The sequence below is a fragment of the Streptomyces sp. NPDC050418 genome (assembly GCF_044458745.1).
In the GTDB taxonomy this organism is placed as follows: domain Bacteria; phylum Actinomycetota; class Actinomycetes; order Streptomycetales; family Streptomycetaceae; genus Streptomyces.
This window is the reverse complement of the sequence record NZ_JBITIG010000012.1, coordinates 1-55,785: the sequence shown is the minus strand read 5'-3', so window position 1 is coordinate 55,785 and position 55,785 is coordinate 1. Positions and strand designations below refer to the sequence as shown.

The 55,785-nt window shown below is 70.6% G+C and carries 56 protein-coding genes and 1 tRNA gene (1 of these 57 only partly in view); 31 read left to right on the top strand and 26 right to left on the bottom strand.

From position 1 onward, the window contains the following. A protein-coding gene (clpX, locus tag ACIBI4_RS27285) for an ATP-dependent Clp protease ATP-binding subunit ClpX (protein WP_399206711.1) crosses the window boundary here: on the top strand, positions 1-407 show its 3' portion. The gene continues 844 nt to the left of window position 1, outside the view; 407 of the gene's 1,251 nt are visible here — the last part of the coding sequence; its start codon lies beyond the left edge, outside the window; it ends in the stop codon at positions 405-407. 4 nt (positions 408-411) lie between these two features. Here the strand turns inward: clpX and ACIBI4_RS27280 are convergent, their stop codons facing one another. Next, on the bottom strand, positions 412-885 hold the full coding sequence (locus tag ACIBI4_RS27280; protein WP_399206710.1) for a hypothetical protein: 474 nt from the start codon (positions 883-885) through the stop codon (positions 412-414). A gap of 75 nt (positions 886-960) precedes the next feature. Here ACIBI4_RS27280 and ACIBI4_RS27275 point away from each other — a divergent pair, with 75 nt between their 5' ends. Further along, positions 961-1,104 (top strand): hypothetical protein, encoded by a 144-nt coding sequence (locus ACIBI4_RS27275; RefSeq protein WP_399206709.1) that lies wholly within the window; start codon positions 961-963, stop codon positions 1,102-1,104. Here ACIBI4_RS27275 and ACIBI4_RS27270 read toward each other — a convergent pair. Then, positions 1,086-1,544 (bottom strand): GNAT family N-acetyltransferase, encoded by a 459-nt coding sequence (locus ACIBI4_RS27270; protein WP_399206708.1) that lies wholly within the window; start codon positions 1,542-1,544, stop codon positions 1,086-1,088. The genes ACIBI4_RS27275 and ACIBI4_RS27270 overlap by 19 nt on opposite strands. A 164-nt stretch (positions 1,545-1,708) precedes the next feature. Continuing rightward, positions 1,709-1,783 (bottom strand) — tRNA-Val (locus ACIBI4_RS27265). 288 nt (positions 1,784-2,071) lie between these two features. Here ACIBI4_RS27265 and ACIBI4_RS27260 point away from each other — a divergent pair. The 4 genes from ACIBI4_RS27260 (at position 2,072) to ACIBI4_RS27245 (ending at position 5,225) form a co-directional block, all read left to right on the top strand. Continuing rightward, entirely contained in the window at positions 2,072-2,725 is a 654-nt protein-coding gene (locus ACIBI4_RS27260; RefSeq protein ID WP_399206707.1) for a DUF4097 family beta strand repeat-containing protein, read from the top strand. Between the two features lie 115 nt (positions 2,726-2,840). Next, complete coding sequence (locus tag ACIBI4_RS27255) at positions 2,841-4,223, top strand: hypothetical protein (RefSeq protein WP_399206706.1); 1,383 nt, start codon at positions 2,841-2,843, stop codon at positions 4,221-4,223. Positions 4,224-4,354: 131 nt separating this feature from the next. Then, positions 4,355-4,888, top strand: a complete 534-nt coding sequence (locus ACIBI4_RS27250) for a DUF4383 domain-containing protein (RefSeq protein ID WP_399206705.1) — start codon at positions 4,355-4,357, stop codon at positions 4,886-4,888. Positions 4,889-5,000: 112 nt separating this feature from the next. Continuing rightward, positions 5,001-5,225, top strand: coding sequence for a zinc ribbon domain-containing protein (locus ACIBI4_RS27245; RefSeq protein WP_399206704.1), 225 nt, complete (start codon positions 5,001-5,003; stop codon positions 5,223-5,225). 124 nt (positions 5,226-5,349) lie between these two features. Here the strand turns inward: ACIBI4_RS27245 and ACIBI4_RS27240 are convergent, their stop codons facing one another. The 3 genes from ACIBI4_RS27240 to ACIBI4_RS27230 form a co-directional block, all read right to left on the bottom strand. Further along, positions 5,350-6,009 carry an O-methyltransferase gene (locus tag ACIBI4_RS27240; RefSeq protein WP_399206703.1) on the bottom strand — a complete coding sequence of 220 codons (660 nt, stop codon included), beginning with the start codon at positions 6,007-6,009 and terminating at the stop codon, positions 5,350-5,352. A 129-nt stretch (positions 6,010-6,138) separates the two neighbouring features. Then, entirely contained in the window at positions 6,139-6,783 is a 645-nt protein-coding gene (locus tag ACIBI4_RS27235) for a response regulator (protein ID WP_399206702.1), read from the bottom strand. Then, positions 6,774-7,913, bottom strand: coding sequence for a sensor histidine kinase (locus ACIBI4_RS27230; protein WP_399206701.1), 1,140 nt, complete (start codon positions 7,911-7,913; stop codon positions 6,774-6,776). The genes ACIBI4_RS27235 and ACIBI4_RS27230 overlap by 10 nt, the downstream gene beginning before the upstream one ends. A gap of 133 nt (positions 7,914-8,046) precedes the next feature. On the opposite strand from ACIBI4_RS27230, the gene ACIBI4_RS27225 reads away from it, so the two are divergent. Further along, positions 8,047-8,724, top strand: a complete 678-nt coding sequence (locus ACIBI4_RS27225) for a DedA family protein (RefSeq protein ID WP_399206700.1) — start codon at positions 8,047-8,049, stop codon at positions 8,722-8,724. On the opposite strand, the gene ACIBI4_RS27220 is transcribed toward ACIBI4_RS27225, so the two are convergent. Genes ACIBI4_RS27220 through ACIBI4_RS27210 form a run of 3 tightly spaced genes read right to left on the bottom strand, consistent with a single transcriptional unit; the run spans position 8,642 to position 13,283 of the window. Next, positions 8,642-9,487: an HAD family hydrolase gene (locus ACIBI4_RS27220; protein ID WP_399206699.1), complete on the bottom strand. Its 846-nt coding sequence runs from the start codon at positions 9,485-9,487 to the stop codon at positions 8,642-8,644. The genes ACIBI4_RS27225 and ACIBI4_RS27220 overlap by 83 nt on opposite strands. Then, positions 9,484-12,087, bottom strand: a complete 2,604-nt coding sequence (locus ACIBI4_RS27215; RefSeq protein ID WP_399206698.1) for a phosphoribosyltransferase — start codon at positions 12,085-12,087, stop codon at positions 9,484-9,486. The genes ACIBI4_RS27220 and ACIBI4_RS27215 overlap by 4 nt, the downstream gene beginning before the upstream one ends. A gap of 11 nt (positions 12,088-12,098) precedes the next feature. After that, a complete protein-coding gene (locus ACIBI4_RS27210; RefSeq protein WP_399206697.1) occupies positions 12,099-13,283 on the bottom strand; it encodes an HpcH/HpaI aldolase/citrate lyase family protein in 1,185 nt (394 codons plus the stop codon). A 208-nt stretch (positions 13,284-13,491) separates the two neighbouring features. Between ACIBI4_RS27210 and ACIBI4_RS27205 the strand changes: the two genes are divergently transcribed. Continuing rightward, positions 13,492-14,373: a TerD family protein gene (locus ACIBI4_RS27205; protein WP_399206696.1), complete on the top strand. Its 882-nt coding sequence runs from the start codon at positions 13,492-13,494 to the stop codon at positions 14,371-14,373. A gap of 7 nt (positions 14,374-14,380) precedes the next feature. Here ACIBI4_RS27205 and ACIBI4_RS27200 read toward each other — a convergent pair whose 3' ends face one another. The 6 genes from ACIBI4_RS27200 to ACIBI4_RS27175 all read right to left on the bottom strand — a co-directional run bounded on the left by ACIBI4_RS27200 (position 14,381) and on the right by ACIBI4_RS27175 (position 19,049). Further along, positions 14,381-15,127 (bottom strand): Tellurium resistance, encoded by a 747-nt coding sequence (locus tag ACIBI4_RS27200; RefSeq protein WP_399206694.1) that lies wholly within the window; start codon positions 15,125-15,127, stop codon positions 14,381-14,383. Between the two features lie 123 nt (positions 15,128-15,250). Further along, positions 15,251-16,399 (bottom strand): DUF475 domain-containing protein, encoded by a 1,149-nt coding sequence (locus ACIBI4_RS27195; protein ID WP_399206693.1) that lies wholly within the window; start codon positions 16,397-16,399, stop codon positions 15,251-15,253. 48 nt (positions 16,400-16,447) lie between these two features. Further along, positions 16,448-17,023 (bottom strand): TerD family protein, encoded by a 576-nt coding sequence (locus ACIBI4_RS27190; RefSeq protein ID WP_399206692.1) that lies wholly within the window; start codon positions 17,021-17,023, stop codon positions 16,448-16,450. Positions 17,024-17,229: 206 nt separating this feature from the next. Further along, positions 17,230-17,805 carry a TerD family protein gene (locus tag ACIBI4_RS27185; protein WP_399206691.1) on the bottom strand — a complete coding sequence of 192 codons (576 nt, stop codon included), beginning with the start codon at positions 17,803-17,805 and terminating at the stop codon, positions 17,230-17,232. Between the two features lie 162 nt (positions 17,806-17,967). Next, positions 17,968-18,435, bottom strand: a complete 468-nt coding sequence (locus tag ACIBI4_RS27180) for a peroxiredoxin (protein WP_399206690.1) — start codon at positions 18,433-18,435, stop codon at positions 17,968-17,970. A gap of 185 nt (positions 18,436-18,620) precedes the next feature. Further along, positions 18,621-19,049 (bottom strand): DUF3052 domain-containing protein, encoded by a 429-nt coding sequence (locus ACIBI4_RS27175; protein ID WP_399206689.1) that lies wholly within the window; start codon positions 19,047-19,049, stop codon positions 18,621-18,623. A gap of 445 nt (positions 19,050-19,494) precedes the next feature. Between ACIBI4_RS27175 and aceE the strand changes: the two genes are divergently transcribed. Together aceE and ACIBI4_RS27165 are read left to right on the top strand one after the other, a co-directional pair. Beyond that, a complete protein-coding gene (gene aceE, locus ACIBI4_RS27170) occupies positions 19,495-22,227 on the top strand; it encodes a pyruvate dehydrogenase (acetyl-transferring), homodimeric type (RefSeq protein ID WP_399206688.1) in 2,733 nt (910 codons plus the stop codon). 104 nt (positions 22,228-22,331) lie between these two features. Then, positions 22,332-23,147, top strand: a complete 816-nt coding sequence (locus ACIBI4_RS27165; protein WP_399206687.1) for a potassium channel family protein — start codon at positions 22,332-22,334, stop codon at positions 23,145-23,147. Here the strand turns inward: ACIBI4_RS27165 and ACIBI4_RS27160 are convergent. Beyond that, positions 23,128-23,526 (bottom strand): peptidase inhibitor family I36 protein, encoded by a 399-nt coding sequence (locus ACIBI4_RS27160; protein WP_399206686.1) that lies wholly within the window; start codon positions 23,524-23,526, stop codon positions 23,128-23,130. The genes ACIBI4_RS27165 and ACIBI4_RS27160 overlap by 20 nt on opposite strands. A gap of 222 nt (positions 23,527-23,748) precedes the next feature. Further along, a complete protein-coding gene (locus ACIBI4_RS27155; protein WP_399206685.1) occupies positions 23,749-25,368 on the bottom strand; it encodes an MFS transporter in 1,620 nt (539 codons plus the stop codon). Between the two features lie 142 nt (positions 25,369-25,510). On the opposite strand from ACIBI4_RS27155, the gene ACIBI4_RS27150 reads away from it, so the two are divergent. The 7 genes from ACIBI4_RS27150 to ACIBI4_RS27120 all read left to right on the top strand — a co-directional run bounded on the left by ACIBI4_RS27150 (position 25,511) and on the right by ACIBI4_RS27120 (position 33,554). Beyond that, positions 25,511-26,140, top strand: a complete 630-nt coding sequence (locus ACIBI4_RS27150; RefSeq protein WP_399206921.1) for a TetR family transcriptional regulator — start codon at positions 25,511-25,513, stop codon at positions 26,138-26,140. 184 nt (positions 26,141-26,324) lie between these two features. Continuing rightward, positions 26,325-27,515 (top strand): alpha/beta hydrolase, encoded by a 1,191-nt coding sequence (locus ACIBI4_RS27145; protein WP_399206684.1) that lies wholly within the window; start codon positions 26,325-26,327, stop codon positions 27,513-27,515. 184 nt (positions 27,516-27,699) lie between these two features. Continuing rightward, on the top strand, positions 27,700-28,557 hold the full coding sequence (locus ACIBI4_RS27140; protein WP_399206683.1) for a DUF4429 domain-containing protein: 858 nt from the start codon (positions 27,700-27,702) through the stop codon (positions 28,555-28,557). Between the two features lie 191 nt (positions 28,558-28,748). Further along, positions 28,749-30,086, top strand: coding sequence for a sensor histidine kinase (locus ACIBI4_RS27135; protein WP_399206920.1), 1,338 nt, complete (start codon positions 28,749-28,751; stop codon positions 30,084-30,086). Positions 30,087-30,123: 37 nt separating this feature from the next. Further along, complete coding sequence (locus ACIBI4_RS27130) at positions 30,124-30,801, top strand: response regulator (RefSeq protein WP_399206682.1); 678 nt, start codon at positions 30,124-30,126, stop codon at positions 30,799-30,801. 254 nt (positions 30,802-31,055) lie between these two features. After that, positions 31,056-32,186, top strand: coding sequence for an alpha/beta hydrolase (locus ACIBI4_RS27125; protein ID WP_399206681.1), 1,131 nt, complete (start codon positions 31,056-31,058; stop codon positions 32,184-32,186). A gap of 51 nt (positions 32,187-32,237) precedes the next feature. Continuing rightward, positions 32,238-33,554, top strand: coding sequence for an acyltransferase (locus tag ACIBI4_RS27120; protein WP_399206680.1), 1,317 nt, complete (start codon positions 32,238-32,240; stop codon positions 33,552-33,554). Positions 33,555-33,664: 110 nt separating this feature from the next. Here ACIBI4_RS27120 and ACIBI4_RS27115 read toward each other — a convergent pair whose 3' ends face one another. Both ACIBI4_RS27115 and ACIBI4_RS27110 read right to left on the bottom strand, forming a co-directional pair. Continuing rightward, on the bottom strand, positions 33,665-34,675 hold the full coding sequence (locus tag ACIBI4_RS27115) for an aldo/keto reductase (protein WP_399206679.1): 1,011 nt from the start codon (positions 34,673-34,675) through the stop codon (positions 33,665-33,667). 4 nt (positions 34,676-34,679) lie between these two features. After that, positions 34,680-35,195: a MerR family transcriptional regulator gene (locus ACIBI4_RS27110; protein ID WP_399206678.1), complete on the bottom strand. Its 516-nt coding sequence runs from the start codon at positions 35,193-35,195 to the stop codon at positions 34,680-34,682. A gap of 124 nt (positions 35,196-35,319) precedes the next feature. Between ACIBI4_RS27110 and ACIBI4_RS27105 the strand changes: the two genes are divergently transcribed. Further along, on the top strand, positions 35,320-36,138 hold the full coding sequence (locus ACIBI4_RS27105; RefSeq protein WP_399206677.1) for a serine hydrolase domain-containing protein: 819 nt from the start codon (positions 35,320-35,322) through the stop codon (positions 36,136-36,138). Between the two features lie 56 nt (positions 36,139-36,194). Next, entirely contained in the window at positions 36,195-36,797 is a 603-nt protein-coding gene (locus ACIBI4_RS27100) for a GNAT family N-acetyltransferase (protein WP_399206676.1), read from the top strand. Here the strand turns inward: ACIBI4_RS27100 and ACIBI4_RS27095 are convergent. Further along, positions 36,783-37,442 (bottom strand): DUF4232 domain-containing protein, encoded by a 660-nt coding sequence (locus ACIBI4_RS27095; protein ID WP_399206675.1) that lies wholly within the window; start codon positions 37,440-37,442, stop codon positions 36,783-36,785. The genes ACIBI4_RS27100 and ACIBI4_RS27095 overlap by 15 nt on opposite strands. Before the next feature lie 187 nt (positions 37,443-37,629). Further along, positions 37,630-38,295: a pirin family protein gene (locus ACIBI4_RS27090; RefSeq protein ID WP_399206919.1), complete on the bottom strand. Its 666-nt coding sequence runs from the start codon at positions 38,293-38,295 to the stop codon at positions 37,630-37,632. 205 nt (positions 38,296-38,500) lie between these two features. Here ACIBI4_RS27090 and ACIBI4_RS27085 point away from each other — a divergent pair, with 205 nt between their 5' ends. From ACIBI4_RS27085 to ACIBI4_RS27065, 5 genes are all read left to right on the top strand, one after another. Next, positions 38,501-39,730 carry a PucR family transcriptional regulator gene (locus ACIBI4_RS27085; protein ID WP_399206674.1) on the top strand — a complete coding sequence of 410 codons (1,230 nt, stop codon included), beginning with the start codon at positions 38,501-38,503 and terminating at the stop codon, positions 39,728-39,730. An 89-nt stretch (positions 39,731-39,819) separates the two neighbouring features. Beyond that, the gene (locus tag ACIBI4_RS27080; RefSeq protein WP_399206673.1) at positions 39,820-40,737 is read left to right on the top strand and encodes an ACP S-malonyltransferase; all 918 of its coding nucleotides are present in this window, start codon (positions 39,820-39,822) and stop codon (positions 40,735-40,737) included. An 18-nt stretch (positions 40,738-40,755) separates the two neighbouring features. Beyond that, complete coding sequence (locus ACIBI4_RS27075; protein ID WP_399206672.1) at positions 40,756-41,757, top strand: ketoacyl-ACP synthase III; 1,002 nt, start codon at positions 40,756-40,758, stop codon at positions 41,755-41,757. Between the two features lie 68 nt (positions 41,758-41,825). Continuing rightward, complete coding sequence (locus tag ACIBI4_RS27070) at positions 41,826-42,074, top strand: acyl carrier protein (RefSeq protein WP_399206671.1); 249 nt, start codon at positions 41,826-41,828, stop codon at positions 42,072-42,074. 98 nt (positions 42,075-42,172) lie between these two features. Continuing rightward, a complete protein-coding gene (locus ACIBI4_RS27065) occupies positions 42,173-43,444 on the top strand; it encodes a beta-ketoacyl-[acyl-carrier-protein] synthase family protein (RefSeq protein WP_399206670.1) in 1,272 nt (423 codons plus the stop codon). A gap of 79 nt (positions 43,445-43,523) precedes the next feature. On the opposite strand, the gene ACIBI4_RS27060 is transcribed toward ACIBI4_RS27065, so the two are convergent. Continuing rightward, positions 43,524-44,018, bottom strand: coding sequence for a DUF3145 domain-containing protein (locus ACIBI4_RS27060; RefSeq protein ID WP_399206669.1), 495 nt, complete (start codon positions 44,016-44,018; stop codon positions 43,524-43,526). A 336-nt stretch (positions 44,019-44,354) separates the two neighbouring features. On the opposite strand from ACIBI4_RS27060, the gene ACIBI4_RS27055 reads away from it, so the two are divergent. Then, a complete protein-coding gene (locus ACIBI4_RS27055; protein WP_399206668.1) occupies positions 44,355-45,272 on the top strand; it encodes an SGNH/GDSL hydrolase family protein in 918 nt (305 codons plus the stop codon). A 134-nt stretch (positions 45,273-45,406) separates the two neighbouring features. Here the strand turns inward: ACIBI4_RS27055 and ACIBI4_RS27050 are convergent, their stop codons facing one another. After that, positions 45,407-47,917, bottom strand: coding sequence for a glycoside hydrolase family 3 protein (locus tag ACIBI4_RS27050; RefSeq protein WP_399206667.1), 2,511 nt, complete (start codon positions 47,915-47,917; stop codon positions 45,407-45,409). A 71-nt stretch (positions 47,918-47,988) separates the two neighbouring features. On the opposite strand from ACIBI4_RS27050, the gene ACIBI4_RS27045 reads away from it, so the two are divergent. Continuing rightward, positions 47,989-48,546, top strand: a complete 558-nt coding sequence (locus ACIBI4_RS27045) for a TetR/AcrR family transcriptional regulator (protein ID WP_399206666.1) — start codon at positions 47,989-47,991, stop codon at positions 48,544-48,546. Between the two features lie 13 nt (positions 48,547-48,559). On the opposite strand, the gene ACIBI4_RS27040 is transcribed toward ACIBI4_RS27045, so the two are convergent. After that, positions 48,560-48,949, bottom strand: a complete 390-nt coding sequence (locus ACIBI4_RS27040; RefSeq protein ID WP_399206665.1) for a RidA family protein — start codon at positions 48,947-48,949, stop codon at positions 48,560-48,562. A gap of 2 nt (positions 48,950-48,951) precedes the next feature. After that, positions 48,952-49,776, bottom strand: a complete 825-nt coding sequence (locus tag ACIBI4_RS27035) for an NAD(P)-dependent oxidoreductase (RefSeq protein ID WP_399206664.1) — start codon at positions 49,774-49,776, stop codon at positions 48,952-48,954. Between the two features lie 229 nt (positions 49,777-50,005). Here ACIBI4_RS27035 and ACIBI4_RS27030 point away from each other — a divergent pair, with 229 nt between their 5' ends. Continuing rightward, a complete protein-coding gene (locus ACIBI4_RS27030; protein ID WP_399206663.1) occupies positions 50,006-50,935 on the top strand; it encodes a LysR family transcriptional regulator in 930 nt (309 codons plus the stop codon). Positions 50,936-51,026: 91 nt separating this feature from the next. On the opposite strand, the gene ACIBI4_RS27025 is transcribed toward ACIBI4_RS27030, so the two are convergent. Continuing rightward, on the bottom strand, positions 51,027-51,845 hold the full coding sequence (locus tag ACIBI4_RS27025) for an EI24 domain-containing protein (protein WP_399206662.1): 819 nt from the start codon (positions 51,843-51,845) through the stop codon (positions 51,027-51,029). 135 nt (positions 51,846-51,980) lie between these two features. Here ACIBI4_RS27025 and ACIBI4_RS27020 point away from each other — a divergent pair, with 135 nt between their 5' ends. The 4 genes from ACIBI4_RS27020 (at position 51,981) to ACIBI4_RS27005 (ending at position 55,762) form a co-directional block, all read left to right on the top strand. After that, positions 51,981-54,545: a M14 family zinc carboxypeptidase gene (locus ACIBI4_RS27020; protein ID WP_399206661.1), complete on the top strand. Its 2,565-nt coding sequence runs from the start codon at positions 51,981-51,983 to the stop codon at positions 54,543-54,545. Positions 54,546-54,693: 148 nt separating this feature from the next. Further along, on the top strand, positions 54,694-55,026 hold the full coding sequence (locus tag ACIBI4_RS27015) for a hypothetical protein (protein WP_399206660.1): 333 nt from the start codon (positions 54,694-54,696) through the stop codon (positions 55,024-55,026). A 23-nt stretch (positions 55,027-55,049) separates the two neighbouring features. Continuing rightward, a complete protein-coding gene (locus ACIBI4_RS27010; protein ID WP_399206659.1) occupies positions 55,050-55,361 on the top strand; it encodes a pore-forming ESAT-6 family protein in 312 nt (103 codons plus the stop codon). Positions 55,362-55,378: 17 nt separating this feature from the next. Continuing rightward, on the top strand, positions 55,379-55,762 hold the full coding sequence (locus tag ACIBI4_RS27005; protein ID WP_399206658.1) for a DUF6507 family protein: 384 nt from the start codon (positions 55,379-55,381) through the stop codon (positions 55,760-55,762). The last annotated feature ends 23 nt before the right edge of the window (positions 55,763-55,785 follow it).

Here is a 55,785-nt window from a genome sequence, read left to right as displayed (position 1 = left end):
TCACGGCCGCGGACCTGCGCGAATACGGTCTGATCCCCGAGTTCGTCGGCCGCCTCCCGCTCACGACCACGGTACGGGCCCTGGACCGTACGGCCCTGATCCGTATCCTCACCGAGCCGCGCAACGCACTGGTCAAGCAGTACCAGAAGCTCTTCGAACTCGACGGCGTGGAGCTGGAGTTCACCGACGAGGCCGTCGCCGCGATCGCCGACCAGGCACTGCTGCGCCGCACGGGAGCCCGCGCGGCCCGCAGCGTCCTCGAAGAGGTCCTCCTGAACGTGATGTACGAGGTACCGAGCCGCGACGACGTGGCCCGCGTCGTCATCACCCGCGAGACGGTCCTCGACCACGTCAACCCGACGTTGATCCCGCGGCCGGCACAGGGCTGGGACGAACAGTCGGCGTAGCCGCCTACCGGTAGTCGTCGGGGTGGTCCTGCATCCAGACGTTGATCCGGTCCCGCACGTCGGTCAGCTCATCCATATGAGCCTCAAGATTGCCGGTCGACGTGTCGCCGCCGAGAGTCGCGCGGAGCGACTTGATCCAGGCCAGCGGTTCCGAGAAGTGACCGGCACCCTTGGGGTCGTGCCGCATCGCCCGCTCGACGCGCAAGAGTTCGTCATGGACCCGCCCCAGGTAGTACGCGCAGTTGCCCGCCCCGGGCGTACACGTGTCGTCGAGCGTGGCCTGCAGCCCGGCGAACGCGTCCCGCACCTTCTCGGGACCGGGCGAGGGCGCTTCGGATTCGGGCTCCTCGGGCTGCACGACCCCGGGCTCCTCCCCGGCCGCGGCAGGCGCCACGGAGGCGACCGGCTCACCGGCGGTGTCATCCCCACCCACGGCACACCCGACGAGCGCGGCCCCCAGCACCGCCACCGCAGCCACGGCTCTCCGCACATCCCGCCGTACGTTCCTCATGGTCCCGAGACCCCCCTCACGCCTGATCACCGCGGAGTGCGGGTGATCGCCGCCGCCATCATGACTGCTGAGCGGGACGAACAGAAGGAACGGCCACGGCCACCCTCCGTCCGCCCTGTCCGCTCCGCCCGCTACGACCGCTACGACCGCTACGACCGCTACGACCGCTACGACCGCTCGGCGTAATCCACCGTCCCGAACGGCCAGACCTCCGCCAACCACCCCTTTACGGCTTCGTACAACACCCCATCCCATTCAGCCCGATCCGCCCGCACCCACGACGAGACGTCCGCATCACGGCCTCGATCGGACGGATACACATACACACACCCGACGACATCCCCGCTCCCGACCTCGAGCACGGTGTACGTGAACCCACGCCGCCGCCGAAAGTCCTCGGCATGCCGCTCCAGATCGGCCAGATTCGCCTCGGCACTCATCCCGCCAACAGGCGGCCAACTCCCGTCCGGATAGCCGGGCGTAGCCCGAACGTGCTCAATACTGCTGCTCCAGGCTGCGTGATCCGCCTCGTTGTGCTGGGGACCCAACGGCTCCAGACGGAACCGTGGGGTCTCCAGGACACGCGGGACGTCGAAGTCATTCGGTACGAACGCGAGTTCAGTCATGGACGCGAGGCTAGAAGGGTGAGCCGGCCGAAGCATCCGATTAGCGGCGGGAAGCAACCTTCCCGCGCCGTCCTGGATCGAGGCAGCCACGACGGACCATCCCCGCCTCGACACCCCGGTCAGATGACAAAGGCCCTCGCCATGATCGGCGAGGGCCTTGGTACTGGTGGGCGCGGACGGTTTCGAACCGCCGACATCCGCCTTGTAAGGGCGGCGCTCTACCGCTGAGCTACGCGCCCGGGAGCGATCGACAGCCTACCTTGCCCGGGGCGGTGCCCCGCAAACCCGTATCCGGGGGTTATCCCCACCCCGGATCCGGGAGTCGGCCGGATCCTCTTCGGGGGCGGGCGCTTCTAGCGTCTGAGGTGAGCGCGGCGCAGTGGCCGTACCGCCCAAAGGGGGAGATGGCGATGAGTGTACGGAGCCTGGGGCGCCGGAGGATGGCGGGTTTTGCGGCTGCCGGTACGGCGGTGTTGGCGGTGGCAGTGACCGGTTGTTCCGACGTGGGGGAGGACAAGGATCCCGAGGTGCGCGGGTTCGCCTTGCAGGGGCGGGAGTTGACCGTGGATTCGGAGGACTCCGCGCTGGATGTCGTCGTCGGTGACGGCGACGAGGTGCGGGTCACTCGGTGGTTCGACGGGAGCACCGTCGTCGGCAGTGAGCCGAAGGTCAGCTGGGAGATGGTGGACGGGAAGCGGCTCGTGCTGCGGACCGACTGTGACGGCGTGATCGCCTCGTGCGAGACGAAGCACCGGATCGAGGTGCCGAGGAACGTCGCCGTAAGCATCAGGAGCCAGGACGGCCGGGTGGACGCCTCTGGCTTCAAGACTGCGATGAAGGTCCGGTCGGAGGACGGGAAGGTCGTGGTCAGGGGAGCGTCCGGCGCGCTCGACCTGGAGAGCCGGGACGGGGCGCTCGAGGTGGTCGGCGGCACGTCGAGGGACATCCGGGCCCAGGCGCAGGACGGGCGGGTGCGCCTCACCCTCGGCGCGGTGCCCGACCGGGTGGACGTGACGAGCAAGGACGGCGCGGTGGACATCGCCCTTCCTGAGGCCGCGTACAAGGTGAAGGCCGAGGCGGAGGACGGTTCCGTCGACGTGGACGTCGATCAGGACGCGTCGAGTCCGCATGTCGTGTCCGCGGTCAGTCAGGACGGCCGAGTGCGCGTGTACCCCGCGTGAGAGGGATCTTTGCCCGGCCATGGCCATAAGCGCGAACTAAACGAGCCGTGTGTTCGTCCTTAACCGGTGGGAGAATGGCCATCGGGCAAGGCGGATGACAGCACGGGAGTGGGATGTGACGGCGACACCATCGCGGCCTTACACGGAAGTTGCCCGTCCGCGAAGGTCCGCGGGTGGTGTCCGCGATGTGCTCGCTCTCGCCTTGCTGCCGCTGCCGTTGTTCGCGGCGATGCTGCCTGCGGCGTTCGCCGGGGGCGGTACGCGGCGGTGGTTCGGCGGACGCGGCGAGAGCCAGCGGGCCGACGCCCAGGCCGCGAAGGACGCGGCGGCCGCCGCGTTCTATGAGCTGGACAGCGCGCAGCGGGATCTGCGGATCTCGATAGAGACGATCACGGCGGTCGACACCTCGCCGGCGGCCCGCCGCGCGGTGGAGGAGTTCGCTGCGCTCGGGCAGCGGATCGACGAGGTCAGCCACCGCTACATCGAGGCGGTCGACGCGCATGACCTCGACCGGGACGATCTGGAGGCGTCGACCGCGGCGCGCGCCCGCACCGAGCTCACCAAGGCCAAGGACGAGCTGACCCGGGCGAAGCAGGATCTCGACCGTTTCACGCAGGGCCTCGGCCCGCTGCTCGACAAGGCCGAGACCCAGCTCGCACGGCTCGCCCCGGCGGTCGAGCGGGCCCGTCAGACACTGCTCGCGGCCAGTACGGCACTGGATTCCGTACGGGCCTCCGGTCTGAAGGCCGACGATCTCGCGGCGCGGCTCGCGGCGCTCGGCCCGGAGCTGACCAAGCTGAACCAGGGCGCCGGACGCCACGGCGTCGCGGACACCCTGCACCGCGCCGAGCGCGTGGCGCGCGACGGCGAGGCCGTGCGCGCGGAGGCCGAGCGGCTGCCGGAGCGTGCGGCCGAGATCGACCGCCGGCTCGTCTCGCTGCGCACCCGGGCGCAGGCGCTGACCACCCGGTCCACGCAGGTCGAACCGATCCTCAGCGAGCTGCGCCGCCGCTTCACCACGAACTGCTGGCAGGACCTGCAGGCCGTGCCCGCCCAGGCCGCCGAGAACGTACGGCAGGCCGAGACCAAGCTGGCCGACGCCCGCAAGGCACGCGACGAGCAGCGCTGGCCGGACGCGACGGCGCTGCTGGGCACGGTGCGTGCGTTGCTCAACGCGACCGATGAGGCCGTTTCCGCTGCCGGTGACCGTCTGACCAGGCTGAACGCCGTGTCCAAGGATCCCGAGCAGGAGATCCAGCGGACCCGGTTCGCGATCCGGGACGCACAGCGGCTCGCGATGGCCGGACGCAACACCGCCGACCCCCGGCACGCCCGCCCGCTGGACGAGTCGGTGGCCCGCCTCGACCGCGCCATCGCCGACCTGGAGGGCCGCCACCCCGACTACTGGCGTTTCCTCACGGAGACGGAGTCGGTACGGAACACCGTCGCCCGCGTGGTCGCGCAGATCCGCGAGGAACGCGGGGCCGGGGCAGGCTGAGCCACGGTCCCCCTCACGTGCCGGGAGGCCGCCCGCGTGACATTGCGTCTCCTCGGGCGGATGCTGGAAGTACGTACGCGCCAAAACACCACGTACGCCTGCACGACCTCCACGACCACAGGGAGGCGGACATGGCCACGCATGTACTTCGCCCCGGATCCCGGCGGCGCATCACCCTCGACGAGCACCTGCCCGTCGACCACCGGCTGAGCAAGGTCTACCGGATCGGCGCGGGGCTGACCGGTCTGCTGCTGCTCGCCTTCGGCATCCTCGGCCTGATCGACAAGATCGGCTTCTTCGACACGGGCGGCGACCGTGTGCTCGGGCTCAACACGAACGGCGCGCTGAGCGTGCTCTCGATCTGCGTGGGGCTGCTCCTCCTCGCGGGCATGGTGATCGGTGGCAATTTCGCCTCAACCCTCAATATGGTGCTGGGTGTTGCCTTCATCGCCAGTGGGTTCATCAATCTCGCTCTGCTCGAAACGGGTCTCAACTTCCTCGCGTTCAAGATCCAGAATGTGCTGTTCAGCTTCGTCGTCGGCGTGATGCTGATGTTCTTCGGCATGTACGGACGGGTCAGCGCGACGCTGCCGCACGACAACCCGTACTGGAAGTCGCGCCACCCGGAGCAGGCCGCACGCGAGGAGCGGGCTGCGGCCCACTGATCGGTCGGTTGATCGGTCGGTTGATCGGTCGGTTCACAGTGGTGATCGTCGCGGGCCGCCGGGACGAGTGACGCCCCTGCTGCTCGCGGCGCCGGCCCACTAATCTGTTCGCATGCCCCGCTACGATTTCCGCTGCCGGACCTGCGGCGACACCTTCGAGGTCAGCCGCCCCATGTCCGAGTCCTCCGCACCCGCCGACTGCCCCGCCGGTCACACGGACACCGTCAAACTGCTGTCCACGGTCGCCGTCGGCGGCACGTCCTCGGCGCCCGCTCCGGCCGGAGGCTCCGGTGGCGGTGGCGGTGGCGGCTGCTGTGGCGGGGGTTGCTGCGGTTGACAAGGGGCGGAGGCGCCGTCGGCCCGGGAGGGCCATCGGAGCTGGCGAGGGCGTAGGCACCGGCCGTCCGGCACCGGCGAGGTGCCGGTAGCACCGGCCGTCCACCCCCGGTGATAGCGCTACCTCACAGCCGCCGCGCCAGCGTCACACCATCCGCCACGGTCAGCATCACGCTCTCCACACGGTCATCCGCCCGCACCACCTCGTTGAACTCCTTGATCGCCGCCGCGGCGCCTTCCGGCCGCGGGTCGGTCACCCTGCCGCGCATGAACACGTTGTCGACCACGAGCAGCCCGCCCGGTCTCATCCTCGGCACCAACTCCTCCCAGTAGGCGATGTAGTTCTCCTTGTCGGCGTCGAGGAACGCCAGGTCGATGTGCGGCTCCTTCGGCAGGCCGGCGAGGGTCTCGGTGGCCGGAGCGATCCTCAGATCGATCAGGTCGGCGACACCTGCCTCCTCCCACGCCCGCCGTGCGTACGCCGTCCACTCCTCGGAGACGTCACAGGTGATCAGCGCTCCGTCGGAGGGCAGCGCCTGCGCCATCGACAGCGAGGACAGGCCGGTGAACGTGCCGACCTCCACGACCTGGCGCGCTCCCGTGAGCCGCACGAGGAACGCCAGCAATGGCCCTTGTTCCCAGGCCACTTGCTTGCCCGCGACGTCCGGGAACCTCGCGCGGGTCACCTCGATCAGTTCGCGCTGGACCGGATCCGGCGCGGGGTTGTGCTCCAGCATGTACGCATGAAGCTCATCCGTGAGTGGTGTGCGCCTGCCGCTCGCCATTGAGTCTCCCTCCTGTTGAGCCGATCGCAGCATTCGTCGAGTCGAGTCGAGCCGAGCCGCGTCGTACCGGGCACCGTTCGGTGCCGTTCCGTCGGTCCGGACCGCTGCCTGTCCGCGTGAGAACCCGCCCTACTCCCCCAAGTACCGCAGCACAGCCAGCACTCGGCGCGATACCCCCGGCGTCCCGGAGAGCTCCAGTTTGTCGAAGATCGCGTTGATGTGTTTCTCCACCGCGCTCTGGGAGATGTGCAGCCGAGTCGCGATCACCGGGTTGGTGTGCCCCTGGGCCATCTCCGCCAGCACACCGCGCTCGCGTGCCGTCAGGCGCTCCAGGAGGTCCGCATGGGTGGAGCGCCCGAGAAGCTGCGCCACCACCTCGGGATCGAAAGCGGCTCTCCCTTCGTTGACCCGCTCCAACGCGTCCAGAAATTCGTCGACTTGGACCACACGGTCCTTGAGCAGATATCCCACCCCTTCGGTCTCCCCGGTCAGCAACTCCGTGGCATAGCGCTTCTCCACGTACTGCGAGAGCACCAGCACCCCCACGCCCGGCCAGCGTCTGCGGATCTCCATGGCCGCGCGCAGCCCTTCGTCACTGTGCGTCGGAGGCATCCGTACGTCCGCGACCACCACATCGGGCTGCTGCTGTTCGACAGCGGCCACGAGTTGCTCGCCGTCGCCGACGGCGGCCAGCACCTCGTGCCCCTCCTCCAGGAGCAGGCGCACCAACCCTTCACGCAGCAAGGTCGAGTCCTCGGCCAGCGTTACGCGCACGGCAACTCCACGGTGATCAGGGTCGGTCCGCCGGGCGGACTGTCGACCACAAGTGTGCCGTCGAGCGCCGCGGCCCGACGCTGCAGACCCACCAGGCCACCGCCCGAGGGGTCAGCTCCCCCGGTCCCGTTGTCCTCGATGCTCACCACGAGCACGCCGGACTCCTCCCTGAGCCGCACACGTATCCCTGTCGCCTCCGAGTGCTTGACCGCATTGGTGACGGCCTCGGACACCACGAAGTACGCGACAGTCGCAACGGGTCTGCTGGGCTCGGCCGATATCTCGTACTCGAGCCGCACAGGGATCGAGGTGCGCTCGACCACGGTCTCGAGCGCGACCGCCAGCCCTTCCTCGTCGAGGGCTATCGGGTAGACACGCCAGGCGACTTCCCGCAGATCCTCGAGGGCCAGGCGGCTCGCCTCGTGTGCTTGGCGCAGCAACTCCTCCCTGCGCTGGGGGTCCTGGCCGCGCAGGGCCCGGCCGATCAGCATGCCGAGTGCCACCAGTCGCTGCTGGACACCGTCGTGCAGATCGCGCTCGATGCGCCGCCGCTCGTCATGGACCGCTTCGACGACGCCGGCGCGGCTGACCGCGAGCTCCTCGATCCGGCGCTGCAACTCCTCCTGCTCGCTCGGTCCGAGGAAGTGGCGCGCCAGCTTCTGTTCGAGGCGGACGACGGCCAGCATCCCCTGCAGCGAGAGGAAGAGCAGGAACAGGCCCGCGAATCCGCTGAACAGCACGGCACTCGGGCTGTTCACCTCCCCCACGAACCAGCCGATGAACAGGTAGACGCCGTACGCCGCGCCGATGAGGGCGCAGAAGAAGCAGACGGCGCCGACCAGGCCCAGGGGCCAACGGGCCGCGAGATAGCGCAGCGCTCGCTCGGACGTATAAGAGGACGAGGACTCGGCGTGCAGATAGAACGCGAGGCGCCGCCGCTCCCACTCGACCAGCGTGCGCACGAGCGTGTGCACCGGCCGGAGCACCGCGCTCCGCGCCCGCGGCCACGCCTGCACAAGAAGCAAGGACAGACCCGAGAGCAGCGCGAAGAGCAGCTCGGCGACTGCCGAGCAGGCGCCGAGCGCGAGTCCTGTTGCGAGCCGGAGCCCGCGGCGTGCCACAGATTTCATGATCAGCCAGGCTAGAGCCGGCCGCCGGCCGAGCGCACTGCGGTAAACCGCAATTCCTTCCTGCGGTGCACCGCAGGAATTCCCTGCGGCCGGCTTCAGTGTGCCTTCAGCCGCGGATTTCTACCGTGGACTCATGATCGATGACAGCGCAACTCAATGGATCAACTCGCTCATGGACACGCTCGGCGCGCCTGGCGCCGGGCTCGCCATCGCGCTCGAGAATCTGTTTCCGCCGCTGCCCAGCGAGGTGATCCTGCCGCTCGCGGGCTTCGCCGCGAGCACAGGCGGGATGAGTCTCGTCGCCGCCCTGGTGTGGACGACGATCGGCTCCGTCGTCGGCGCGCTCGCTCTTTACGGAGTCGGGGCGGTGCTCGGCCGCGACCGCATGGTGGCGCTCGCGGCGAAGGTGCCGCTCGTCAAAGTGTCGGATATAGAGAGGACAGAGGCGTGGTTCCAGCGGCACGGGACCAAGGCGATCTTCTTCGGCCGCATGGTGCCGATCTTCCGCAGTCTGATCTCTGTCCCGGCCGGTATCGAGCGGATGCGCCTTCCCGTGTTCCTCGGCCTGACCACGCTGGGCAGCGCGATCTGGAACACGGTCTTCGTCCTCTCCGGCTATCTCCTGGGCGAGAACTGGGAGGAGGTCACGGGCTATGTGTCCGTGTACTCCAAGGTCGTGCTGATAGCCGCGGTCCTCGCCGTGCTGCTCTTCATGGCCCTGCGGATCTTCAGGCCCGGTCGCGGCCGGCGGCGAGGAAACGACGCAGAATCTCCTCGCCCGCAGCGGCTCCCCGCTCGTCAAGGACGGTGAGCTGCGGCGCCTGCCAGCCGGAATCGGCGAGCTCGCCATGCCCGGGACGCCAGGATTGGTCGGCTGCAAGAAGCAGGTCGGCGTCGAGAAGGGAGTCTCCGGCGGCGAGCGTGAGCCCGGCTCCCGTACGGCGGGCGACTTCCCGCATGGCGGCGCTCTTGGTCAGCGGCTTCGGCACCGCGTAGATCTTGCGGCCTTGCAGGGAGACGGTCCAGCCGCGGCCCTCGGCCCACTCGCCGAGCTCCTTGACCCAGCCCTCGGGCAGCAGCGCGCGCTCGACCACGAGATACGCGAACAGGTCCTCGGCCACACGCTCCTTCAGGAGCCACGACTCGTCGGCGGTACGCAGCAGGTGGTCGCGTACCTCGGCAAGGGAGGCGCACTCCTCGGCCAGGCGTGCGGCGACCTGGCGTTGCCAGTCGGGGTCGGAAACACCGTCGACCAGGACGTGACCACCGTTGGCACAGATGGCGAACTTCGGCGCGGGACCAGGGAGGTGGATACGGCCGTACTGCTCGCGGGTGCGCGTGGTGGTCGGCACGAAGACGGTGCTGCGGCCCAGCTCGACCAGGAGTTCGGCGGCGGTTTCCGTGACATAGGAGAGCGGCTTGCCCTCATATACCTCGACGCAAAGGAGGCGTGGTGCGTCCGCATCGGACATGGAGAGCTGCAGCGCTGGAGCGGAGTAGATCAGCGTACGGTCGAGATCGCTGGCGACCAGTGTCGGGCCGTCCGCTGCCTGCGGGTTCACGGAGTTGCTCACTTGGTCGACACCGCCTTGCCGTCCGCGCCGGTCGCGCCGCGGGTGAAGCGGGGGTGGATCAGGCCGACGCAGGTGTACGGGAGGCCGTCCACTTCCTCGACGGGGACGCCGCGTTGTTCGGCGAGGAGTCGGACGTGGTCGAGGTCCGCGCCGGCGCCGCGCTGGGCGAGCACCTTCCAAGGGACGCGGCGCAGCAGGACGCGGGTGGTCTCGCCGACGCCGGGCTTGACGAGGTTGACGTCGTCGATGCCGTACTCCGCGCTGATCCGCTCGACAGCGGCCCAGCCCTCCCAGGTGGGGGTGCGGTCGGCGGTGAGCAGTTCCTTGACCTGGACGTCCACCGCGTCGGCCACCTCGTCGAAGCGGGCGGCGACCGTGTCGAGGAAGTGCTCCGACACATCGGCACCGGCCAGTTCGCGGTAGAACTTCGCGCCGTGGAAGTCGTTCGCGCCGACCAGGTCGGAGCGGAGCACGGTGCGGGATATCAGGCCGGACACCGTGGAGTTGAGGCAGGCGGAGGGGATGAGGAAGTCCTCTCGGGTGCCATAGGTGCGGACGCAGGAGCCCGGGTCGGCCAGCACGGCTATCTCCGGCGAGAAGCCTGTGGCACCGCCCTTCGCCTCGAACTCCTCGATGGCCTGGGCGAGTTCGCGGGTGATCGCGCCCTTGCCGGTCCAGCCGTCGACGAACACGACGTCGGCGGGGTCGTGGTGGGCGGCGAGCCAGCGCAGCGCGTTGGCGTCGATACCGCGGCCGCGCACGATCGAGACCGCGTAGTGCGGCAGGTCGAGGCCGTGGCGGCGCTGGGCCCAGCGGCGCATCAGTACGCCGACGGGGGTGCCGGCGCGGGCCAGGGAGACGAGGACGGGGCGGGCGTCGTCACGGCCGGCGGTCCGTGCGGCGTGCTCGGCGAGCACCGTCTCGGTCACCACGCCGACGGCCTGCGCGATCCGGTCCGACGACGTGCCGAGGGCCGCCTTGAAAAGGTCCTGGTACTGCTCGCTCGGCTGGTACTCGACGGGCAACGACTCCGCGTAGTGGGCGCCGCCGCTCTGGATCGCCTCCTCGCGCTCCTCCGTCGGTGCCTCCAGCTCTACGTCCGAGAGGTCCTGGAGCAGCCAGCCCACCTCGTCCGGCGCGTAGGAGGAGAAGGCGGGGCCGCGCAGGGGCTCGGGCAGGGTCACGTGGTCCTCGGCAGTGCTGGTGGGCGCCTGCGCGCGGGGCGCGGCGGGAACGTACGAGGGGACGACGGCAAGCAGGACCTGGTCGGCGTGCAGGCTGAGCTGGGCCAACAGGCCGTCGGGGGCGTGCAGTTCGGGGGTGTCGGCCACGGAGTCGACGACGGCGACGACGGTGTCGAAGCCGCCGCCGGCCACGTTGTACGCGAAGCGGGGGCCGGGCCCGTCGGCCGGGGTGTCGTGGGCGGGGAAGGTGAGCCGGGTGCGGATCGCGTAGCCGGGGTCGTCCACGGCCAGGACGGGCGAGCGGGTCGTGGTCGAGAAGCGGACCTCGGCGTCGGTGAGCTCCTCCAGGGCGGTACCGAGCGCGAGCGGTGCGTACATCAGCTCCTCGAAGCCGAGGACGAGCACGTTCCGCGCGCCGTCGAGTTCCTCGGCGATCCGCCCGGCCATCGCGGGCAGCGCGGCGTCGAGGGCGCTGCGGTGCGCGGGCGTGAAGCCGTGCCGACCGCCGTCGGGGACACCAGCGGGCCAGCCCAGCTCGATCCGCCGCACGGGCGCGCGACCGGCCTGAGACGGTGTGGCCCGCCCGGAAACCGCAGGCTCGGGCGCCCCCTCGGACGCCCCCTCGGACGCCTCCCCGGGAGCCGCCTCGGATGCCTCCCCGGACGCCGCCTCGGACGCCGCCTCGGACGCCTCCTCATGCTCTTGCACGAGCGCCTGCCCCTTGGCCAGGACGCCCTCCGGCAGCCGTACGGTGCCCGAGGCCGTGGCGATGAGGTCCACACGGGCACCGATCTCCTCGGCGAACTCCGCGAGGCGGCCCCGGTCCCCGGAGGAGCGCATGTCGACGAGGGCGACGATCACGTACCGCTCGCGGGGGTAGCGCTCGTGCAGGGCGCGGATGGTGTTGAGGACCGTGTTGCCGGTGGAGAACTCGTCGTCGACCAGCACGAGCGGTCCGTCCCCGGCGAGCAGGGCCGGGTCCTCGGGCAGCAGGAGGTGGGAGGTCGCGTGGGAGTGCGACTCCTCGAAGCCGCCTGCCGTGGCGACCGTCGCGACGGGGCGGCGCGTGGAGTGCAGATACGGGGCGAGCGCCAGGCCGTCCGCCACCGCGTGGCCGAGGCCGGTCGCGGTCTCCGCGTAGCCGACCACCACGGAGCGCGTGGCGTCGGCGTCGCCGAGCAACTCCCGTACCCGCAGTCCGAGTTCATGTCCCGCACGCCAGACCACCCGCGGGCTCTGCGGCACGTGCTTGCCGAGCACCTGCGAGACCAGCAGGTGGGCGCGCTTGGGGTTGCGGCGCAGGGCGAGGCCCAGCATGTCGTTCAGTCGCGCATCGCCGATCAGCTCCACGCCAAGTCGCTCGGCGACCCAGGTACCCGACCACACCACGTTCTTCGTCTTCCTCACGTCCGTCATGTTCGTCCAGGTCAGCCGGGCAGTCCGGCGGTGAGCAGCTCCACGAAGCCGACGTCCGCGTGCGCGACGCCGAAGACCTGTGCGCGCTGCAGGGTCCGCTCGGCCCAGGCGCGGTGCGGCTTCACCTCGTTCATCTTGTTCGTGTACGCGGAGCGCATCACGCCTCCGCCGTCCCGCTCGGGCCGCAGGATGTCCTGGGCGTCGCTGAACTCCTCGTGGCTGACCACCGACATCGCGTGCACGGGCAGCACGTGCGAGGGGTGGATACAGGTCTTGCCGAGCAGTCCGTTGGCGCGGTCGAGCGCGATCTCGCGGAGCAGCCCGTCCATGTCGTGCTCGATGAGCGCGGTGCGCAGTTCCTCGGCCCGGCCGAGGAAGGGGCTGGCGCGCAGTTGCGGCTTGAACATCCGCTCCTGGTGGCGGAAGTACTCCCACACCGGTCCGGTCACGGTGAAGCCCGTGCCGTCGGCGCGGCCCAGGACGTTGACCACGTCGGCGATGACGGAGGCGACGATGTGGACGTCGTACGCCGTCATGTCCGGCGGCCTGCGCAGGCCGTACGCGGAACAGAAGTCGGTGACGCCGAGGCGCAGCGCGAGCACCCGCTCGCGGTACTTGTCGACGGTGCGGGAGATCCCGGCGAGGGTGTCGCCGCGGGTTTCGAGGTGCAGCAGCTCGGGTGACTCGAGGACGGGCATCGCGAAGAGGCGCCGCCCGCAGGCGGCCTCGGCCGCGGTCAGCGCCTCCATGAAGGGCACTCCGCGTTCCTCGGTGAACTTCGGCAGGACGAAGCCGGACAGCAGGGACACGGAGGCGCCGAGGCGGGTGACGAGGTCGGTGATCTGTGCGGGCCTGCGCACCCGTATGAACAGGAGGGGGAGATCGGCGGCGGCCGGCGGCTCCTGGGCCTCGGCCATCGCGGCTAGCGCGGCGAACTGGGTGACGAGGTTCTCCTCGGCTCCCTCGACCTCCGCGTCGTCGATGGAGTCCTCCAGGCAGAGCACCATCGAGACCACGCCGCGGCGTGCCTGCTTGAGGATGTCCTGGGCGAGCTTCGGGCGGGTGGCCGGGCTGTACAGGGTCGCGCCGAGGGCCGCCGAGAGCAGGGGGGCGGGAGAGTCGCCAGTGAACTCTCCGGGCTCCTGATGGAACAGGACCTTCCGGTTCTCAGGCGCTATATGCCCGAAATGACGCATGAGACTCCCCCGTAATGGCAAAGGCGACCGCTGATGTGGCCGGTAATAGTACGTAGGAGCGTGTGTCCACAGTTCCCTTCACGCATGAAATTCAGGTAACCCGGCCATGACCGACACTCTTGCACGAGTCGGATTCCGGTCAAGGTCCCGGGGTTCGCGCGGGCCCCCGCGTTGTCCCGGCATGGACGCAGCAGGCAGGATGACCGTCATGACGCACACGATGCTGAAGGGGTCGAACGTTCCGCTCGAAGCGGCGGCGGTCCGTGCGGTGCTGCGCTGGGCCCCGAGCTCCGATGTGCCGGACGTCGACGCCTCCGCGCTGCTGCTCGGCGCGGACGGCCGGGTCCGCTCCGACGAGGACTTCGTCTTCTTCAACCAGCCGCGCCACCCCTCGGGCAAGGTCTGGCGGCTCGGCAAGAAGCGTCTCGCCGAGGGTCTCACGGACACGATCCAGGCGGATCTGGCGGGGGTCGACCCGGCCGTGTCCAAGATCCTCATCGTCGCGTCGGCCGAGGACGTGCCGTTCGGGCACGTACGGTCGCTGCGCATTTCGCTGTACGACGTCGCGCACAGCGGCGACAAGCCGTACGCCGTCTTCGATGTGAAGCCGGAGACCGGCAATGAGACGGCACTGATCTGCGGTGAGCTGTACCGCCGCAAGGAGGGCTGGAAGTTCCGCGCGGTCGGCGAGGGCTATCTGAACGGTCTGGTGGGGCTCGCCACCGACTTCGGCATCTCGGTCGACGAGTCCGACCACAAGGCGGAGGCACCCGCGCCCGCGCAACCCGCCCCGACGCAGCCCGCTCCCGCACAGCCCGCCCCGGTCCCGTCCCAGCCCGCCGCCCCGGCGCCCGACCCGCAGCCCGCCGCACAGCAGCCCCAGCCGCAGCCTCAGCCCGCGTACGGATACCCGCAGCAGCCGACGGCACCCGCGCCGCAGCCCGCGTACGGGTACCCGCAGCCCGCGTCGTCGCCGGAGCCGGCGTACGGCTATCCGCAGCCGGCACCCGTCGCGCCCGCGGTCCCTCAGCCCGCGCCCGACCCGAACTTCAAGCTGCCGCCGCAGGGCCCGCAGTTCATCCCTCGCTGAACACCGCCTACCGCTCCCCCACCTTCGACTTGAATCCGCGGCCCCACTGCAGGCCCCAGCCGTAGAGCCGGTCGAGCTCGGCCTGGAAGCCGTAGACGAACTTGACCTCGCGGCGGACGACCAGCTCCCCCTTGACGTTCTCCAGAGAGACCACGGCGCAGGAGCGTGCCTGCGGGGCGCGCTCGTCGTCGAGTTCGATCTCGATCCGCGGTCCGTTGCTGGGGTACATCGTGACCTTGGCGTGCGTCCGGTCGAAGGCCGGCGTCTGGTCGTAGATGTAGACGAAGACGAGCAGACGCTTGATGTCCTCGCGATGGTCGAGATTGATGTAGATCGTCTCGCCGGAGGGCGCCCCGAACCGGTCGTCGCCGCTGAGTTTCACATACGGCGGCGCGTTGAGGTTCCCGAAGAAGCTGCCGAGCGGCTGGACCACGCCCTTGGAGCCGTCCGTCAGCTCGTAGAGGCACCCGATGTCGAGGTCGACATTGACGACGCCCTGGGTGTGCGCCTGCACCACGTCGGGCTTGAACATCTTGAACGGATGCCGCAGCAGTCCGCTCTGCCGCGAGCGCCCCTCGATGTCGGACGTACGCATCCGCCATGACAGGTTGACCCGCAGATTGCCGGTGGCCGCCCCCTGCTTGCTGAGGGAGACCATGGGGTGCCGTTTGGTGAGCTCGATCGCGTTGGTCGCGGCGCTCCCCGACTCGAACTGACCTCCGCGCCCACGCCGCAGACCGTCCCAGAAGGACATTCCGCCCCCTACTTCCCTACGAGAACCACCCCGCTCCATGCCGCCGTGAACGGCGGCGGGGCGGCCCGAGGTTCGCACCTCGTGGCCGCCCCGCTTCAGAGCGTTCCCTGATTCACCCGGGGGTCACACCCCGGAGGAGACTTCCGACTTCTCGTCCGAGGCCGAGCCCTCTCCCCCACCGGCCGCGAGCTCCCGGCGGTTGCGCATCACCGACGACCAGAACGAGGCCGCGATCAGGAACACACCGATCAGACCGGTGATGATCTCGCTGATCTCGTGCTCGATCGTGATGAGCAGGATGACCGCGAGCGCACCGATCGCGTAGTGCGCTCCGTGCTCCAGGTACACGTAGTCGTCCAGGGTGCCCTGGCGGACCAGGTAGACCGTGAGCGAACGGACGTACATCGCACCGATACCGAGGCCGAGCGCCATCCAGAAGATGTGGTTCGTGATGGCGAAGGCGCCGATGACACCGTCGAAGGAGAACGAGGCGTCGAGGACTTCCAGGTACAGGAAGAGGAAGAACGCCGCCTTGCCGGCGAGGCCGACCGCGGAGATCTCCTTGCCCTCGGCCTTGGCCTTCTCCTCCTCCTCGTGCTCGCGCTCCTCTTCTTCCTCGAGCTTGTCCTCGAAGTAGCCCGAGAGACCGCCGACGACGAGGTACGTGATCAGACCGGCGACACCGGACAGGAGCACGGTGGCGGACTTGTCCGCGTAGCCGGTGCTGGTGTGGGCGTGGGTCGCGAAGGCCATCGTGGTGCCGAGCAGGGCGATCAGCGCGATGCAGACCGACAGCATGTCGACCTTGCCGAGCTTGGCCAGCGGGCGCTCGAGCCAGGCGAGCCACTTGATGTCCCGCTCCTCGAAGATGAAGTCGAGGAAGATCATCAGCAGGAACATGCCACCGAAGGCCGCGATGGCCGGGTGGGCGTCCGTGACCAGGGACTCGTACTGCTCGGGGTTGTCCATGGCGAGCTGGACGGCCTCGATGGGCCCGACCTTCGCACTGATCGCCACGATGACGACCGGGAAGACGAGCCGCATACCGAAGACGGCGATCAGGATGCCGATGGTGAGGAAGATCTTCTGCCAGAAGGCATTCATCTTCTTCAGGATTCCGGCGTTGACCACCGCGTTGTCGAAGGAGAGCGAGATCTCCATGATCGACAGGATCAGGACGAGGCCGAACGCCTCCCACCCCCACTGCCACGCTGCAAAAGCGAGGCCTACCGCCGTGACGGCGAAGGACCACCCGAAGGTTTTCAGGACCACTGGCTACCCAATCGTTGTGTACGGGTCTCCCCCGCGCCGCGCACGGCTTTACGAAACGTTGACCCCGAAGTCTAGAGCGATACCGCGCAGACCCGACGCGTACCCCTGGCCTACGGCCCGGAACTTCCACTCTCCGCCATAGCGGTAGACCTCGCCGAAGATCATCGCGGTCTCGGTCGACGCGTCCTCGGACAGGTCGTAGCGTGCCAGCTCCTGTCCGTCGGCCTGGTTCACGACGCGGATGAACGCGTTGCTCACCTGGCCGAAGGTCTGGCCGCGGTTGTCCGCGTCATGGATCGAGACCGGGAAGACGATCTTCTCGACGTTGGCCGGCACCTTGGAGAGATCGATGAGCAGCGACTCGTCGTCGCCGTCGCCCTCACCCGTGAGGTTGTCACCGGTGTGCTCCACCGAGCCGTCGGGGCTCTTGAGCTGGTTGTAGAAGATGAACCACTCGTCGCCGAGCACCCGGCCGCCCGCGCACATCAGGGCGCTGGCGTCGAGGTCGAAGTCGGCTCCCGTGGTGGAGCGTGCGTCCCAGCCGAGCCCGATCATCACCTGCGTGAGGTTGGGTGCGGCCTTGGAGAGGGAGACATTGCCTCCCTTGGCGAGCGTGACGCCCATTTCGTGTCCTCCCCGGATTGCGTGACGCGATGCTGCTGGTCGCGGTGGTGCTGGTCAAGGACGTCCGGCGCCGCACTGCTAGTGCGGCGCCGGACGAGGGCCGCCCCGGTCGGGGGCAAGGCCGGTGGTGCGTGCTGTCACGCACCGGTGTGCGTACGCGACGGACGGCAAGGAACGCGGCGTACGACGGGAAACCGGGTCGAACGTCAGACGTTCACGCCGAAGTCCTGCGCGATGCCGCGCAGACCCGACGCATAGCCCTGGCCGATGGCACGGAACTTCCACTCGGCGCCGTGCCGGTAGAGCTCGCCGAAGACCATGGCGGTCTCGGTGGACGCGTCCTCGGAGAGGTCATAGCGGGCGATCTCGGCGCCGCCGGCCTGGTTCACGACGCGGATGAACGCGTTGCGCACCTGGCCGAAGGACTGCTGGCGGTTCTCGGCGTCATAGATCGACACCGGGAAGACGATCTTGGTGATCTCGGCGGGCACGCCCGCGAGGTTCACGTTGATCTGCTCGTCGTCGCCCTCGCCCTCACCGGTGGTGTTGTCACCGGTGTGCTCGACGGAACCGTCGGGGCTCTTCAGGTTGTTGAAGAACACGAAGTTCGCATCGCTGCTGACCTTCCCGTCCTCCTGGGTCAGGATGGCGCTTGCGTCCAGGTCGAAGTCCTGGCCGGTGGTGGTACGGATGTCCCAGCCCAGACCCACCGTGATGGCGGTCAGGCCGGGGGCCTCCTTGGACAACGAGACGTTGCCGCCCTTGCTGAGGCTGACTCCCACGAGTCCTCCAAATAGTTACCAGGGGCAGCGCCCCCGTGGTGCGTTGGCATCGGATCAACGACTGGATCCTAGTGACGGGTTCCCGCGGCAAACAGGCTCTTCGCCGCAAGGATCATCACGGATCAGCCGTTCACCGGGAAGTCCCGGGAAAATCAGGGGATATCAGAGCTTGCCGAGCTCGGCGACGTACGCGTTCAGGTCGCGCGCGTCCGGCAGCTCGTTGACGACGCTCCAGCGCACGACGCCTTCCTTGTCGATGATGAAGGTGCCGCGCACCGCGCAGCCCTTCTCCTCGTCGAAGACCCCGTACGCCCGGGACGCCTCGCCATGCGGCCAGAAGTCGGACAGGAGCGGGAACGTGAAGCCCTCCTGCTCGGCGAAGACCCGCTGGCTGAACGGGGCGTCGCAGGAGACGGCGAGCAGCTGCACGTCGTCGTTGACGAACTGCGGCAGCTCGTCGCGCAGCGCGGTGAGCTCGCCCGTGCAGACCCCGGTGAAGGCGTACGGGTAGAAGACCAGCACGACGTTCTTCTCGCCGCGCAGGTCCGCGAGGCGGACCGGCTCCCCGTGCTGGCTCCTGAGAGCCAGGTCGGGAGCCTTCTCGCCGACTGCGATGGAGGAGGAAGCCATGCCTGGCCGTCCCTTCGTGAGCATCGTGACGCCGCGTGGGCCTGATCGGGTGAATCCCACCCTATGCGCCGCCGCCGACATCCACCCGTGCTGCCCGCGCGAACTCACCCGCACGCCCCGTTCGCGGCACGCGAAAACCCCCGCCGACCGAGGTCGGCGGGGGTGGTGCTCGGCAGTGCCCGTGGTCAGCGCTTCTTGGCGGCCTTCGGGGTGCTCAGACGGCTGGCCGTCCAGTCCTTGCCGGCGCTGATGCTCTTCGCGGCGGAGAGTCCGGCGGTGGTCGAGGCCTCGCCGATCTCGCTGGGCTCGACGTAGCCGTCGCGGCCGGTCTTCGGCGTCAGAAGGAGGATGGACCCGCCTTCCTCCATGTACGCGATGGCATCCACCAGCGCATCGGTCAGGTCCCCGTCGTCCTCACGGAACCAGAGCACCACGCCATCGGCCACATCGTCGTAGTCCTCGTCGACGAGCTCGGTGCCGATGACCTTCTCGATGTCCTCGCGGAGCTCCTGGTCGACGTCGTCGTCGTAGCCGATCTCCTGGACCACCTGCTCGGGCTGGAAACCCAGCCTGGCGGCCAGGTTCGTCTCCGCGTGGTCCGCGGTCGCGCTCACGGATTGCCTCCTGATCATGTTTTTCGGATGTCGTTGTCGCTTCGCGCGGGCGCGAAGCGTTGGCCGTAGTCCACACGGGCGGGGCGGATCGCGCAAGTACCCGGCCGCCGAGACCGCCGAAACGGTGACGATCCCGACCGTGTCACCGCAACTCAATGCCCGAATTCTCCACGATTGGTGATTCGTCCCACAGCGGTACGGCCCATCCGGGTCACGGGCCCGGATCGAGACCTGATCGGGACCTTCGGCCGCCGTCACGGGCCGAACGTCCCGGGGGACCAGGCCTTTTACGTGGGCGTATCGTTGCGATTCGGGCGACCCCGCGCCGCGGGCGCCTTCCTGCCCTCGTTACCGCTCGGTACAGATGACGTACACAGCACCTGGGTACACGATGGACAACGTGCCAGTTGGTCCACCGACAGCCCACCGACAGCGAAGGAACAGCGTGGCTTCCGGATCCGATCGCAACCCGATCATCATTGGCGGCCTGCCCAGCCAGGTCCCGGACTTCGATCCCGAAGAGACTCAGGAGTGGCTCGACTCGCTGGACGCGGCGGTCGACGAGCGCGGCCGTGAGCGGGCCCGCTACCTGATGCTCCGGCTGATCGAGCGCGCCCGCGAGAAGCGTGTGGCCGTGCCCGAGATGCGCAGCACGGACTACGTGAACACCATCGCGACCAAGGACGAGCCGTTCTTCCCCGGCAACGAGGAGATCGAGCGCAAGATCCTCAACGCCACGCGGTGGAACGCGGCGGTCATGGTCTCCCGCGCCCAGCGCCCCGGCATCGGCGTCGGCGGTCACATCGCGACCTTCGCCTCCTCGGCGTCGCTGTACGACGTGGGCTTCAACCACTTCTTCCGCGGCAAGGACGAGGGCGACGGCGGCGACCAGATCTTCTTCCAGGGCCACGCCTCGCCCGGTGTCTACGCCCGCGCGTACCTCCTCGACCGGCTCTCCGAGCAGCAGCTCGACGCGTTCCGGCAGGAGAAGTCGAAGGCCCCGTACGGGCTTTCCTCGTACCCGCACCCGCGTCTGATGCCGGACTTCTGGGAGTTCCCGACCGTGTCGATGGGCCTCGGCCCCCTCGGTGCGATCTATCAGGCGCGGATGAACCGCTACATGGAGCATCGCGGGATCGCGGACACCTCCAAGTCGCATGTGTGGGCCTACCTCGGCGACGGCGAGATGGACGAGCCCGAGTCGCTCGGCCAGCTCTCGCTCGCGGCGCGCGAGGGCCTCGACAACCTGACGTTCGTCGTGAACTGCAACCTGCAGCGGCTCGACGGTCCGGTGCGCGGCAACGGGAAGATCATCCAGGAGCTGGAGTCGCAGTTCCGCGGCGCCGGATGGAACGTCATCAAGCTGATCTGGGACCGCAGTTGGGACCCGCTGCTCGCCCAGGACCGCGACGGTGTGCTCGTCAACAAGATGAACACCACGCCCGACGGCCAGTTCCAGACGTACGCGACCGAGTCGGGCTCGTACATCCGTGAGCACTTCTTCGGTGACGACCACCGGCTGCGCGCGATGGTCGAGGGCATGACCGACGACCAGCTGCTTCACCTGGGCCGCGGTGGTCACGACCACAAGAAGGTGTACGCGGCGTACAAGGCGGCCCTGGAGCACAAGGGCCAGCCGACGGTGATCCTGGCGCAGACCGTCAAGGGCTGGACGCTCGGTCCCAACTTCGAGGGCCGCAACGCCACGCACCAGATGAAGAAGCTGACGGTCGACGATCTGAAGCACTTCCGCGACCGGCTGCACATCCCGATCGCGGACAAGGATCTCGAGGGCGGCGCCCCGCCGTACTACCACCCGGGGCGTGACTCCGAGGAGATCCAGTACATGCACGACCGCCGCAAGAGCCACGGTGGTTTCGTGCCGAGCCGGATCGTGCGGGCGAAGCCGCTGCAGCTGCCGGACGACAAGGTCTACGCGACGGCCAAGAAGGGCTCGGGGCAGCAGTCGATCGCCACGACGATGGCGTTCGTGCGCATCCTCAAGGACCTGATGCGGGACAAGGAGATCGGCAAGCGCTTCGTGCCGATCGCGCCGGACGAGTACCGCACGTTCGGCATGGACGCGTTCTTCCCGAGCGCCAAGATCTACAACCCGCTGGGGCAGCAGTACGAGTCCGTGGACCGTCAACTCCTGCTCGCCTACAAGGAGTCGCCGACCGGGCAGATGCTGCACGACGGCATCACGGAGGCCGGCTGCACCGCGTCGCTGATCGCCGCGGGTTCGGCGTACGCCACGCATGGCGAGCCGCTGATCCCCGTGTACGTCTTCTACTCGATGTTCGGTTTCCAGCGCACCGGCGACCAGTTCTGGCAGATGGCCGACCAGTTGGCGCGCGGATTCGTCCTGGGTGCGACCGCCGGACGGACGACGCTGACCGGTGAGGGTCTGCAGCACGCGGACGGCCACTCGCATCTCCTCGCGTCGACGAACCCGGCCTGTGTCGCGTACGACCCGGCGTTCGGCTTCGAGATCGCGCACATCGTCAAGGACGGTCTGCGGCGGATGTACGGCGAGAACAGTGAGGACGTCTTCTACTACCTCACCGTCTACAACGAGCCGATCCAGCACCCCGCCGAGCCCGAGAACGTGGACGTCGAGGGCATCCTCAAGGGCCTCCACCTCTACAAGAAGGGCGAGGCGGGCACGATCCCGGCGCAGATCCTCGCGTCCGGTGTCGCGGTGCCGTGGGCGATCGAGGCGCAGCAGATCCTCGCCCAGGAGTGGAACGTCAAGGCGGACGTCTGGTCCGCGACCTCCTGGAACGAGCTGCGGCGCGACGCCGTGGACGCGGAGGAGCACAACCTCCTGAACCCGGAGGAGGAGCAGCGCGTCCCGTACGTGACGCGGAAGCTCTCCGGCGCCGAGGGTCCGTTCGTGGCCGTCTCCGACTGGATGCGGTCCGTTCCCGACCAGATCGCGCGCTGGGTGCCTGGGCGGTACAACTCGCTCGGTGCGGACGGCTTCGGCTTCGCGGACACCCGTGGTGCGGCCCGTCGCTTCTTCCACATCGACGCGCAGTCGACCGTCCTCGGTGTGCTCACCGAGCTCGCCAAGGACGGGAAGATCGACCGCTCGGTCCTCAAGCAGGCCATCGACCGCTACCAGCTGCTCGATGTGGCGGCGGCCGATCCGGGGGCGGCGGGCGGCGACGCGTAAGCGCCGTACGCGCCCTCCGCGCCCTCCGCGCGTGAAGATCGCCTGGTGAGGGCGGTGGGACCTGGTGGTCCCGCCGCCCTTATGCGTTGTTTACGATGCGCGCTATGGCAGGCCTGAAGGAACAACCGCTGCAGATCCGCTGGGAGAACCGGACCCAGCGCCCGCTCCTCGCGCTCGCGGTCGCGTTCGCCGTGGCGTACGCGGTGCCGATCGCGGCACCGGGGGTGCCTGGCGGGGTGAAGAGTGCGTGTTCCGCGGTGGAGCAGGCGGTCTGGGCCACGTTCGCCGCCGACTATCTCGTCCGGCTGGTGCTCAGCCGACAGCGTCTTCACTTCGTACGGCACCACTGGCTGGATCTGCTGGCGGTGCTGCTGCCGTTGCTCAGGCCCTTGAAGCTGCTGCGGCTCGTTTCCGCGCTGGTGCTGGTGGGGCGGCGGGCCCGGATGGCCACGCAGATCAAGCTGACCACCTATGTCGGCGGTTCCGTCGTCGGTCTGCTGGTCTTCGGGTCGCTCGCCGTGCTCGAAGTGGAGCGCAATGCGCCGGACGGGAACATCAAGACGCTCGATGACGCGCTGTGGTGGTCGTTCACGACGATGACCACCGTCGGGTACGGGGATCATTCGCCCACGACCGGGCTCGGCCGCCTCCTCGCCGTGGGCCTGATGATCTCGGGTATCGCCGTACTCGGTGTCGTCACGGCCAACATCGCCGCCTGGTTCATCTCCCGCTTCGAACAGGACGACGCCGAGGAGCGCCGCCAGACCGAGGCGATCCTCGCGCTGACCGACGAGGTCAAGGCGCTGCGGGCACAGGTGGCGTCCTTGTCGGACGCGTCCGACGGCCGCGGGGCGGCCCCGGTGCCAGGGCCTTCGGCGCCGCCCGCGGCGGAGGAACCGGTCAGCTCTCCCAGATCTTGAACGCCCTCACCTTGTAAGGGGACTCGGGCGCCCAGGTGCCTCCCCCGCGCCCCGGATACGTCTCGAAGTCGCCCGTCTCCTCGCACTCGGCCGACTGGTATGTGGTGACCGGGCGGGCCGTCCGGTTGACGAGGGCCGCCGCGCTGCCCCCCTCCGGCAGCGCGGTGCAGGCCTCCGTCGTGAGCTCGGTCAGTTCGTACGTGGTGCGGGCGCCGCCGTAGTCCGGCGCCGTCCACAGGCAGAGCTCCCCGGGGCCGCAGCCCGCCCGGTCCTGGCCCGGTGGTGCGGCGCCCGCCGGCGCGGCCGCGGTGGCGAGTGCGGCCACTCCCAGGACGGCCGCGGTGATGGTCGTACGGAGTTGAGTCGTCGTCGTACGCATGGTCCTGAACCCCCGTGTCGTGTCGGCCCGCCGCTCTCGGCCGGTCCGTCTGCGCCACTGTGACCTGCGGTGTCCAAGGCCCGGAAGGGGGTTCGGCGGCCGTCACCCTGATAGGGGAAATCCCGGGCCGCGAGTTCCGGACGGACGAGATCCCGGGCAAGGGAAATCCCCGCCGGGCGACCCGACGGGGATTTCACGGGCTACTGCGCAAAGCGCGCGACCTCAGATGTGGCCGACGCCCGCACCGGCTTCCGCGTTCGCACCGCGCTTCGTGAGGAGCGCGACGAGGACGGCGACCGCGGCGACGCCCGCCGCGACCAGCGAGGCCAGCTGCATGCCCGACATGAAGGTGTCGTGCGCGACCTTCGTGATCGGCTCGATCATCTCCGGCGGGGTCTGCTTCGTGAGCGGCGGGACACCGACCTGGACGGCCTCGGAGGCCTGCGCCAGCTGGGCGTCGGTCAGCGGCGGCAGGCCGGCGCCGGTCCAGTTGCCCGCCAGGTCGCTGTCGACCTTCGAGGCCATGACCGCGCCGAGCACCGCGGTGCCCAGCGAGCCGCCGATCTGCATGGCGGCCTGCTGCAGTCCGCCGGCCACGCCGGACAGCTCCAGCGGGGCGTTGCCGACGATGACCTCGGTCGCGCCGACCATGACCGGGGCGAGGCCCAGGCCGAGGCAGGCGAACCAGATCGACATGGTGAGGCTGGAGGTACCGGTCTCCAGGGTGGACATGCCGTACATCGCGAGGGCGGTGAGGATCATGCCGCCGGCCAGCGGGATCCGCGGGCCCATCTTGGTGATCATGGCGCCCGCGAGCGGCGAGCCGACGATCATCATGCCGGTGAGCGGCAGCAGGTGCAGACCGCTGTCGACCGGGCTCATGCCGTGCACGTTCTGCAGGTAGAAGGTGACGAAGAACAGGCCGCCCATGAAGGCGATGGCCATGAGGACCATCAGGACCACACCGGCCGACAGCGGCACGGAGCGGAACAGGCCCATCGGGATGAGCGGCTCCTTGACCTTGTTCTCCCAGAGCGCGAAGACGAGGAACGCGACGAGCGAGCCGCCGAGGAACAGCCAGACCTTGCTGTCGCCCCAGCCCCACTCGGGGGCCTTGATGAGCGCCCAGACCAGGCAGAACATGGCGCCCGAGAGCAGGACGATGCCGGGGACGTCGAAGGAGCGCGGGGCGTTCTCGGCGCGGTGGTCGCGCAGGATCACGAGGCCGAGGACGAGGGCGATCAGACCGACCGGCACGTTGATGAAGAAGACCGACTGCCAGCTGACGTGCTCGACGAGCACGCCGCCGAGGATCGGGCCGCCGGCCGTCGAGGCGCCGATGACCATGCCCCAGATGCCGATCGCCATGTTGAGCTTCTCGGCCGGGAACGTGGCGCGGAGCAGACCGAGCGCGGCCGGCATCAGCAGCGCACCGAAGAGGCCCTGGAACACCCGGAAGATGATGACGAGTTCGACGCTGTTGGACAGACCGATCGCGCCGGACGCGGCGGCGAAGCCGACGACGCCGATCAGGAACGTCTGGCGGTGGCCGAAGCGGTCACCGAGCTTGCCCGCGGTGATCAGGGTGACCGCGAGGGCCAGGAAGTACGCGTTGGTGATCCACTGGACGTCGGCGAAGCTCGCGTTCAGCTTGTCGGCGATGACGGGGTTGGCGATCGCGACGATGGTGCCGTCCAGGGCGACCATCATGACGCCGATGGCCACGGCGAACAGGGTCAGCCAGGGGTGGCCGCGCAGCCCCTTGGCCGGAGTCGGATCGGTGACCGCGACCGGCGGTTCCGGGGCGTTGCCCGCCTTTTCGACGGTGGTCTGACTAGTCATGGGAAAAGGCTAATGACAGCCACTGACAGTTGACAACGTCAGCCAGTAGTCGGTAACTGTCACGTTGCTCACAGGTATGGTGAGCCCGACATTTACGGCACAAGGACGGCAGAAAGAGGGCCATGGGGTGACGACCGAGGCCATGGGGCTGCGGGAGCGCAAGAAGCAGCGCACCCGCGACGCCCTGGTGCGCGCCGCGCTCGAACTCTTCACGTCCCAGGGGTACGAGCGGACGACCGTCGACGAGATCGTCGCCGCGGTCGACGTGTCGCAGCGCACCTTCTTCCGCTACTTCGCGGGCAAGGAGCAGGTGGTCTTCGCCGTCCAGGAGATGGTCGAGGCCCGCTTCGTGGAGTCGCTGCGCGGACGCCCCGCCGACGAGCCGCCGTTCGAGGCGCTGCGCCGGGCCGTTCTCGACGCCTGGGAGTCGATCGGCGAGTCGATCGAGGCGCTCGTGCCGGTCGAGATGTACATGCGGGTCTTCCGGATGATCGAGTCGACGCCCGCGCTGCTCGCCGTGCAGATGCGGCGCACCGTCGAGACCGAGGAGGAGACGGTGCGGATCCTCGCCGCGCGCGAGGGCCTCGACCCCGACGTGGACCCGCGGCCGCGTGTCGCGGTCGCCGCGTTCGGCGGGGTGATGCAGCTGGCGGGCCGCCGCTGGGGCGCCGGCGAGGAGATCAGCGTGGAGTCGATGCGGCGCATGACGGCGTCCCTGCTCGAACAGCTGGAGCCGGCCCTGGCGAAGGACTGGCGTACCGCCCGGGACTGAGCGGCCGGCCCCGTAAGCGATCCGCGGCGCTCGCGCCCACCGGCCCTGTAACCGGAACTTCCGCTTACACTCCGTGATCACCACACTGCGGTGTGCCCGTTTTAGGCCGATCATCCGGTACGTAACGTGATCCGCGCCACGGTCCGTGCGGCGGGCCGCCCCGTTCTCCTAGGGTGGCCGGATCGTGACTTCTTTCGACTCGACGCCCTCCCTGAATGTCTGGCGCGCCCTCCTCGCCGTAGCCGTCGTCTTCGTCATGCTGACCGCCACCGGCTGGACCGCCGTCCGCAGCAAGGGCCGGTCGACACCGCTCGAAGCGGCGGTCGACGCGTGGAACCGCGGTGGCATCGACGGCCGCAAGCTGCCCGACCCGGACTCCCCCGCCCAGCGCATCTCCCGCTTCTTCGCCTCGCTCGACGACGCACAGCAGAAGCGCCTCGCCAAGCGCTACTCCCTGGTCGTCGGCAATCTCAACGGGGTACCCGTCAAGCTGCGCTACCAGGCGAACCGCCACTCCTTGCGCGCGGCGATCCCCACCGCGCGCGAGCGGATGCGCGACACCCGTCTCACCGAGAGCGGCAGACGCGAGGCCGGGCGCCTGGCGAACCGCTTCGAGTCACTGCTCCGCCCCGGCCGCGACATCCTCGCCTTCGACCCGTCCGGCCGCGGCCGCGTCGCCGAGGTGCTCGGGGACCTGGAGAAGGCCGAGCGGATCTCCGTGGTGGTGCCCGGCGTGGACACGGACCTGCTGACGTTCCAGAAGACCTGGGGACGGTACGGGGCCACCTCGGGCATGTCCCGCTCGCTGTACCGCACCGAGCGCGCCGAGAGTCCCGGCACGAAGACCGCGGTGATCGCCTGGGCCGACTACACCGCGCCGGCCGGGGTGGGCATGGACGCCTTCACCGTACGGCGGGCGCAGGACGGCGCCGAACGGCTCGACGCGATGGTGCGCGCACTGCCCGGCAAGGCGCCGACGGCGCTGTACTGCCACAGCTACGGTTCGGTCGTCTGCGGACTCGCGGCGCCCCGACTCCCGTCCCGCGTCCGGGACATCGCGGTCGCGGGCAGCCCCGGGATGCGCGCCGAGACCGCCGACGACCTCGGCACCGACGCACGGGTGTGGGCGGTGCGCGACGCCGACGACTGGATCGCGGACGTGCCGCACCTCGAGGTCGGCAGCTTCGGCCACGGTGTGGACCCGGTGTCCGAGGAGTTCGGCGCCCGCGTGCTCTCGGCCGAGGACGCCGAGGGGCACACCGGGTACTTCGAGCCGGGCACGGAGAGTCTGCGCAATTTCGCGCGCATCGGGGTCGGCCGTCTCGACGAGGTCAGTTGCGCAGACGGCGGGGATGCCTGTCGCACCCGGGTGTGACGGCTTTCAGACCATACGGAGCTCCCTGACCCGGACGTCTCCGTTCCGGCGTACGCCGGGCACGTTGCGCGGCACCAGGCACTGACCGGGCCTGGCCGACGCGCGTAGAAGTCCGTCATTCCGGGATGACGCCGGAATGCTTCGAGGGGGGACGTACAGGCGCATGCCGCATACGATGAGCCGCATGGGTGACGTACTGGCCGGATTTCATGCCACCTGGGAGTTCGACTCGGACTCCGTGCTCATCCGCTTCGAACGGGGGATCAGGACGCCGAAGTTGTTCCAGGCGCTCGGTGAACGCCGCATCCCGCATGGGGCGTTGGCGGATGTGACCTTGTCCCCCGGCAAGCGGGGCACGGTGGTGCTGCATGCCGTACCGCGGTCCGGCGCCGATCCGTTGATGGAGACGGCGGCCGGGCAGCTCAAGGACGGCTGCGACCCGTACCGGCTCGTGCTGCCCGCCGAGCGCGAGACGCTCGCCGAGTACTACCGGGACGAGCTGCGCGCGCTGCTGCCCGCCTCGTCCGGGCCCGCCGACCACTTCCTCGTGGCGCCGCCCGAGGGCCCGGTGCACTTCAAGGCGTACGACGGGAAGGCCTCGTTCGACGGGAAGGCGGTGAGCTTCCGCTGGTTCTGGACGGGGGCCTCGTCGGCCAAGTGGAAGGCGGGCGACCAGACCTTTCCGCTGGCCGATCTCAGCGGGGTCGAGTGGCGGTCGCCGGAGATCTTCGACGGCTATCTGCGGCTGATCCGGCGGCCCGGCTCGGTCGTCCAGCCCGCGCAGGCCGACCAGGATCCGGCCGCGGTCGTGTTCGGGCTCGGCTACGGGCCGGTGCACGAGTCGCTGCCGTTCGCGGCCTCGGTGCTCGCGGCGACGCGTGCGCGGGGTACGGCGGCGGTCGCGGCGGCGCTGCCGTCGGCGCGACGGGATCCGGCGGACATTGCGGAAAGGATCCGTCACCTCGGGGAGCTGCACGGGGCGGGGCTCCTTACCGACGAGGAGTTCTCGTCGAAGAAGGCGGAGCTGCTCGCCGAACTCTGAGCGGGCCGCCTGGCCACGGCGGATGTCATACCGGGGTATGAGTTCCGGAGCGGCTCCGCGGTATGACGCCGGATGACGGCTCCGCTGCCTACGCTGATCAGGCCATGAACGACACCCAGCGGCCCTCGCCCGACGAGCGCACCCAAGAGACCGGTTCCCGACGCCTCGCGCTGCGGGAGCGGCTGGCGCGCCTGCGCGTACGGCCCCCGAAGGACGGGAGCACGGGGCGGTCTTCCCCGACCGCGCCCGGCCTCCCGGCAGACGGGACCCGGGTGCACTGGAGTGCCGTCAAGGAAGGCTTCCGTGAGTTCGGGATCGCGCTGACCACCCCGGCGGCCGCCGGGCGCGCGCCGCTCGCGCAGGCACCCAAGCTCTGGGTGCGGCTGTCCCCGTACGTCGTCGTCTTCGCCTTCGTGGCCGCGCTGCTGCCGGTCACCGTCACGGTGCTCGTCCAGGACTACAAGCTCAGCGGCGGACTCGCCGGCGGCCTCGCCGTCGCCCAGACGCTGCCGCTGCTGCTCGCCCTGACCCGCCCGCTGCACGCGTGGTGGGTGATCTTCTCGGCGGATGTCGTCGGCGCGTTCGCGCTGAACGCGAGCGCGCAGATCGACGGACGCTCCTGGCCCTGGCCCCCGGCGGTGATCGTCGGGTACGTGCTCCTGATGGTGCTGCTCGGGCTGCGCGAGAGCCGGCGGACACTCATCGCGGTCTTCCTGGTCACCGCCGTGGGCGGGATCTTCTTCGAGCAGCTGTCGCAGGAGAACAGCGACGGGTCCTGGGTCCTGATGCTGGTCCTGGCCGGCGTGGCGCTCGTGGTGACGTACTCCCTGCGGCTGCGCGGCGAGGCGCAGGCGAAGCTGGCCGAGCAGGAGACGATCAGCGCGGCCGAGCGCGCGCAGCGCACGCTCCTTGAGGAACGGGCCAGGATCGCCCGGGAGCTGCACGACGTCGTGGCGCACCATATGTCGGTGATCACGGTGCAGGCGGACACGGCGCAGTACCGGCTCGCGAACGTGTCGCCCGAGGTGCAGAACGAGTTCTCCGAGATCGCGGCCGCCGCCCGCGAGTCGCTCACCGAGATGCGCCGGCTGCTCAAGGTGCTGCGCAACGAGGAGGCGCAGGCCGAGCGCACCCCGCAGCCCGGGCTCGGCCGGCTGCACCAGCTCGCCGAGGCGACCCGGCGGGCCGGTGTGGAGGTCGAGCTGGCGGTCGGCCCGGGTCTCGACGGCGCGGTGCCGCAGGCCGTGGACCTCTCCGCGTACCGCATCGTGCAGGAGGCCCTGTCGAACGTGATCCGGCACGCACCGGGCGCCGGTGCGCTGGTCGAAGTGGATGTCGAGGACCGCGAGTTGAGGGTGACGGTCACCAACGGGCCCGCACGCAAGCCGCTTTCCGTCCTGGAGACCTCGGGTACGGGGCATGGCCTGGTGGGCATGCGCGAGCGCGTACGGTTGACCGGTGGCTCGCTGGACGCGGGCCCGCACGGGGACGGCGGGTTCCGCGTCGCGGCGCGCATTCCCCTGAGCTGACCAGGCGTTTCGTTACCCCGTTCCGGGAAGGCAGACCGTGACCATCCGCGTGCTCATCGTCGACGACCAGGCCATGGTGCGGGCGGGGTTCGCCGCGCTGCTCGCCGCGCAGAGCGACATCGATGTGGTGGGACAGGCCGAGGACGGCAGGCAGGGAGTGGAGCTCGGCCGTTCCACCCACCCCGACGTCGTACTCATGGATGTGCGGATGCCGGAGATGGACGGTCTGGAGGCTGCACGGCAGCTGCTCGATCCGCCGCCCGGAGTGACGCACCGCCCGAAGGTCCTGATGCTCACGACCTTCGACGTCGACGATTACGTGTACGAGGCGCTGCGGGCCGGGGCCTCGGGCTTTCTGCTCAAGGACGCGCCGCCCGCGGACCTGATCTCGGCGGTACGGATCGTCGCGGCCGGGGAGGCGCTCCTTGCGCCCTCCGTGACGCGGCGGCTCATCGCGGACTTCGCGAAGCAGCGGCCCGCGCAGCGGCGGGATCCCGCGCTCAAGCTGAACGGGCTGACGCCGCGGGAGGCGGAGGTGCTCGAGCTGATCGCGCGCGGGCTGTCGAACCAGGAGATCGCGGCGCATCTGGTGCTGGCCGAGCAGACCGTCAAGACGCATATCGGGCGGGTGCTGTCGAAGCTTGATCTTCGGGATCGGGCGCAGTTGGTGATCTTCGCGTATGAGGCTGGGGTTGTCGTTCCCGGGGACCAGTAGCCCTGGTCTCGTGCGGTGCCGGTGCCGCTGCGTTGGTGGCGCGGGTCGTTGACTTGGCGCCTGCCGGGGTGCCGCTGTGCCCACCCGTGCCGCCCTGCGGCACGACTGCCCACAGCTGGAGGAGTCCACTAGCACCCCTAGTACTGGGGTATCAGTCGCAGCTTGGCTCCGGGGTGTGACGACCCGCCACCCACCGTCTTCCTACCTTCCCTCCGTCAGCAGGACGACGGATGGAAGCGAAGGGGAGACGGGCCATGGGGCTGCAGGCTTGGAAGGTGCGCGGCAAGAGGACTCTGGTCGCCGCCGCGCTCAGCGCGACGCTCGTCGCGGGCACCGCCGGCTGGGCCGCGGGCAACCAGCAGACGCCCGTCACCGGCCCCGTCCCGGGCGTCAGTTCCTGGCGCGCCGACCGTGCGCTCGGGCAGCGGCTGCCGGACCCGGCGACCGCGAAGCCCACCGCCGTCGCCGCGTTCTTCGCCTCGCTGAGCGGGAGCGAGCGGCAGGGTCTCGCCGACCGGCACCCGCTGGTCGTCGGCAACCTCGACGGCGCCCCCGTCACCCTGCGGTACGAGGCCAACGCCCGCGCCCTGAAGGAGGAGCGGGCCAAGCAGCTCTCCCGCGCCGAGGACACGACGCTTCCCGCGCGTGACCGCGACGCGGCCCGTGCCCGCGCCGAGCGCTACGGCGCGCTCCTCGCGCCCGGCCGGCAGATCCTCGCCTTCGACCCGCGCGGCCGCGGCCAGGTCGCCGAGGTGTACGGGGAGTTGGCGGGCGCGCGCCATGTCTCGGTGATCGTGCCGGGCTCCGACATCGACCTGAACACCTTCGACCGTACGACCGATCCGTACGGCACCCCCACCGGCATGGCCCGTTCCCTGTACGCGGCCACCGGGCACCGCGGCGCGGTCATCGCGTGGGCCGGGTACACCACACCGGTCGGCATCGGCCCGGACGCCGCCACCGGGCGGCTCGCCGAGGCGGGCGCCCCGCGTCTGGCCCGGTTCGTCCAGGGCCTGACGGCCGCCGGCGCCCCCGGCCCCGCGGTCTTCTGCCACAGCTACGGCTCGGTGGTCTGCGGCGAGGCCGCGTCCGACCTGCCCGCCGCCGACCTCGTCGTGGCCGGTTCGCCCGGGATGCGGGCCGACGACGTGGCGGACCTCGGTACGAAGGCGCAGGTCTGGGCCGCGAAGGCATCCGACGACTGGATCGACAACGTGCCGAACGTCGAGCTCCTGGGGCTCGGCCACGGCGAGGACCCCGCGGACCCCGCGTTCGGCGCCCGCACCGTACCGACGGCCGAAGTCGACGGCCACACGGGCTACTTCGCGCCCGGCACCGACTCCCTGCGCGCCTTCGCGCGGATCGCCCTGGACGAGCAGGCCTGAGCGCCTCCCCCGCCAACCCCCCGTACTTCTCAGGAATTCGAGGACCTCCCGATGACCACGAACACCGCACTCGCCCCGCGACCAGCCCCCGAAGCTCGTACGGCCGAGACCACCGAGACGACCAGGAAGTCCAGGTCTCCCAAGGCACTCCGCACGCTCCGCAAGACCGCCGCGAGCATCGACGCCCGCACCCCCGAGCACCGCGACCGCGCCATCGACGGGCTGCGTGCCCTCGCGCTTCTCGCCGTGCCGCTCGGGCACTGGCTGCTCGGCGGCTTCCGGCTCGACGGCGACGGGGCGCTGACCAACGCCAGCCCCCTGTCGAGCTTCGCGTTTCTCGCGCCGGCGAGCTGGGTGCTGCAGATGCTCGGCATCTTCTTCCTGGTCGGCGGCTATGCCTCGGTCCTGTCGTACCGCCGTTCGCTGGCGCGCGGCGAGTCCACCGGCGGCTGGCTGCGCGGCCGCGTGGCGCGTCTGGGCCGTCCCGTCCTCGGCGTGACCGCGGTGTGGGCGGCGGCGCTTCCGGTGCTCTACGCGCTGGGCGTGTCCGGCACGACGCTGCACACCGGGGCGACGCTGGTCATCCAGCCGCTGTGGTTCGTCGGCGTGTATACGGTGATCACCGCGCTCACCCCGTACTGCGTCCGCGCCGCCGAACGCCTCGGCGCCTGGGCCGCCGCGCCGCTGCTCGGCTCGGTCGCCGTCGTGGACTTCCTGCGGTACGGACCCTTCGGCGACTCCATGCCGTCCTGGCTGAGCCTTCTCAACCTGCTGCCGGGCTGGATGTTCGCGTACCAACTGGGCGTCAGCTGGGGCGAGAAGAAGCTCGGCCGCCGTGGGGCGTGGCTGCTGCTCGTCGGCGGTACGGCGCTGTTCGCGCTGCTCCTGATCGCCTTCCACTACCCGGCGTCGATGGTCGGCGTCCCCGGTGAGGCCCGCACCAACTCGCACCCGCCGTCGCTGCTCGTGCTCGCCCTGGCCGCCGCGCAGAGCGGTGCCGCGATCCTGCTGCGCGACCGGCTCGGGCGGCTTCTGAAGCGGCCCGCGCTGTGGGCGCCGGTCGTGGTCATCAACCTGTCGGCAATGACGATCCTGTGCTGGCACCAGACGGCGATGTGGAGTGCGGCGACCGTCGGTTCGTTCTTCGGGACCGTCGGCGGGCTGACCACCGCGCCCGAGACCTTCGCCTGGATCGCGGCGCGCATCGCCTGGCTGCCGGTGTTCGCGGGGCTGCTCATCGCGCTCGGCGCGTGGGCCCGGCGCTTCGAGGCGCCGTGGGCCGTGGGTTCGCGTGCGGCCCGGATGCGGCGGGTGGCGGCGGGTCTGCTCGCCGCCGGGTTCGCGGTGTTCGCGCTGGGTCTGGCGTGAGCGGCGCGTCCGGCCCGGGACGGGGTCCACCAGGCGAAGGGGCGCCCTGCCGGTTGGCAGGGCGCCCCTTCGTCACGTATGCCTGCGGGCGGGAGTGCCCGCACCGGCCGCTACTCGCGTCCGGCCGACGTGAACGACATGTCCGCGTACCGGCCGCCCTGCACCTGGGCGGCGATCGGCTCAAGGAGCTCCAGCTCGGACTCGGTGAGGATCAACCGGGTCGCGGCGGTGTTCTCCTCGATACGGCTGCGCTTGCGGGTGCCGGGGATCGGCACCACGGTCAGGCCGTGCACCTGCGCCTGCTGCTGCACCCACGCGAGGGCGACCTGCCCCGGCGTCGCGTCGCGGGACTCGGCGACCGCGCGGAGCGGGGCGAGCAGGGCGGCGTTCGCGGCGGCGTTGTCGCCGGTGAAGCGCGGCATCGTCCGCCGGAAGTCGTCCTGGCCGAGGTCGCTGGTCGCGTTGGCGAAGGAGCCGGTGAGGAAGCCGCGGCCGAGCGGCGAGTACGGGACGAGGGCGACGCCGAGCCCGGCGGCCGCGGGCACCACGTGCTCCTCGATGTCCCGGCTGAACAGCGACCACTCCGACTGCACGGCCGCGATCGGGTGCACCGCGTGCGCGGCGCGCAGCTCGTCGGCGGTGACCTCGCTGAGGCCGAGGTGCTTCACCTTGCCCTCGGCGACCAGCTCGGCCATCGCGCCGACGGTGTCCTCGATCGGTACGTTCACGTCGCGGCGGTGCATGTAGTAGAGGTCGATGGTGTCGACGCCGAGGCGGCTGAGGCTGCCCTCGATGCACTGGCGGATGTACGCGGCGTCATTGTTGATGCCGCGCTTCGCCGGGTCCTCGGGGTCGATGACGATGCCGAACTTGGTGGCGAGGACGATCTCGTCGCGGTGCTTCTGCACGAACGGGGCGAGGAATTTCTCGTTCTCGCCGGCGCCGTACATGTCCGCGGTGTCGTAGAAGGTGACGCCCAGGTCCAGGGCGTGGTCGAGGGTGGCACGTGCCTCGTCGGCGTCCGTGGGCCCGTAGGCGAAGCTCATGCCCATGCAGCCGAGGCCTTGGACGGAGACCTCAGGGCCGTCGGTGCCGAGCTGCGCCGTCGCGATGGTGCTCATGGGTTCAGGACCTCTCCGGCGCCGCGGGGGCGCCACCATAGAACTCGATCTTGTAGTCCAGGACGGCGAGCGTCCCCTGCAGCTCGGCGATCCGCGCGAGGACGTCGCGCCGCGTGCTGACCAGGAGCTGCTGCCGCTCGTCGAAGGTGTGGTCGCCCTCGCGGACCAGCTCCGCGTAGCGGACCATGTCGGCCACCGGCATCCCGGTCAGCCGCAGCTTGCCGACGAAGGAGAGCCAGTCGAGGTCGCGGTTGGTGAAGCGGCGCTGGCCCGTGTGGGAGCGGTCGATGTGCGGCATCAGACCGATGCGCTCGTACCACCGCAGGGTGTGCGCGCTGAGTCCCGTGTACGCGGCGACCTCGCTGATCGTGTAGCGGTCCCGGCCGTCGGGGCGGGGGTGCGGCCGCGGACCGGAGGCGCAGGTGTCCACCGGGGACTCGGGGGCGAGTACGGGTGTCGCGGGGTCGAGGGCTGGTACGGGAGTGCTCATCGGTACGGGGGTGCTCTCCATCACCGTCATGACCACCACGCTAGAACCTTGGAGTGCACTCCAGGCAAGTCATATCCGAGGTGACCGCGCCACCGGGTGCCGGGTCGTGGGGGCTCCGAGGTGGTCGGGCCGGCCGGACCGTAGGCTCGTGGGCATGCAGAGCCTTGCCCTCATCGAGAACTGGCCGGTCCCCGGCGCCGCGGCCGGAGTCGTCCGGGCGGACGGCACCGTCGTCGGCACGCACGGCGACGTGACACGGCGCTTCCCGCTCGCCTCCGTGACCAAGCCGCTGACCGCCTACGCCGCGCTCGTCGCGTACGAGGAGGGTGCGGTCGAGCTCGACGAGCCGGCCGGGCCCGAGGGGTCGACCGTGCGGCACCTGCTCGCGCACACCAGCGGGCTCGCCTTCGACGAGCACCGGGTGACGGCGCCGCCCGGGACGCGGCGGCTGTACTCCAACGCCGGTTTCGAGGTGCTCGGCGACCACATCGCGAAGGCGGCGGACATCCCGTTCGCCGAGTATCTGCGCCAGGCGGTCCTGGAGCCGCTCGGCATGACGGCGACCTCGCTGGAGGGCTCGCCCGCGAAGGACGGGGTCTCGACGGTCTCCGACCTGCTGCGCTTCGCGGCGGAGCTGCAGGCGCCGCGGCTGCTCGACGCGCGGACCGTGGTCGAGGCCATGTCCGTGGTGCACCCCGGTCTGTCCGGGATCCTGCCGGGGTACGGGCACCAGAAGCCCAACGACTGGGGGCTCGGCTTCGAGATCCGGGACTCCAAGTCACCGCACTGGACGGGGAGTTCGTCCTCGCCTCGGACCTTCGGACACTTCGGGCAGTCGGGCACATTCCTGTGGGTGGACCCGGACGCGGGCGCCGCGTGCGTCGCCCTCGCGGACCGTCCGTTCGGGCCGTGGGCCGCTGAGGCCTGGCCGCCGTTCACGGATGCGGTGTTGGGGGAGCTGCGGGCGCGCTGAGAGCGCCGGTTGGCTAGGGCCTGTCCGGTCCGCCGGACAGGCCCTAGGTTGGCCCCATGGCTGACATAGTCCGCGCCACCCGAGCCGACGTCCACGCCCTCGCCGATGTGCTGGCCGATGCCTATGAGGACGATCCGGTCTGGGAGTGGCTCGTTCCCGAGGACCGGGTGCCGAGGCTGCAGAGGTTCTTCCGGGATCTGCTGGCCATGAATGCCGAGCGCGGGCGGCTGTGGACCGATATCGACCGGACCGTGGCCGCCGTGTGGTGTCCGCCCGGGGAGTGGAAGGTCGGTACGGGCGATCTCGTACGGCACTTCCCCGTGCTCGTACGGACGGGCCGCACCCGGCTGCCGCTGCTGCTCGGCATGCTGCAGTCCATGGAGCGCAAGCACCCCGTCGAACCCGAGCACTGGTACCTGGAGTTCATCGGGACGCACTCCAAGGCCCGCGGTACCGGCCGCGGTTCGGCGGTCCTCGGCGCGCTGCTCGCCCAGGCGGACGCCTCGGGCAAGCCCGCGTACCTGGAGTCGAGCAACGAGCGGAACCTGACGTTCTACAAGCGGCACGGCTTCACCGTGCAGGAGGAGATGACCTACCGGTCGAGCCCGCCGATGTGGCGGATGTGGCGCGAGGCGGACACCGCGTCAGCCCGCCGGTGAGTCGCTGACCTTGACCACCGGGCCGACCTGCACCTTCCCGCCGTCCTCGCCGTCGGTGACGGCGAGCGAGCCCGCCGGCCACGTCAGGGTGACGGGCTGGGTCTCGTTCGGGGGCGTCACCACCATGTCGGTCAGCCGCACACCGGAGCCGCCGCTGTTGTTGACCGGGAACGTGAGGTTGACTGCGGCGGTCTCGCCCTCCTGGAGGACCTGCGGCACGGCCTGCTCGCCGTTGCGCTCCACGGAGAAGGTGTCGCCCAGGGACGTCTTCAGATCGACGCCCGGGAAGCCGTTGATACGGCAGCCGGCGGCGCCGATGTTCTTGAAGGTGACGGTGACGACACCCTCCGTCGTGTCCGTGGTGTTGTCGGCGGCGGCGACGTCGAGCACGTCGGTGCGGCACACGTCGGCCATGCCGGCGCCGCCTTCGGAGCCCTGGTCGCTCCCGCCGGTGTCGGCGCCCTGATCCGCCTGGTCCGCCCCGCCGGTGCCACCCGCCTGGCCCGCCGACGCGGTCGGGCCGTCCGGCGTGCTGCCCGACGCGGTGTCGTCGCCGTTGCAGGCGGTGAGGGCGAGGGTGAGGACGGCGGTGAGTGCTGCGCCCACGGCGGCGGTGCGCTTGCGGGAGTGGAGCGTCGTACGCATGTGAATTCCCCGAATGTATGGCGGTCGAGTACGGAAGTGCAGGCGTGGCCCGGAACGTGCGGCGCGCCGCTACCCCGCTTGACCTGCTGACACTTGAAGCATCCCGCCCGCCGCTCACGTCCGGCTAACGCCTCGTTTGCGCCCTGCTGCCGTCCCTCGGCACGGCGGCGCCGGCCCCTCCCGGCGGTCAGGCGTCCTGGGCCGCCGCGAACTCCCAGATCAGGACCTCGGCCCCGGTCGTCGCCGTCAGCTCGTACGACGCCGCGTCCGTGACGCGGGCCGAGTCCCCGGCCGCCAACTCCGTGTCGGCGACGGTGACTTCACCCCGTACGACATGCACGTAGACGAACGCCGCCGAGGGCACCTCCGTGCGCTCCGAGGGGCGCAGCCGGCGCAGGTGGAGCAGGCCGCCCGCGGCCGGGACCGCGTACGGCGTCGAGTCGGCGATGCCGCGGACGATCTCGTACGAGGGGTCGCCGCCCGCGGTCGTGGGGGCGAGCCACATCTGCAGGAAGACCAGCGGTGTGTCGCCGTCATTGCGTTCGACGTGCCGTACTCCCCCGCCCGCGCTGAGCCGCTGCAGGTCGCCGGCGTGCACCACCGTCTCGTGGCCCGCCGTGTCGCGGTGGGTCAGGGTGCCCTCGACGACCCACGTGACGATCTCCGTGTGGCTGTGGGGGTGTTCGTCGAAGCCGGCGCCCGGCGCGAGGTGCTCCTCGTTGCAGGCGATGACCGGTCCGAAGCGGAGGTTGTCCGGGTCATAGTGCGGCCCGAAGGAGAACGCGTGCAGGGACGCGATGCCGTCCGCCGGCTCCCCGCCGCGGTACCGATCGCCGGAGCGCCGTACATCCATCACGCCCCCCACGGTAGCCGGGCCGCGCGCCCGGTCCGCCCGGTTCGCACACCGACCACCCGCCCGGGGACGCCCGGGGACGCCCGGGGACACCCGGGGACGCCCGCGGACACCCGGGTCCACGGTGACGCCGCCGCCGGGCTCCGTCCACTCCGATCACGACCCGCCACCCAGCCGCGGCGCCCCGATAAGGCAGTCTTGTCCCGTGCCCGAATCCGCAGCGAACCCGAGCCCCGACTCCGGAGCGACCCCGGCCGACGCCGGTCCGCCCCGGGTCCATCCGCATCTCGCCACGCTCAAGCTCCTGGAGAAGTCGTCCGGCAGCCTGGCCGCGCAGGCCATCGCGCGCATGGACGAGAAGCTGGCCTGGTACCGGGCGATGCCGCCGGAGAACCGGTCGTGGATCGGGCTCGTGGCGCAGGCCGGTATCGCCGCGTTCACCGAGTGGTTCCGGCACCCCGACGCCCCGCAGGCGATCTCGACCGACGTCTTCGGCACCGCGCCGCGCGAGCTGACGCGGGCGATCACGCTGCGCCAGACCGTGGAGATGGTGCGGACCACGATCGAGGTCATGGAGTCCGCGATCGACGAGGTCGCGGCGCCCGGTGACGAGTCGGTGCTGCGCGAGGCGCTGCTCGTCTACGCCCGCGAGATCGCCTTCGCGACCGCCCAGGTCTACGCGCAGGCGGCCGAGGCGCGCGGCGCCTGGGACGCGCGGCTCGAATCGCTCGTGGTGAACGCCGTCCTGTCCGGGGAGGCCGACGAGGGCGCCGTCAGCCGCGCCGCGGCGCTCGGCTGGAACTCCCCCGAGCACGTGTGCGTGGTCCTCGGCACCGCACCCGACGGCGACAGCGAGCTCACGGTCGAGGCCATCCGCAGGGCGGCGCGGCACGCGAAGCTGCAGGTCCTGACGGGTGTGCTCGGTGACCGTCTGGTCGTCATCGCCGGCGGCAGCGACAATCCGCTGGCCGTCGCGAAGGCGCTGATCGGCCCGTACGCGGCCGGTCCCGTGGTCGCCGGTCCTGTCGTCCCCGACCTGCTCGCCGCCACGCGGTCCGCGCAGGCCGCGGCCGCCGGACTCAAGGCGTGCGCGGCCTGGCAGGACGCCCCGCGGCCCGCGCTCGCGGACGATCTCCTGCCGGAGCGCGCCATCGCCGGAGACCCGGCCGCGCGCGAGCAGCTGGTGGAGGAGATCTACAGACCGCTGGAGGAGGCGGGCTCGGCGCTCCTGGAGACGCTGAGCGTCTATCTGGAACAGGCGAGCAGCCTCGAAGGCGCGGCCCGGATGCTCTTCGTGCACCCCAACACCGTCCGCTACCGGCTCCGACGTGTGACGGACGTCACCGGCTGGTCACCCTCGGATGTGCGCTCCGCGTTCACGCTGCGTATCGCGCTGATCCTGGGGCGTCTGGCCGACGGAGATCCGCAGTCCTAGACTTTTGTCGGGCCTCGACAATTCCCCTGACTGTTCTTCGTCCCTGTCCCCACGGGCGTCGCCCACCGTCCACAAGAGAGAGTGTGAGAGTGCTCGTACTCGTCGCTCCCGGCCAAGGCGCTCAGACGCCCGGCTTCCTGACTCCCTGGCTCGAACTCGATGGCGCCGCTGAAAAGCTCGCCGCGTGGTCCGACGCCATCGGCCTCGACCTCGCCCACTACGGGACGCAGGCCGATGCCGACGCGATCCGTGACACGGCCGTCGCGCAGCCGCTGCTCGTGGCGGCCGGACTGCTGTCCGCCGCCGCGCTCGGCGAGGCCGCGCCCGGCGCCGTGGCCGGCCACAGCGTCGGTGAGTTCACCGCCGCCGCCCTCGCGGGCGTCCTCGACGACACCGCGGCCCTGCAGCTCGTACGCAAGCGGGGTCTGGCCATGGCCGACGCCGCCGCGATCACCGAGACGGGCATGGCGGCCCTGCTCGGCGGCGACCCCGAGATCGTGGTCCCGCATCTGGAGAAGCTCGGTCTGACCCCGGCGAACGTGAACGGCGCGGGCCAGATCGTCGCAGCGGGCACCCTTGAGCAGATCGCCGCCCTGGAGGCCGACAAGCCCGAGGGCACCCGCCGGGTCGTCCCGCTGAAGGTCGCCGGTGCGTTCCACACGCACCACATGGCGCCCGCGGTCGAGACCCTGGCGAAGGCCGCCGAGCAGCTGTCTCCGGCCGATCCCACCGTCCCGTACGTCTCCAACAAGGACGGCCTTGCCGTGGCCTCCGGCGCCGAGGTCATCTCGCGTCTGGTCGGCCAGGTCGCCAACCCGGTGCGCTGGGACCTGTGCGTGGAGACGTTCAAGGAGCGCGGTGCGACCGCGCTCATCGAGGTGTGCCCGGGCGGCACGCTCACCGGTCTCGCCAAGCGCGCGCTGCCGGGTGTGGCGACGCTGGCCCTGAAGACCCCCGACGACCTCGACGCTGCTCGCGCGCTCATCGCCGAGCACGCAGCTGCCTGACGAAGGAGCCCCTGAGCAATGTCGAAGATCCAGCCGAGCAAGGGCGCGCCGTACGCCAAGATCATGGGCGTCGGCGGCTACCGGCCCACGCGGGTCGTGCCCAACGAGGTGATCCTCGAGACGATCGACTCGTCCGACGAATGGATCCGTTCGCGCTCGGGCATCGCCACCCGGCACTGGGCGAGCGACCAGGAGACGGTCGCCGCCATGTCGATCGAGGCCTCCGGCAAGGCGATCGCCGATGCGGGGCTGACCGCCGACAAGATCGGTGCCGTGGTCGTCTCGACCGTCTCGCACTTCAAGCAGACGCCCGCCGTCGCGACCGAGATCGCCGACAGGCTGGGTACGCAGAAGGCCGCCGCGTTCGACATCTCGGCGGGCTGCGCGGGCTTCGGCTACGCGCTCACGCTCGCCAAGGGCATGGTCGTGGAGGGCAGCGCGCAGCACGTCCTCGTCATCGGCGTGGAGCGGCTCAGCGATCTGACGGACCGTGAGGACCGCGCCACGGCCTTCCTGTTCGGTGACGGCGCGGGCGCCGTCGTCGTCGGCCCCTCCGACGTGCCGGCCATCGGCCCGACGGTCTGGGGCTCGGAGGGCGACAAGTCCGAGACGATCAAGCAGACGGTGCCGTGGACGGACTACCGGGACGGCGCGGTCGAGAAGTTTCCTGCCATCACGCAGGAGGGCCAGGCGGTGTTCCGCTGGGCCGTCTTCGAGATGGCCAAGGTCGCCAAGGAGGCCCTCGAGGCCGCCGGCATCACCGCGGACGACCTGGACGTCTTCATCCCGCACCAGGCCAACATGCGGATCATCGACTCGATGGTGAAGACTCTGAAGCTGCCGGAGCATGTCACGGTCGCCCGTGACATCGAGACCACCGGCAACACCTCGGCCGCCTCGATCCCGCTCGCGATGGAGCGGCTCCTGGCGACCGGGGAAGCCAAGAGCGGCGACACCGCGCTCGTCATCGGCTTCGGGGCGGGTCTCGTCTACGCAGCCACCGTCGTTACCCTCCCCTAGGCACCCTGCACGGAATCACTCCGTACGGGATCCTGCCACCTCACTGATACACAAGAAGGAGCGCCAACATGGCCGCCACTCAGGAAGAGATCGTCGCCGGTCTCGCCGAGATCGTGAACGAGATCGCCGGTATCCCGGTCGAGGACGTCCAGCTGGACAAGTCCTTCACCGATGACCTGGACGTCGACTCGCTGTCCATGGTCGAGGTCGTCGTCGCCGCCGAAGAGCGCTTCGACGTCAAGATCCCGGACGACGATGTCAAGAACCTGAAGACCGTCGGCGACGCCGCGGACTACATCGCGAAGCACCAGGACTGACCCTCCTGTGCCCCCGGGGCGGCCCGCAAGGGCCGCCCACCAGGGCCGCCATCCCATCGGTGGCGCGCTGACCCTCTACACGTGGAGAAAGAATTCCTGTGAGCCCGACCAATCGCACCGTGGTCGTCACCGGTATCGGCGCAACCACACCGCTGGGTGGCGACGCGGCCTCGACCTGGGAAGGTCTCGTCGCGGGCCGCTCGGGCGTCAAGCCCCTGGAGGGCGAGCGTTTCGCCGAGCTGCCGGTCCGTATCGCCGCGCCCGTCGCGGTCGACCCGGGCGAGGTCCTGCCCCGTCCGCTGGCCCGCAAGCTGGACCGCTCGGCGCAGTTCGCGCTGATCGCGGCCAAGGAGGCCTGGGCGGACGCCGGTTACGAGGGCAAGGCCGGTGAGGACTCCCGGATCGCCCCCGAGCGTCTGGGCACGGTCATCGCCTCCGGTATCGGCGGTGTGACCACGCTGCTCGACCAGTACGACGTACTCAAGGAGAAGGGTGTACGCCGGGTCTCCCCGCACACCGTTCCCATGCTCATGCCCAACGGCCCCTCCGCGAACGTCGGTCTGGAGGTCGGCGCCCAGGCGGGCGTCCACACCCCGGTCTCGGCCTGCGCGTCGGGCGCCGAGGCGATCGGCTACGCGGTCGAGATGATCCGCACGGGCCGCGCCGACGTCGTCGTCGCCGGCGGCACCGAGGCGGCCATCCACCCGCTGCCGATCGCGGCGTTCGCCAACATGATGGCGATGTCCAAGAACAACGACGAGCCCACGAAGGCCTCCCGCCCCTACGACAAGGGCCGTGACGGCTTCGTCCTCGGCGAGGGCGCGGGTGTCGTGATCCTCGAGTCCGAGGAGCACGCGAAGGCCCGTGGCGCGCGTATCTACTGCGAGGTGCTCGGCCAGGGCCTGTCGGCCGACAGCCACCACATCGCGCAGCCCGAGCCCACCGGTCGCGGTGTCGCCGCGGCCGTGCAGAACCTGCTCGACACCACCGACCTCAAGCCGGCCGAGCTGGTGCACCTCAACGCGCACGCGACGTCGACGCCGCAGGGTGACATCGCGGAGATCAAGGCGCTGCGCAAGGTGCTCGGCGCGGATCTCGACCATGTCGCGATCTCCGGCACGAAGTCGATGACCGGGCATCTGCTCGGTGGCGCCGGCGGTATCGAGACCGTGGCGACCGTGCTCGCGCTGCACCACCGTCTCGCCCCGCCCACGATCAACGTCGAGGAGCTCGACGAGGACGTCGCGGCCGACGGCGCCGACATCGTGCGCGGTGAGGCCCGGGCGCTGCCCGAGGGCCCGATCGCGGCGATCAACAACTCGTTCGGCTTCGGCGGGCACAATGTCGTGCTCGCGTTCCGGAGCGTCTGAGCGTCTCAAGTACGGAGAGGGCCCACCCCGGTTGTCCGGGGTGGGCCCTCTCGTGCGTACGGGCCGGTGGTGCGGCTCCTCACACCACCTGGTGGAGCCAGCGGACCGGGGCGCCCTCCCCCGCGTACCGGAAGGGCTCCAGTTCGTCGTCCCACGGCTTGCCCAGGAGCTTGGCGAGTTCGGCCTCCAGGTTGCCCTCGCCCGCGCGGGCCCGTGCGAGGGCCGCGCGCAGGCGGTCCTCCGGGATGAGGATGTCGCCGTGGATTCCGGTGACCGCGTGGAAGATGCCCAGGTCGGGCGTGGAGCTGTAGCGCTCGCCCTCCGCCGTGGCGCACGGTTCCGCGGTCACCTCGAAGCGCAGCTGCTGCCAGCCCCGCAGCGCGGAGGCCAGCTTGGAGCCCGTGCCCGCCTCGCCCTGCCAGGAGAACTCCGCACGCCACGTCCCCGGGGACGCGGGCTGGCGGATCCAGTCGAGCGTGATCCGGCCGCCGAGCACACTGGCGACGGCCCACTCGACGTGCGGGCACAGCGCGCGCGGTGCGGAGTGCACGTACAGGACTCCACGTGTCGTCACCGGGACCTCCAGGGTGGGGCGAGGCTCTGGGCTCGCACCTGGCCGGGCAGTTGGCGGGAGTTTCGCCAAGATTCCCGAGGAAATCCAGGACATCCACGGAATCCTTGAAACTCCCCGAAAGGGGACATTTCTGACGTGATGTAATTTACCGGAACCGGGACGGCGCTCAGTCTCCGGGTCGGCCACCGCAAAACTACCGTGCGGTGCGGGCCCGAGTGTGACGTACCGTCGGGTCCAGGTCCGGCAAACGGCGGGCATTCACCCGCCAGGGCGCCGGACCGCGGGCCGTTCCGGCGGCCGGGAGGGACACAGGGTGTGTCAGGAGAGGGGACGAGCGTGATCCGGAGTCGGTTCCGTGGGCGCGGCCCGGTCGCGGCGGCGGCCGCCGCGGTCCTCGCCCTCACCCTGTTCGGCTGCGACGCAACCGGGGGCAACTCACCCGCCCCGCAAGGCGCCGAGGCCGCCGACCGCCCCAAGCCCACGCCCACACCCACTCCCACCTGGGACACCAGCCCGCGGTCGGTCGCCGCGGTGGGCGATTCGATCACCCGCGGCTTCGACGCCTGCCAGGTGCTCTCCGACTGCCCGGAGTCGTCCTGGGCGACTGGCACCGACCCGGAGGTGAAGAGCCTCGCGGTCCGGCTGCTCGGCAAGGAGGCGGCGGCGACGCACAGTTGGAACCTGGCGCGCACCGGCGCCCGGATGGAGGAACTGCCCGGGCAGATGGAGCAGGCGGCCGAGAAGTCACCCGACCTGGTGACGGTTCTGATGGGCGCCAATGACGCCTGCCGTGGTACGGCGGCCGCGATGACCCCGGTCGCGGACTTCCGCGAGGACTTCGAGGACGCGCTGCGCACACTGCGCAAGGACCTCCCCAGGACACAGGTGTACGTGGCGAGCCTCCCGGATCTGTCGCGGCTGTGGTCGCAGGGCCGGGCCAGCGCGATGGCCAAGCAGATCTGGAAGCTGGGCATCTGCCAGTCGATGCTGGCCGACCCGGACGCGATGGACGCCCGGGCGGTGGAGCGGCGCGGGGATGTCACCGCGCGGGTGAAGGCGTACAACAAGGTCCTGAAGGACGTCTGCGCGAAGGACGACTACTGCCGCTACGACAACGGGTCGGTGTTCGGCTACGACTTCGGGCGCGGGCAGCTGAGCCGGTGGGACTGGTTCCATCCGAGCAGGGACGGGCAGGCGCGGCTGGCCGAGATGGCGTTCACGGCCGTGACCTCGGAGAAGTCGCCTCGGCGGTGAGCGTGCGGTGACGGTCGTGCGCTGACTGCCGTGCGCTGACTGTCGTGCGCCGACTGTCGTGCGCTGACGGGGCGTTGTCAGTGGGGGCCGATACCCTGAGAAGGGGCTCGGCCCCCGGGCGGGAGGGGACTGTCTCAGGCGTCGAGCGTCACGCTCAGCCCGTCTCCCAGCAGCGAACGCGCGGCCCTCAGCGTGTACGCACCCTTGCGGTACGCCCACGCCCCGGCCGCCTCGTCCCAGGTCTCGAACGCCCGCCGCGGCAGCGGGATCCGTACCTCGACGCTCTCGCCGGGCGCGGCCGTGACGCTCGCGAAGGCCGCGAGGGCGCGGGCGGGGCGCTCGACGGCGGGGTCGGCGGGCGGGGCGAGGTAGAGCTGGACGGTCTCGCGGCCGGTGCGCGTCCCAGTGTTGCGCAGCCGCACCGTCGCCTCCTCGGGCGTGGCGGCGAGGCTCTCGTACGTCCAGTCGGTGTAGCCGAGGCCGTGCCCGAAGGGGTACGCGGGGGTGGCACCGGCCCGTTCCCAGGCGCGGTAGCCGATGAAGACCCCCTCGTTGTAGGCGAGTTGGCCCTGGTCGTCCGGTGTGACCTCGGTGACGGGGGCGTCGGCGAGCGAGCCCCACGTGGTGGGCAGCCGGCCGCCGGGCTCCTGGGCGCCGGTGAGGACGTCGGCGAGGGCCGCGCCGCCCTCCTGGCCGGGGAACCAGCTGAGCAGCACGGCCGCGACGTCGTCGCGCCACGGCAACTCCACCGGGGAGCCGGAGTTGACGACCACGACCGTGCGCGGGTTGGCGGCCGCGACGGCCCGTACGAGATCGTCCTGGCGGCCGGGCAGGTGCAGGTCGCGGCGGTCGAAGCCCTCGGACTCGACGCGGTCGGTGGTGGCGACCACGACCACCGCCGTCTCGGCGTCGCGGGCTGCGCGGACCGCCTCGGCGATCAACTCGTCCGCGTCCCGGAGGGGTTCGGAGTGCGAGAGGCACAGGGCGACGACCTCGATCGGGATGCCCTCGATCTTGAGGATCGCCACGTCCAGGGAGACCTCGACCGGCACCCCTGCCTTGAGTTCCACGGTGCCGCGTTCGGTGGGCGCGCCGAGGAAGGCCTCGAAGGGGTCGCCGTCGACGGCCATCCCCTGCTCCCCGTCGAAGAGCTCCCGCCCGTCCACGGTGAGCTTCAGACCGCCGAGGCCACGGGTGCCGAAACGGTGCGCGCCGTCGACGCGCGGGGTGAAGGTGCCGGTGATCTCGACGCGGGTCAGCGCGTCGAAGGTGACGCCCGCGGGGAAGCCGCCGCCGAACCACTGGATCGCCCCGTCCGCGAGCGGCGCCTCGCCGAGCACCTGCCCGTCGGCGTCACGGCAGACGGCGCGCAGCGCGAACCCGGCCTTCGCGACGCCCAGTTCGTCGCTGGGCTCGGCGCCGATCGCGTACGTGACCGCGTCCTCGCCGAGCGCGGCGGTGAGGCCGTCGAGCGGGGAGACGACGCGGCGCGGGAAGACGGTGGCGGAGCCGCCGCCCAGGACACGGGCGTCGCGGGCCGCGGCGCCGATCAGGGCGAGGGTGCCGGTGCCGGTACCGGAGTCGGTGCCGGTCAGCGGCAGCACCGAGGACTCGTTGCGGACGAGGACGAAGGAGCGGTGGGCGATCTCGCGGGCGAGCGCCTCCCCGTCGGTCTCGGGCGGCAGCTCCGTGACGGCGGGCCGGGCCCCGTCGAGCGCGCCGACGCGGGCGGCGAGCCGGAGCACCCTGCGGACGGCGTCGTCGACCGCGCTCTGTTCGACCTGCCCGTCGCGTACGGCCGCGGCGAGCGCGGGCCCGTACACCGTCATCGGGCCGGGCATCGCGACGTCGAGCCCGCCCTCGATGGCGCCCTTCGTGTCGCGGGCGGCCATCCAGTCGGAGACGTTGAACCCGTCGAAGCCCCATTCGCCCCGCAGGATGCCGTTCACGAGGGCGGCGTGCTCGGTCATCGTGATGCCGTTGACGGCGTTGTAGGCGGTCATGATGCCCCAGGGGGCGGCCTGCTTGACGATCGCCTCGAAGGGTGCCAGGTAGAGCTCGCGCAGGGCGCGTTCGGGGACCAGGTTGTTCACGGTGAAGCGGTCGGTCTCGGCGTCGTTGGCGACGAAGTGCTTGACCGTGGTCCCGACCCCGCCCGACTGCACCCCGCGGACATAGCCGGTGCCGATCTCGCCGGTCAGATACGGGTCCTCGCTGTACGCCTCGAAGTGCCGTCCGCCGCGCGGTGAGCGCTGCAGGTTGACCGTGGGCGCGAGCAGGACGTGCACGCCCTTGCGGCGGGCCTCCTGGGCGAGCAGCCGACCGGCGCGGCAGGCGAGTTCCGGGTCCCAGGCGGCCGCGAGGGCGGTCGGCGAGGGCAGGGCTACGGAGGGGTCGTCGGCGCTCCAGCGCACGCCCCGTACGCCGATCGGGCCGTCGGACATGACCAGGGACTTCAGCCCGATCTCCGGGAGCGCGGGCAGCGTCCACATGTCCTGGCCGGCGAGGAGACGGGCCTTGGTGTCGAGATCGAGCTTGCCGAGCGCGGCCTCCACGACCGCCTCGTACTCGTGCGCCCCGTCCGCGTACTGCTGCTCGGTCACTGCCGTACCTCCTCGTAGACGTACCCCTGACTGCACCCCCATCCTGCACGGCACACCTGTGAAGCGGTAGGTTTCGTTATCTTGCAGTTATAAAAGGCGTTTAGGGTCGGGGCATGGCGGCGAGGACGAGAAGTGAGCAGCGGCGTGCGGAGATCGTGCGGGCCGCGCTCGAAGTGATCGCCGAGCGCGGCTACCGCGGGGCGTCGCTCGCGGCGGTGGCCGAGCGCGTGGGGCTCACCCAGCAGGGGCTGCTGCACCACTTCCCCACCAAGGAGGCGCTGCTCGTCGCCGTCCTGGAGGACCGCGACCAGTGGGACGCCGCGATCCCGCGCCGCGACTGGCATCTCGACCTGCTTGCCTCGCTGGTCGAGTACAACGCGATGCGGCGCGGCATCGTGCGGACCTTCTCGGCGCTGCTCGGCGAGGCGGTCACCGAGGAGCATCCGGCCGCCCCGTACTTCACTCGCCGCTACACGGACGTCCGGGCGGACCTCGCGGAGCTGCTGCGGACCCAGTACGGCGAGCGGCTGCCGTCGGGGCTCACGCCCGAGCAGGTGGCGCCGCTGCTCGTGGCGGTGCTCGACGGGCTGCAGTACCAGTGGCTGCTCGATCCGGAGAGCGTGGACATGGCGGCCGCGTTCCGGGACTTCCTGGTGCTGCTCGGGGAGTAGGGGCGCCCGCGGTTCACTGTTGTGGCGGGAGTGCGGCCACCACCTCCACCTCGATCAGCGCCCACGGCAGGAAGAGCTTCGAGACCTCGACCGTGGTGCTGGTGGGCGGTGTACCGGTGAGGAACTCGCGGCGTACGGCCCCGTATTCGTGCAGACGGCTGATGTCCGTCAGATACGTGCGGATGTTGACGATGTCCGCGAGACCCGCGCCGTGTGCCTTGAGCAGGGCGTCAAGGGCCTCGAAGACGCCGCGGCTCTGCGCGGTGAGGTCCTCGCCCTCGGCGACCTGCCCGGACAGCTGCAACAGGGCGCCGCCGCCCGGGAGTTCGATCCGGGCGACCTGCGTGTAGTACGGGCTCAGCGGGGCGGGCGCGGAGGGCGGGTTGTCGAGGGTGACGCGCATGGTCAGGCTCCTTCGGCGGGTTCGTCGGGTGCGGTACGGATGCGGGTGACCGCGGCGGCGATGTCCTGGTGGGCGAGGGCGGGGTCGGACGCGTAGTGCGCGCCGATCACCTCCATCGCGGGCAGCCGCGTGACCGCGGTGGCCAACGCGATGTCCTTGACCGCGAGTTCCGCCGCGAAGAGGACGTTCTCGGCGAACGCCCGCGGCACCGCGCCGCCGATCGCGCTCCGGCCGAGCGTCGCCTTGGCCGTCTCCTCGGGGATGCCGAGCGTGTCCGCGAGCCGCAGCGCCTCGCCGACCAGGGCCACCGAGCCGAGCACGGCCGTGTTCACGACGAGTTTCAGGGCGGCGCCCGTGCCCAGCGGGCCGGTGCGGGTGACCGTGCCCAGCGTGGCGAGCAGCGGCTCGACGGCGTCGGCCTCGCCGCCCGCGAGGATGCCGAGCGTGCCGGCCGCCGCCTTGTCGGTGCTGCCGAGGACGGGTGCGTCGACGAGCGTGACCTTCCGCGGCAGCGCGTCCGCGAGCTCCCGTATGACATCGGGTCCGACCGTGGACATCTCCACCCAGTGCGCGCCCGGCCGCAGCGCGGGTCCGATCGCACGGGCGACGGCGCGTACGGCGTCGGGGGTGGCCAGCATCGTGACGACGACGTCCGCGTCGGCCACCGCCTCCGCGGGCGAGGCGGCGAGGCGGGCGCCCTGGGCGACGAGGGGGTCGGCGCGGGACGCGGTGCGGTTCCAGACGGTCAACGGGTGGCCCGCGGCCAGGAGCCGGGCGGCCATGGGCGCGCCCATGTGGCCGAGGCCGAGGAAGGCGATGTGTTCCATGCCTCGACGCTAGGCGCGGGGTTGTGATGCGACAAGCGAATGTCTGGCATGGCGGGCATGCGAGACTCGCATGGGACCGCATGGGACCGCATGGGACCGCATGGGACCGCATGGGACCGCATGGGACCGCATGGGACCGCATGGGGCCGCATGGGGCCGCATGGAAGTGCAGGGACCGCATGGGGACCGCGGACCGCATGGGACAGATACCGCGCCGCGAGGAGCCGCCATGGATACGCAGACGTCGCCCGACCCTCGCGACCTCTCCACCGCCTGGCTGCGCGTCTTCGTCGCGGTCGCCCGGCTCGGGTCCTTCACCGAGGCCGCGCGCACCCTCGGGTACACCCAGTCCGCCGTGTCGCGGCAGATCCAGGCGCTGGAGTCCTCGCTCGGCGAGGGGGCGCTCTTCGACCGGCTGCCGCGCGGGGTCGCGGTGACGGAGCGGGGGCAGGCGCTGCTCCCGCGCGCCGAGGCGGTGCTCGCCCAACTGGACGCGGCCCGCGAGGACCTGGCGGCGCTGCGCGAGGTACGGGGCGGGCGGCTGCGGGTCGGAGCGTTCCCGACGGCCGGGGCGGCGCTGCTGCCGAGGACGGTCGCCGCGTTCCAGGAGCGGTACCCGGACGTCGAGTTGACCTGCGCGGAGGGCCTGACCGGCACGCTCCTCGCCCGGCTCGACGACGGCACGCTCGACGTGGCCGTCGTCTCGACCACGGCGGGCGCGGTACCGGACTCGTACGCGCTGGCGAAGGTGGCCGACGAGGCCATGTACGTGGCCGTCCCCGCGACCCACCGGCTGGCCCGCCGGCGGCGGGTGCGGCTGGCCGAACTGGCCGGGGACGCCTGGGTGTCGGGGAGCGCGAGCACCGAGCGCAGCCTGCTGCACCCCGCGGTACGCGAGGACTTCCGGCCGCGCGTGGCCTATGTCGCGGGCGAGTGGATCGCCAAGCAGGGGTACGTGGCCGCCGGGCTCGCCGTCGCCCTCGTCCCGGCGCTCGCCGCCGAAGGGGTGCGGCCGGACATCCGGCTGCTCGCGGTGCACGCCGACGACATCCCGCCGCGCGCCGTGTACGCGGCGACACCGCGCGGCCGTTCGGCACCGGCGGCCGCGGCGGCCTTCGTCACCCTGCTCCGCGAGGCGGGCGCGCACCTCGGAAGGTGAGCCCGCGGCCGCACGGGCAGGGCACTCCGGAGAGCCTGACCTGGCCGTACGGGCAGGGCACTCCGGAAGGCGAGCCCTGGCCGCACGGGCCTCAGACCGGCTCCGGACCGCCCTGCACCAACGGCCCGGCCGACAGGGACTTCCCGCCCCCGTCCTCCGCACCGTCGTCCTCGCCCCGCAGGTCCCGCACCATCAGCGTGGCGCCCGCGACCGCGCCCGGCATCAGGAACACCGCGACGAACGGGACCAGGAACGACAGCGCGAGCGGCACCCCGAAGCCCCAGATCAGCATCCGGCGCCCGCGCATCATGGCCAGCTGCTCGCGCGCCTCGACCCGGCGGCGCTGCAGCGCGACCGAGGTCAGCTCCTGGGTGAGGAAGAAGCCGGTGACACCGAAACCGATCGCGGGCACCACCGTCTGCCCCAGGACCGGGATGAACCCGAGCGCGAAGAGCAGCACGGCCCAGCCCGCGGCCCGGACGACGATACGGATGCTGTCGCGCGCGGAGATCCACAGCTCGCGCAGCAGCGGGAGCCCGGACTCGGGCGCGGTGCCGTCGGGCGACTTGTCCTTGTCGACCTGCTCGGACAGCGACTCGTAGAAGGGCTGGCCGATCAGCAGCGTGACGGCCGTGAACGTGATCACGGCGAGCAGCAGCCCGAGCGCGAAGACGAGGAACACCAGGAAGCCGCGGAAGACGGCGAGCAGCGTCTTTGACCAGTCGTCGGCGAAGGGTGTCGCCCACGCGACGAAGTCATCGGCCCCGTAGGCGAGCCCGATCAGCGCCCCCACGTACAGCACGAGGGTGATCAGCCCGGGGATCAGACCGAAGCCGAACCACCGGCCGTGGCCGAGGACCCACCGCTGGCCTTTGAGGAGATAACCGAACCCGGTTCCGAGATCACGCATGCCGACCAGCGTACGGGGCGACTGTGACGGCGCGGACCGGCGGAGCGCCTGGGTCCGCAAGACCCTCTTGTTGCGGGCGGGTTGAGCCGGTAGACACCGCTTACCTGTCACATCGAGAGGATCGCGGAGGTACGCGTGGGCATCCACAGACCTGGTCTCCACAGGCCCGTTCCCGTCCTGCTGATCGGTGCCGCCCTGACGACCGCGCTGCTGCCGGGCAGCGCACAGGCCGAGCCACGGCCGGGCCCCTCCCCCGTGCGCGGCGCGGAGGAGCGCGGCGACAAGGCCGCCAAGTCATCGGCCGCGTCCGCCGAGCGCGCGCTCGGGGAGCGGATTCCCGGCTTCTCGCGCACGGCCGGCTACCCGCGCGAGCGCGAGCTGCCCGAGGTGCCGGAGAACCCGGCCGACAAGTCGATCAAGCTGGGCCTCACCCCGTACCACGGCATCGCGCCGAAGCTGAACGCCCTGCAGAAGCTGGGCGACCGGGTGAGCGTGGAGATCGCCGGGCGCAGCGCCGGCGGGCATCAGCTGTATCTGGTGACGGTGACCTCACCGGAGTCCTCGCGCGAGGCGCGCGCCCAGGAGCGGATGCGCGAGCGCATCGAGAACGCGCCCGCAAGTGCCGCCCGCGACAAGGAGATCAAGGCGGAGTACAAGACGCCGGTCTTCATCAACAACAACATCCACGGCAACGAGTGGGAGGGCACGGACGCGGCCCTGAAGCTCATCGAGCGGCTCGCGACGGCGAAGGACGCGAAGACCGAGGACCTGCTCGACCGGTCCCGTATCTACCTCAACGTCACCGCGAACCCCGACGGCAGGATCGCCGGAACCCGCGCCAACGCCAACGGCTTCGACCTCAACCGCGACTTCGTGACGGCCTCGCAGCCCGAGACACGGGCGATGCGCCAGATCGCCGTCGACAAGCAGCCGGCCGTGATGATCGACCTGCACGGCTACGTCAACGGCACGCTGATCGAGCCGACCACGCCGCCGCACGGCGAGAACTACGAGTACGACCTGTTCCTCAAGAACACCTACGCCAACGCCCTCGGCATGGAGGCCGCGGTCAACGGCCTCGGCTACACGGAGGCGAAGGACGGTGTGAAGCCCGCGCAGATCCCCTTCCGTGACTCGGAGGAGGGCTGGGACGACTGGCCGCCGATCTTCACGCCGCAGTACATGCCGTTCCACGGCGCGACGGCCGCGCACACCATCGAGTTCCCGATGCAGGTCAACAACCGCGCGTACGACACACTGCCGGTGGCCGAGCTGCGCCGCCGTTCCGCGATCAACACGGACATCGCGGGCGCGGCGATGGACGCGACGCTCTCCTTCGTGCAGGAGCGGCGCGCGGGGCTGCTCGCCGACCAGATCGAGACGTTCCGGCGCGCGGACGCGGGCGAGGCCCAGGTGCCGGTCTCGCCGGAGACCGTCCCCGGCGTGCCGGGCATCGGCCCCGAGGACGTCTACACCACCGACTTCCCGCGCGCGTACGTCATCCCGGCCGCGGGCCGCGACCAGCGCTCGGCCACGGCGGCGGCCCGCCTCGTCGACCACCTCATCGCCCATGACGTACGGGTGGAGCGGGCGGTCCGCGACTTCCGCCTCGGCGGCCGTTCGTACGAGCGCGGCTCCTACCTCGTCGACCTGGAGCAGCCCAAGCGCGGCATGGCGAACGTGCTGCTCGCGGACGGCCGGGACATCAGCGACAAGGTCTCGGTCATGTACGACATCTCGGGCTGGAGCCTGGGCCGCCTGTGGGGCGCCACGGTCGACGAGGTGAAGGACGGCCGCCTCGACGTGCCGCGTACCCCGGTGCGGTCCGCCGCCGCTGCCGGATACGTCGCCCCGCGCGGCGATCTGCGCCTCGGCCTCGACGACCCGCAGGAGATCGCGGCGCTCAACGCGCTGCTCGCGGACGGCGTCGCGGTACGCAGGGCGGCGGACGGCGGCGCGATCGTGCCCGCGTCGGCGCGGCGCGCGGCCCTGCAGCTCTCGCGTACGTACGACGTGGCCTTCACCGCGGCGAAGGAGCGCGGGTCGGGTGCGCTGCAGCGCACGCGGGTCGCGGCGGCCGTCACCTCGGGCGAGCTCTTCGCGCTGCGCGAGATGAACTTCGACGTGCTGCCGGTGTCGACCGCCACGCTCAACGCGGGCTTCGACTGGTCGGAGGCGGACGTCCTGATGGTGTCGGCGGGCCTGGACCTCGGCGAGCTGAACGCCCCCGCACGCGGCGCCCTGGACGCGTTCCTCGCGGACGGCGGCGGCGTGGTCGGCCTAGGCGGGACCGGCGCGGCGCTCACCGCGGACGCGGGCCTGCTCACGGCGAAGGCGGTCGCGGGCAACGGCGACGCCAACGGCGTGGTCCGGGTGGCGAATACGGCGGGCCCGGTCACCGCCGGCGCCCCGGACACGACGTTCGTCTACTCCCCCGTCTGGTTCACGGACCTCGGCCCCGGGGTCCGCGTCGAGCAGTCGTACGCGACCGGGAACCCGCTCGTGTCCGGCCACTGGCGCGCCCTGGAGGACGGCACGGGCGGCCCCGCGGACGCCGCGGGCAAGGCCTCGGTGGTGAGCGCTCCGGGCGTGGAGGGCTCGCGGACGTACCTCTTCGGTACGGAGCCGCTGTTCCGGGCGCACCCGAAGGGTGTGTTCCCGCAGATCGGCCGGGCGCTGCTGGGGGCCGCGGGGAGCTGAGTGTCACAGCTTCGTGATCGTTGATCTCCTCGGATTGCCTCCTCCGGGCGGCCATTGATAGGCATGGATCATTCCACTTACATGGATCTCCGGTCACGGCGGTCCATGGCTCCGATCCAGCCGAATGGTCCCGTCCGGGGGAGGCCCGATGAAGTTCGATATGGGTGCGTCCGTGTTGTCGAGTCTGCGGTCGCAGTCGCAGACGTCGAGTGATGATCTGGGGTCGTTGATCCGTCAGTTGATCGCTGCCGCGCAGCCGCTTGAGGGCAAGTTCAACGGGTCGGGTAAGGCGGCTTTTGACTCGTTCAAGCGGAATTCGGATGAGATCACGGCGGCGTTGAACGGATCCCTGTCGGCGATCCTGGGCGGCCAGACCGGGATGGACTCCGCGTTCGGGACAGGTGATCAGGAGTCCGCGGACAACGCGCGCTCCACGATGGCCGCCGCGAACTTTGATGCTGCTCGCTTCGGCGGACGCTGAACTACGGGGATTGGGGACTTCTGATGGCTTCGAATGGTGACCGTCGCTCGTATGACCTGTCCGCTTCGTCGGATGCGCAGGGCAACATCCAGGGTGTGATCGCGCGTCTGGAGCAGGTGATCACGGACCGGGACCGGCAGGTGAAGGCCGCGATGGCCGACTTCCAGGCGGATGGTGTCTCGGACACGTATCACGACAAGGAGCAGCGCTGGAATCGTGCGTCGGGTGAGGTGCGGACGATCATTCAGTTGCTGAAGTCGACGTTGGAGAAGAACGACGGCACCGCGCAGCAGACGTTGTCGCGCGCGAAGGCTGCTGTCGATTCCATCGGCTGAGCACCGGGGGCTGAGGTATGTCGGGTTGGGATATTCGTCCTCAGGGTGTTCAGGGTGTGTTGAAGACCGCGGGTGAGACGGCGGGTGGGATCGAGAAGCAGGCCACTGCGTTCGGTGAGCATCTGAAGTCGGCTGCGACGTCGGCGGGGACGGTGGCCGCGGACGGCGCTGAGGGTGCGGACAACGGTGGTCTGGTGGCGCTGGCGTTGTCGCAGTTCGCTGAGCATGCGGTGAAGGACATCAAGTTCGTGGCGGCGCGGGCGGGTAAGTCGCTGACGGGTGCGGTCGAGGCGACCACCGCGTATCTGGACGGGGATCTGACGATGGCGGCGCAGGCGCAGCGCGAGGCGCTGGGTGCGCCTGATATTGATCCGGAGAAGCCGGGGGTGCAGGAAGGATGATCGAGCCTGGTCAGATTCCGCAG

Bases quoted from the DNA above. Each gene is read 5' to 3' on its own strand.
- ACIBI4_RS27160 (WP_399206686.1), bottom strand. From the start codon at position 23,526: ATGCGTACGACGACGACTCAACTCCGTACGACCATCACCGCGGCCGTC.
- ACIBI4_RS27250 (WP_399206705.1), top strand. From the start codon at position 4,355: ATGGCCACGCATGTACTTCGCCCCGGATCCCGGCGGCGCATCACCCTC.
- ACIBI4_RS27230 (WP_399206701.1), bottom strand. From the start codon at position 7,913: ATGAAATCTGTGGCACGCCGCGGGCTCCGGCTCGCAACAGGACTCGCG.
- ACIBI4_RS27140 (WP_399206683.1), top strand. From the start codon at position 27,700: ATGGGTGACGTACTGGCCGGATTTCATGCCACCTGGGAGTTCGACTCG.
- ACIBI4_RS27100 (WP_399206676.1), top strand. From the start codon at position 36,195: ATGGCTGACATAGTCCGCGCCACCCGAGCCGACGTCCACGCCCTCGCC.
- ACIBI4_RS27215 (WP_399206698.1), bottom strand. From the start codon at position 12,087: ATGACGGACGTGAGGAAGACGAAGAACGTGGTGTGGTCGGGTACCTGG.
- ACIBI4_RS27070 (WP_399206671.1), top strand. From the start codon at position 41,826: ATGGCCGCCACTCAGGAAGAGATCGTCGCCGGTCTCGCCGAGATCGTG.
- ACIBI4_RS27150 (WP_399206921.1), top strand. From the start codon at position 25,511: ATGGGGCTGCGGGAGCGCAAGAAGCAGCGCACCCGCGACGCCCTGGTG.
- ACIBI4_RS27105 (WP_399206677.1), top strand. From the start codon at position 35,320: ATGCAGAGCCTTGCCCTCATCGAGAACTGGCCGGTCCCCGGCGCCGCG.
- ACIBI4_RS27035 (WP_399206664.1), bottom strand. From the start codon at position 49,776: ATGGAACACATCGCCTTCCTCGGCCTCGGCCACATGGGCGCGCCCATG.
- ACIBI4_RS27015 (WP_399206660.1), top strand. From the start codon at position 54,694: ATGAAGTTCGATATGGGTGCGTCCGTGTTGTCGAGTCTGCGGTCGCAG.
- ACIBI4_RS27225 (WP_399206700.1), top strand. From the start codon at position 8,047: ATGATCGATGACAGCGCAACTCAATGGATCAACTCGCTCATGGACACG.
- ACIBI4_RS27050 (WP_399206667.1), bottom strand. From the start codon at position 47,917: ATGGGGGTGCAGTCAGGGGTACGTCTACGAGGAGGTACGGCAGTGACC.
- ACIBI4_RS27125 (WP_399206681.1), top strand. From the start codon at position 31,056: ATGGGGCTGCAGGCTTGGAAGGTGCGCGGCAAGAGGACTCTGGTCGCC.
- ACIBI4_RS27240 (WP_399206703.1), bottom strand. From the start codon at position 6,009: ATGGCGAGCGGCAGGCGCACACCACTCACGGATGAGCTTCATGCGTAC.
- ACIBI4_RS27010 (WP_399206659.1), top strand. From the start codon at position 55,050: ATGGCTTCGAATGGTGACCGTCGCTCGTATGACCTGTCCGCTTCGTCG.
- ACIBI4_RS27120 (WP_399206680.1), top strand. From the start codon at position 32,238: ATGACCACGAACACCGCACTCGCCCCGCGACCAGCCCCCGAAGCTCGT.
- ACIBI4_RS27030 (WP_399206663.1), top strand. From the start codon at position 50,006: ATGGATACGCAGACGTCGCCCGACCCTCGCGACCTCTCCACCGCCTGG.
- ACIBI4_RS27090 (WP_399206919.1), bottom strand. From the start codon at position 38,295: ATGGATGTACGGCGCTCCGGCGATCGGTACCGCGGCGGGGAGCCGGCG.
- ACIBI4_RS27115 (WP_399206679.1), bottom strand. From the start codon at position 34,675: ATGAGCACCATCGCGACGGCGCAGCTCGGCACCGACGGCCCTGAGGTC.
- ACIBI4_RS27165 (WP_399206687.1), top strand. From the start codon at position 22,332: ATGGCAGGCCTGAAGGAACAACCGCTGCAGATCCGCTGGGAGAACCGG.
- ACIBI4_RS27210 (WP_399206697.1), bottom strand. From the start codon at position 13,283: ATGCGTCATTTCGGGCATATAGCGCCTGAGAACCGGAAGGTCCTGTTC.
- ACIBI4_RS27155 (WP_399206685.1), bottom strand. From the start codon at position 25,368: ATGACTAGTCAGACCACCGTCGAAAAGGCGGGCAACGCCCCGGAACCG.
- ACIBI4_RS27110 (WP_399206678.1), bottom strand. From the start codon at position 35,195: ATGACGGTGATGGAGAGCACCCCCGTACCGATGAGCACTCCCGTACCA.
- ACIBI4_RS27005 (WP_399206658.1), top strand. From the start codon at position 55,379: ATGTCGGGTTGGGATATTCGTCCTCAGGGTGTTCAGGGTGTGTTGAAG.
- ACIBI4_RS27075 (WP_399206672.1), top strand. From the start codon at position 40,756: ATGTCGAAGATCCAGCCGAGCAAGGGCGCGCCGTACGCCAAGATCATG.
- ACIBI4_RS27245 (WP_399206704.1), top strand. From the start codon at position 5,001: ATGCCCCGCTACGATTTCCGCTGCCGGACCTGCGGCGACACCTTCGAG.
- ACIBI4_RS27190 (WP_399206692.1), bottom strand. From the start codon at position 17,023: ATGGGCGTCACGCTCGCCAAGGGAGGCAATGTCTCCCTCTCCAAGGCC.
- ACIBI4_RS27045 (WP_399206666.1), top strand. From the start codon at position 47,989: ATGGCGGCGAGGACGAGAAGTGAGCAGCGGCGTGCGGAGATCGTGCGG.
- ACIBI4_RS27180 (WP_399206690.1), bottom strand. From the start codon at position 18,435: ATGGCTTCCTCCTCCATCGCAGTCGGCGAGAAGGCTCCCGACCTGGCT.
- ACIBI4_RS27095 (WP_399206675.1), bottom strand. From the start codon at position 37,442: ATGCGTACGACGCTCCACTCCCGCAAGCGCACCGCCGCCGTGGGCGCA.
- ACIBI4_RS27200 (WP_399206694.1), bottom strand. From the start codon at position 15,127: ATGTCCTTCTGGGACGGTCTGCGGCGTGGGCGCGGAGGTCAGTTCGAG.
- ACIBI4_RS27040 (WP_399206665.1), bottom strand. From the start codon at position 48,949: ATGCGCGTCACCCTCGACAACCCGCCCTCCGCGCCCGCCCCGCTGAGC.
- ACIBI4_RS27025 (WP_399206662.1), bottom strand. From the start codon at position 51,845: ATGCGTGATCTCGGAACCGGGTTCGGTTATCTCCTCAAAGGCCAGCGG.
- ACIBI4_RS27205 (WP_399206696.1), top strand. From the start codon at position 13,492: ATGACGCACACGATGCTGAAGGGGTCGAACGTTCCGCTCGAAGCGGCG.
- ACIBI4_RS27270 (WP_399206708.1), bottom strand. From the start codon at position 1,544: ATGACTGAACTCGCGTTCGTACCGAATGACTTCGACGTCCCGCGTGTC.